The organism is Haloquadratum walsbyi J07HQW2 (assembly GCF_000415985.1).
Classification (GTDB): Archaea; Halobacteriota; Halobacteria; order Halobacteriales; family Haloferacaceae; genus Haloquadratum; species Haloquadratum walsbyi_B.
Genome location: NZ_KE356561.1, coordinates 1833893 through 1891563, shown reverse-complemented (window position 1 = coordinate 1891563; position 57671 = coordinate 1833893). Strand labels below are relative to the sequence as shown.

The window sequence follows — 57671 nt, the reverse complement described above, 5'->3', positions numbered from 1 at the left end:
CAATATAGTAGATATAGATGCTATCGCTCTGGAAGATCTGGCGCTTCAATCCAACGACGTAGCCATGAATATGGATACATCGGTCTCAAATGTCATTCTCATTACTGTTGACTCATTACGAGCTGACGCGATTGGTCCGTATAATAATAATCAACAAACTCCAGTATTAGATGAGATTGCCGCCACCGGAACTACGTTTGAGCACGCATTTGCAACAGGAAACTGGACACCATTCTCATTTCCATCACTTCTTGCTTCGCGTCCAGTCTTTGCTGATACAGGAGAGATCGGCGTCACGGCGGTTCCAACGCTTGCACAAACACTTACTGATGCTGGTATTGCTACTGGTGGGTTCAATGCCGCTAATGGATTTCTCACCGAGCACTGGGGCTATGATGCCGGTTTTAATACATTTGATTCATTCGTTGCATCGGTTGGATCAAATATCTATAGCCGATATCTCGCAACACATCCAACAATCGAAGCGTGGCTCCAGCTCGCTGGAGCCCCTTTCCGAAGGATTCAGTCCGCTGTCACCGGTGGCTCACATGACCGCCCATTTTTTGATGCTTCTCGACTGTTCGATGTCGAGCGCGCTGCACAGTCATTCATTACTGAGACCGATGCACCATTCTTCTTATGGATACACTATATGGATACTCACACACCGTACGTTCCTGCTCCACGATATATTCGAGAGGTATCTAATGGGCTCGTTGGCACTCATCGTATGCTACTTGCACATACCCAAACTGGGCTTGGTCGCGAAGTTGGTGAGCGGACTCTCAAGGATCTTCGAACACTCTATCATGCGGCTGTTCGACAAGTTGATGCTAGCATCGGTCGAATTCGTGAGACTCTTAAAACGGCAAACCACGCCGATGAGACTGCGCTTATTATCGCTGGTGACCACGGCGAAGAATTTCAAGAACATGGACACCTCGCACACTATCCCAAACTGTATGATGAGCTGATTCAGACTCCTCTGCTCATTCATCTCCCTGACTCTCTCTCAGTTCAACAACGTCGCCGGGTGAGGAATCAAGTCGGACTTGATGATATTCCTCCGACGATTACATCGTTATTTAGTGTTGATTCAATGTCTTCATGGACTGGCTCATCACTACTCCCGACTACCGTTGATAATGATAGTTCACCCACCGATCCCGTGGTCTCTATTGCGGTTCGTGGGGAAACAGTCACTACACAGCCTATTCCAAGACGAATCGAAGACGGTGAATTGCTTGTTAGTGTCCGCGATCATACGTGGACATACATCGAACATGTGGATACTGAAGAAATAGAGCTATACAATCGTTCTGCGGACCCGACACAACAAATTGATTTGAGTGTTGACCCAACGGCATTACAGCAACGAGTCATTGATCAATTTGCAGCGGTTGCTGCTGAACACGTCGTCACACTTCGAGAAGCGGTCACAAATACCAATGAGACGGTAAGAGGCAGCAATAATAACGGCGACACTGTTGGAGAGAATAGTGCAGTCGAAGCGCGGCTGTCAGCACTTGGGTATAAGTAAACACTCATGATGCGATATTCTACTTCATCGGATACTTATCCGATTATATAGAAATTAAAACAGAACAGAACAGAACAGAACAGAACATGAAGGCAATAATCATACCACAATTCCGAAATTAGCTCTATGTTCCGTGGCTCCAGCTGTCGAGATACTCTGATTGTGTTTGGGTTAGTGAATCAATGTCGACTCCCTCAGCTTTGAGTTTAATCTCTGCAACCTCACGGTCGAGTCCATCTGGGACATTGTGGACACCAGGACCGTATGCTGATTCATTCTCGATAAGTTCACGAACACAAACTGCTTGAATACCAAATGACTGGTCCATCACCTCAGCAGGGTGTCCAAGTGCAATTGGTGCTGCAAGGTTGACCAATCGCCCTTCTGCAAGAACGTTGAGACGACGCCCATCAGTTAGTTCGTATGCTTGCACACCGTCACGAGCTTCGTATGTGTCAACTGCGAGTTCTGAAAGCTCTTCAATATTAATCTCAACATCAAAATGACCGGCGTTTGCTAGGATAGCACCATCATTCATCATTTCGAAGTCTGCTCGTGTGATTACATCGCGATTTCCAGTCGTCGTGACAAACACATCACCACGGGCGGCTGCCTCATTCATTGGCATCACTTCATACCCCTCCATGTGTGCTTCCAATGCCCGACGGGGTTCAACCTCGGTCACAATCACATTCGCGTTCTGCCCAGCAGCCTTCTCTGCAACGCCCTTTCCACAATAGCCATAGCCAGCAACGACGACGTTCTTTCCAGCATACGAGAGATTCGTCGTCATTGCAATCGTTGCAAGTGCTGATTCGCCAGTCCCGTGAACGTTATCAAACAGTCGTTTCATCGGGGTATCATTGACCGCAAATACAGGATATTGGAGCTCATTATCTTCATCCATCGCTCGCAATCGATGCACTCCAGTCGTTGTTTCCTCTGCACCTCCGATGATCGTGTCGAGGAGATCTGGATAGTCTTCATGAATTGCATATACCATATCCATCCCATCATCGATGGTAATTGTCGGTTCATGCGTAACAACCGCCTCAATTGCATCATAATATGCTTCTTCATCGACACCACGCTTTGCATATGAGGTGACGTTTTCATTCGAGTCCAACGCGGCACTCACATCATCATGTGTTGATAATGGATTGCAGCCAGTAATTGCCACCTCAGCCCCACCTAGTGCAAGCAGTTCGACAAGATTTGCCGTTTTTGCTTCAACATGCATCGCCATTCCAATCGTCTCGCCATCAAGTGGCTTTGTCTCAGCAAATCGCTCCCGCAATTCCTGGAGAATAGGCATATGCTGAAGTGTCCACTCCATTTTCCGACGTCCCTCTGTTCGTGTACTCTCAACGTCGATATCAGTATCAGCGTCAAGTTGTGCACTCAGAGGGGAGTACGCGCTCATATTATATATGTAGGTGAGAATGGTCAAAACGCTACCGACTGAGAGTTGTGACATTTTATTTTATGCTCAATATCGACGCACGAACTACCTCGCTAACTCACAAAGTTTCAGTAAAATGCATCTCAGCTGACTACAGACGTAAGTCGTTGATCAGCAGAGATACGCTAAGACTCACCGCCACTCATGAGTAGTATGAGAAAACACAGTGTGTAATCTATCAATATAATTACTACAAAATGAGTCTCTTAGCAATTGTATTTGACCTGATAGCGATTCATTGCATTTCGAGTGTTTGTATCAAGCCGGAATCAGCGAGCCTCAAGTAATCATCACAGATTCGAGTATCATTACTGTCAAATCATTTTTTATCAAACAATCCCGCCTCGCTAATAGAGATATCAATTCATTCGTTCGATAAGCGACTCCGCCCGTGTTTCTGCTGTCTCGACGACTGCCTCGACATCAATCGTCTGTACTTCGCGATTGCGCATCAACACAGTCCCATCACAGATGGTGTGTTTGACATCACTCCCGCGGGCGGCGTATGCGAGATGACTAATGATGTTATGTGTTGGTGTAAGATGTGGAGAGTCCAGGTCAACGGCAATAAGATCAGCAGCGGCCCCTTCTTCGACCCGCCCGCCAGGGAGTCCGAGTGCATCTGCGCCACCTGCTGTTGCCATATGAATCGCTTGTGCGGCTGGAACTGCAGCAGCATCATCAGCTCCAATCTTCCCAAGCATCGCAGCATCGCGAAGTTCATCAAACATATCAAGATCGTTATTTGAAGCGGCACCGTCTGTTCCGAGTCCAACCGTCACTCCGGCATCAAGTAACGCTGGGATCGGTGCGATTCCAGATGCGAGTTTCATATTTGATGCTGGACAGTGAATGATAGATGCCCCTGTCTCTGCAAGTCGACTAATTTCATCCGTATCAACATGAACACCGTGAGCAAGGAAATCTGATGCAGAAAGCATTCCAAGTGTTGCAGCATATACAAGTGGTCGCTGACCATGATTCGTTACGATTGGATCCACCTCGGAGCGGGTCTCATTCGCATGATAATGAACCGGAATATCGTCATTCCGTGTCTCACTGACCGCATCCTGGAGATACTCCTCACCAACTGTAGTCAATGAGTGTGGCATGAACGCAGTGTGAACTCGACCATCAGCAGCCCCATCATATTTTCGTGCCACCTGAAGCCCCTTATTTAGATCATTACGGGCAGCCTCATCGTCTTTCCCAGTGGTTACGATACCATGACCGACTCGAGCACGTAGACCAGCACCCGCAATGGCTGCAACGACCTCTGACACATGAAAATACATGTCGGCGAAGGCTGTCGTTCCCGACTGAATCATCTCGACTATTGCAAGCTCTGTCCCAGCCCGAACATCTGCAGACGTGATTTCAGCCTCTGCCGGCCAGATGTCTTCGCGTAACCACGCTTCGAGTGGTTTGTCGTCGGCAAACCCTCGAAGTAATGTCATCGCAGCATGTGTGTGTGCATTAACTAATCCAGGCATTACGACACACCCTGCTGCATCAAGTGTTTGAACTGCCTGCTCACCGTCATTGCCATTATTATCTGTCCGCTCTGTCGGTACCAAGTCTGTCCCAATATCTGTAATCTTCCCAGTTGTACCGTTAATGCGTATATCAGCCTCAATAACGTCGGGGTCCTGTCCCAATTGGAGTACATATCCTCCAGTAATAATGAGTACTTCAGTCGTCATGAATGATGATTATACCAGCCACACTATCAGTCCCCGGGCATTGAGACGATCGATTCAGTGGCTTATTATCACAATGTATCACATGTGACAAATCTGATTTATTTCAGGACTGATTCCATTTCGGTCCGCGTTTAGTCTACCCTGGATGTGAGTTGCAGATAATGAGAACGAAAGTTCTAGGTTTCAGGCTCGTGAGCGTCTAATTATGCGCATTGCCGTCCCAAATAAGGGTCGTCTGCATGATCCCAGTGTCACTTTGCTTGAACGGGCTGGACTCCATCTTGAGGGAGCAGCAGAAAGAAAGCTCTATGCCGATACTGTTGATCCTGACGTTCAGTTGCTCTTTGCCCGTGCTGCAGACATTCCACAGTATGTCCGCGATGGGGCTGCCGCGGTCGGTATCACTGGTCGTGATCAGGTCATCGAGTCCGGATGTAATCTTACTGAACTTGTTGATCTTGAGTTTGGTCGATGTCAACTCGTATTAGCTGCTCCTGAGGACGGAACATTGAGTAGCCCTGCAGACGTTGCGGGTGGCAGCGTTGCTACAGAATTCCCTCGAGTAACACGTCAGTATTTGAAGAATAACGCAATTGACGCTGAGATTGTTGAAGTAACAGGAGCGACTGAGTTGACCCCACATGTTGAGATGGCGGACGCTATCGTCGATATCACCTCGACAGGAACGACACTCCGCATGAATAGACTCAGCGTTATCGATGAGGTGCTCGAGTCCTCAGTACGACTTTATGCAAATCCAGAACGTGTTGATGATTCAAAAGTCAAGCAGTTGGTTACGGCATTTAATTCAGTGCTCACTGCTGAAGGAAAGCGATATCTGATGATGAATGCCCCACAGGATCGACTTGATGCAGTTCGTGAGGTTATCCCTGGACTCGGGGGGCCGACAATCATGGATGTTGCCGGTGAGGATACTGTTGCGGTTCATGTCGTGGTGGATGAACGCGATGTGTTTGAGATTGTGAGTGAACTCAAAGCTGTCGGCGCATCAGGCATCCTTGTCACTGAAATCGAACGATTGGTTGAGTGATCCCGAAGTAATGAGATATCTCTGGGCGTCGTGTCACACTGATATATATACAATTTCGTCACCCGGCTGACGATCGTGACCATTGAGCGCCCAATGACAAGCTATGGGAGAAAATCAATCCGTCTGTGTACTATTGTTCTATCCCTGGAAAATATAAATTGTGCTGAATCTCTAGTTGGCTTGAACTATTTATGTAATATCCTGTAAGAAGATCAACCTGGGAAGCTTCCAATAAGTGCCAAAACAGCGTAAAGAACTGCAGCAAGGATGATACTAACTACGAAATGAATGAACGTAATGTATGCACTCATCGAGCTTGACTGCTCATAGAGCGTTCGGATAACTGCCCAGTCAAGAATGACGGCGACCGCAAGCCCAATGAATGAATTGAGATTAAATGTCGTCACCAGAATAGCAACGAGTGCCGGGACAGCTCCAATAATGAATGCATTTCTGATCGGTACGTCTCCAAGAACGTTTCGTGCGGCGATATGCCCGGTAACAGTGAGAAACAGCGCAAACGATGCGACCGTGCCGGCGATTCGGAGTGGGCTAGTGGTTACCTGCAGAGTGGAAATTAGATACGCTGCACAGACATCTAGTTGAACAGGTGCTATCATCATCTCCCATATAATCGCGATTGATTGGGAATATAGGCGAATAATTGATATGAATATTGTCTGTTCGAATAGAAACGAGATAACTAATATGAGATTCATTGATACTGACTAAGATAATATATAGAGTTCGATTTTTGCTGGGATATGAGAACGCGTGCAGTGAACCGTGGTAACGGTGACACTGGTAATAAAATAGAAACAAACTGCTATCAAAAAAGTATTGAATATAATAAATTCGATATCACAGCCCACCAGCAAGTAACTCAGGGAGTATCTTGACTACCCAAACAGACCAAGATCGTTTAATCGAGAAAGAATAACGTCAACAGCCTCACGCGCGTCATCGGGCTGCTTACCACCCGTGATTACAAGCTTCCCTGATCCAAACAATAATGCAACGACAGCTGGGTCATCAAGTCGATATACAAGTCCCGGAAACTGTTCTGGTTCGTATTCAATATTCTCCAACCCAAGCCCAATAGCGATTGCATTGAGATTAAGATCTTCGCCAAGATCCGCAGACGTTACAATATTTTGCACAGTAATATCTGGGTCATCGGAGACGGGGATCCGAAGATCACGAAGTTCATCAAATACAATATGAAGGCTTTCGCGAACATCAGTAGTTGACTGTGCACCGGTACAGACAATTTTTCCAGATCGAAAAATAAGCGCAGCAGACTTCGGTTGTTGTGTTCGATAGACTAATCCGGGAAACTGCTCCGGATCATAATCAGCCCCCTCAAGATCCATTGCCACACTTTGAAGATCAAGTTCTTGCCCGATCCCCGTCGAGGCAACGACATTTTCAACATTGATTGTGTCTTTCGGATCACTCATAACTGATTTAAAAATCGTATTTAATGACTAAAAAGATTGGTGAGATACCCATCCCTTATCGCAGAAATTTCAATTAGTAGCCATTATGATTGCATACGTATTCATCTCTAGCGTGTGACTTTGAGGTAGATGAGGACACTACTCATAAACTGATGTTTTATGAAAGATATAAAAGTAAAACGGCGCCGTTCAGGTTGAGGGGATGTCAACAGGTATCATTTAATTTGGACCTCAACCTTCTGACGAATGAAACATTGATCCAGTTGGCAAATACTGCTCAACAGCCGAAGAGATAGCTGCTGGAGGAGATGGCATCGTAGCTACATTTGATGAGTGGAGAACATGATCATCGATCCGCAATGCGAGTAGTTGGATTTCTCCCTCGATATTACCAAAGTGATACACATACCGGCGACTTGAGTCATCGACCGCTAACACAACCACTGCAGATGTGGTTTCTTCAGCTAATACATCAACAGTGGTTAATATTCGTACCTTTCCGGCTGGGCTGACGCAATGTGAATGACACGTCGGGCATTCGCCTGAATGATGTTGACGACCCAGATACTGATATGATTCCCCACAGTCATAACATTGGATCCTCTCTGGAGCAGCACTCACGGACTGGTCACCCCCTCTGAGGCTTCGAGTATCTCTCGGTATCGATTTCGTATCGTTACTTCACTCACATCAGCTGCTTTAGATATCTCAGACTGTGTTAATTTGGCATCACAAAGTTGACCTGCTGCATATAGGGCGCTTGCAGCAATTCCAACTGGGTGTTTTCCACTGTGGACACCTTTACTCGTTGCCTGTTGGATAAGCGCACGAGCGCGTCGCTTAGTCTCATCGTCACACCCAACTGCAGATGCAAATCGACCAATATACTCGATTGGATTAGTCGGTGGAATCTGTATATCTAGCTCTCGTATAATATATCGATATGTCCGTTTTATTTCAAGCGTTGGGACCCGACTAACTGTGGCGACTTCATCAATACTCCGGGCAACCCCATCCATTCGTGAGCTGGCATACAAAACTGCTGTTGCAACAGCTTCTATTGACCGACCGGGTAATAGATCAGCTTTGAGCGCTTGGCGATAAATCATGCTCGCGGTCTCACGTGTTGTCTGGTGAATACCCAACGCTGAAGCCATTCGATCAATCTCACCAAGGGCATGCTTCAGATTCCGATCCTTCGAACCCTGTGTTCGAATCCGCTCATTCCACGTCCGTAGTCGCTTGAGTTTGCGTCGTTTCTCTGCGGAAACTGACTGTCCATGTGCATCCTTATTTTGCCATCCGATATTTGTCGATAATCCTTTATCATGCATCAGCGTCGTTGTTGGCGACCCGACGCGTGCTTTTTTATCCCGTTCGTTAGCATCGAATGCCCGCCACTCGGGTCCCCGGTCAATTTCATCTTCAGTAATAATAAGTCCACACGCTGAGCAAATCGTCTTAGAACCATCGGCACTTGCGACGGTGTCACCATCACATTCTGGACACCTAATCCGGTCACCACTTATGTATTCATTCGCTGATTCAGGTTCTACTTTATTATCGTCCCTTTGGATAGATTTTGCTTCATCAACATCACTGCTTGTATCGGATTTTGTCTCATCGGTGAATGTTGTGTTATTTATATGCATTTGAATATCTTCGCTCAAAAGCAAGTTTTGAAACTACTAAAATTTTCTGTAATAGTAAAAAGTAACGTATTATGGTTACATGGCATCGCTGTACGTCTTGGACAGAACGATAATGACGTCTGATACATACAGGAAAGTATGTACTATCTCGAACTCGCCGGAGAAGCGAGTGATGAGACTCTCGGTATTGCTGAGGCTGAGTATGCAGCCGCCTCAGCGGTTACCCGCGTAGCCCCTGGACTTGCCACAGCCCGTGAGATCCGATATGACCGCATCCAAACACTTGCATATACGCACCATGTCTCCACTCTCATCGGACAGACTGATGCAACAAAAAAAAGTGCCGTTGAGCTACTCCAATCGACATCTGTTGAGTATGAACATAATGATGACAGAGCCACCGAATCGATAAACGGCTCTAAGATGGCTTCCACGAGCGGTCAACCTACACCGACGGTTGCTGTTCGAGCACAAAACGTCCGGTCAACAGCTGATATCAGCACTGCTTCAGTTGAACGTGCACTTGGTGATGTGCTTGTCAGCAATGGGTGTGATATCGATCTTGAGGAGCCAGTATATGAACTCCGGGCTTGCTTTGCTGATGATATCTGTCTTCTTGGCTGGGCAATCAACAGTGTCAGCACTGCGTTTGGTTCGCGTGCTCCGACAGATCGTCCGTTTTTCCAGCCAGGAAGCATGGCACCACGGGATGCTCGCGCGTATGTTAACTTGGCTGCCGGTCCAACACTCCCGGATGCAACGGTGCTTGACCCGATGGTAGGAACAGGTGGAACACTCATTGAGGCCGGGTTAATTGGAGCGACTGTCATTGGATCTGATGCACAATCAAAAATGGCAGTTGGTGCAGCACAGAATCTTGATCAGTATCTTTCGACACAAGCATGGAATATATTCAAATCAGATGCAACCGAACTCCCACTTCTGAACGACACCGTTGATGCCGTTATCTTTGATGTACCATATGGTCGTCAGTCAAAGATCGCCGCAGATAGACTCACTGACCTCGTCACTGGTGCACTCACAGAAGCAATTCGAATTGCCCCTCGATGTGTTATCATTGCTGATCGCTCATACGATGATATCGCGAGCAAGGTGGGATGGACGGTCACAGCCGAATTTGAGCAACGCGTTCATCGATCACTAACCCGACACATCCATGCGCTCAGACGTGCCGGCGCCGAGAAATAATAGCTGAAACTAAGATTCATTTCTGTCGTGCAACGATTGATTCACCTGCACGCAGTTTATCACCATCTCCAATAAGAAGATCATCAATAGTGTATTTTGGTGGGAGCAACACATCAACGCGTGACCCGAAATCAATGTGTCCAATTCGCTGTGCACGCTTGATAGGCGTTCCAGTATCAACATATGGATGAATCCGCCGTGCAACAGCACCGGCAATAAGTGATATCTCGGCGGGTCCATCTGAGGTAGTAACTGCAATGTCAACACGTTCATTTCTCGGTGAATCTTTCATAAACGCTGGGCGGTGAGCCCCTTCTCGATGAGTACATTGTGTTACCTCTCCAGCAATCGGTGCGCGTGCGACATGAACATCAGTTACATTTAGAAAAATACCAATTCGAATCTGCTCACCCTCTTCACGAATAACGGTCACACGACCCTCAGCAGGAGACACAATACCTGGACCGGATGGCTGTCGGGAAGGATCACGGAAAAACCACAAGATAGCACCACCAACCAGTAATGCGAACGCACCAACGGGCGGGGCAACTCCAGCGACTATACCCGCAAATATGAACACCGGAACAGCATACCGACGAACACCAGGAGCGAATTGATTTGAGATTGCTGAAAGTATCAACACGATAATAAAATTATGCTCGCTTTCCTGACGTCTGCGTTTCAGATATCTCTGCTGTCTCATCAAGTGTTGACTGTCCGCTTGCCCATGCAGCCAGCAGATGTGTCAGGTGTAGTCTATCCTCACCACCTTCAGCAAGGTCACGATCAGCGGCACCAGCTAACCGATGAAGCCGAATGATATTCGTATTTCCATATGTCTCAGGATATGTGTTTGCAACAGAGAGGAGTTCTCTGAGAAGCTCCTGTCCGCTGAATCCTTCATCATCAAGCAAGGTAGTTATTTGATCGCGAGCGTCATCGATTTCCTGGGCAGCAGCATCATCAAGAATCTCTTGGAATGTATCTTCATACCCAACATCCGCAAGCGCCTCTTGAGCAGCATCTGTCGTGATTGCTCCATCGCCTTCGGTTGCAGCATGCTGTGCTGCTAAGATTGCATATCGAAGGTCACCGTCGGCTTTTGAGGCAATAAGCGTCACTGCCATTTCATCGGTCTCAACATCCTCGGCTGCGGCAATATTAGTTATAACTGATTCAATCTCATCGGCTGTTGGTGCCCGGATAGGAACGGGAAATGATCGTGAGCGGATTGGTGGAATCAGTGTTGTTGGCTGACGAGTAGCAATAACAAACTGTGTGCTCTCATGATACCGCTCCATTACCCGGCGAAGTGCCTGTTGGAAATCCTCACGAATTGTTTCAGCATTGTCCAGCAGGACGGTTTTATAATTACCAGAGGCTGGTTGATACGATGCGAGTTCTTGCATCACGTGTGATATCATGTCTCGCTTTGACCAGTCACGCTTGTACTTATTCCTTCCATCTCCACGACGATACTGCTTTGAAAAAGCAGTTTGACCCTGAAGAAACCGCTCAAATCGTGGATCCTCTCGAATCTGTTTTTTACTTCGATTAAAGAAATCTGCGACATTAATCTCGATTAAGTCGGCATCTGGGTCTGAATGCACCTCACGTGTGAACGCTCGAACAGCGGCTGTCTTTCCAACGCCCGGTGGTCCTTGAATAATGAGATTCATGGGCTCATCCACTATCCGGGTGAGTCGGTCCCGAGCACCTGCCTGCGGTAATTCAGCGAGTGCGGGAGCATGACGCTCTATCCACAATGGTGCCTGCATCATATGTTTATTTGCGACCGCTATGTATGAATCCCGTTATTCTCCACGTGCCCGATACCATACTCGCTCTCCGATGGCGTTGTTCAGCTTAGGTTCGTCTCCGGTGTCAAGCTCAATCTCAACATCAAGCCGGCTCAAGAACAAATCGCGAACTGCTATCGTTACTGTTAGTTCGTGTTCATTTCCCTGCGCTGTTTGTACGGTGACAGCGCAGTGTCCATCTTGCGTTTCAACTGAGACAATCGTGCCGACAGACCACCGGTCAGTATCGTGTGAAGGTGGCTGTGCATGAATTCTGTCATGCTTCATACTGAAACATTATCACTGATTTAGGATACACATTTGCATCTTTTCAGATAAAACAAATGACCGTCTCGCACATCCGCGAGCATCCGTTATGATTGTCCATTGGGAAGATCGTCCACCCAATTTAGTGGACACCGATTCGACACGGGTTTATCTTATCAGTCAATATCTGAAACAACTGATGCGTGTAACGTTCCTCGGGACCGGTGGGGCTGTGCCAACGACAGAACGGGGACCGAGTGCGTTCTTTATTGAGCGCGATGGTGAGCGACTATTATTTGATTGTGGTGAAGGCACACAACGACAGATGATGCGATTTGGGACTGGATTCAACCTTTCGCATATTTTTGTGACTCATCTTCATGGTGATCATATTCTTGGAATTCCCGGTCTTATCCAAACCCTCGACTTTAATGACCGGACGGACGCGCTTGCGATCCATGGACCCCCTGGGTCAAAACCACATCTCCAACATTTAGTCGAGACTGCCGGCTACCGTCCTGGATATCCAATTAACATCCGTGAAATCCGACCAGGAACCGTTGCTGTCGATACTGGCGACTACATGATTCGTAGTTTCGAAACATCACACCGTGGTGTCACATCTATTGGGTATGCACTCATTGAATCAGATCGTAAGGGTCGGTTTAATCGCGAACGAGCAGAGGAACTAGGTGTTCCTATTGGTCCGAAATTCGGTCAGTTACATGATGGTGAGTCTGTTGAATTAGCTGATGGGAGTGTCGTTCATCCCAAACAGGTTGTTGGTGATCCTCGACCAGGTCGTCGAGTCGTCTACACTGGAGATACACGCCCAACTGAGATGACTGTTGAGGCTGCGACTGATGCTGATTTACTTATTCATGATGCTACTTTTGCCGCTGACCGAGCGGACCGAGCTAGACAGACGGGTCACTCGACAGCACAGGAGGCAGCACAGATTGCAGCGCGTGCAGACGTACGACGGCTTGCACTCACACATATCTCATCACGGTATACTGGGGATGTAACCCCGCTTAAAAATGATGCAACGGCTGCACTCGACGGACAACAAGCGTTTATTCCTAATGATGGTCGCACAGTCGATGTCCCATTTCCTGATGCTGATGATGCTCACGCTTCTCCTGATATGACATAGTGGATTCAAGCAGTCATAGGTACCTGTAGATACAGTTACTTGACTTCGTCACCACATTTTGATAGTTTCAGACCGATTCAATTGAGCTGCTCGAAAATATAGTACTTTATTTGACTAATTCTATCGAGAGATGCAATCTAAAAGCCGAGTGATAACTGTGGATGCCGTGAATTATATTATGTCACTGTATTTTGATTTTATGTTCATAATCAGCGTGGCATATATATCTGCACACGATGAATTGCATTTGTGAACGACCGGACGAGCGCACTCGACTCACTCGTCTTCGGCGTGGATATCCAAAGCGGGGATGTCCGCGGCGATGCGCCTTCATACGCTGTCGTTGCTTTCGATGGCGAGCATGTTGACCGTGATGTTGTTTCATATCGAAAACTATCTCGGCTCATAGACCGTGAGGAACCAGCTATTATCGCGACCGACAATATGTATGAGCTGGCGGCCGATAAGGATGAACTGGTTCATTTCTTACAATCAGTACCCGCCGAGACAACGCTTGTGCAGGTAACCGGTGCAGAACGACCTGAGCCTCTCTCTCGTGTTGCTTCGCGCCATGGCGTTCCATACGGTAAAAAGCCAATGAAAGAGGCTGAAGCGGCGGCTCGTCTTGCAGCTGCAAACGTTGGTCACGAAGTTTCAGCATTCGGTGATACAACAGTAGTGAAAGTTTCTCGTGGTCGCTCCACCGGAAAAGGTGGTTGGAGTCAAGATCGATACACCCGTCGGATTCATGGCTCTGTTAAACGACGTTCTCGTGAGGTTCAAAAACGGCTTCAACAGGAAAATCTTGAGTTTGACTCAGAAGTAACAGAAAAATACGGTGGCTATTCGAACGCTGTATTTACCGTTTCAGCCCCACCTGAAGATATTCCTGTTTCTGCCGGGCGATCTGGTGACACACGCATAGAGATTGAACGCGAGCGTCAAGACGGAATTGAGTTTGACCCACTTGCTGAACGTCGTGATCCTGTTGTTGTTGGGATTGACCCTGGGACGACAACCGCTGCTGCAGTTATCGGGCTTGATGGGACAATATATGATGTCTACTCATCACGAACAGCCGATACTGCTGCGGTGATTGAGTGGCTCATTGAACGCGGTCGTCCAATCATTGTTGCGGCAGATGTCACACCGATACCTGAAACTGTTGAGAATTTTCGCCGGAGCTTTGACGCTGCCGCGTGGACACCGTCAACTGACCTTCCGGTTGATGAAAAACTCCACCGCACGCGGGATGCCGCATATGACGATGATCATCAGCGAGACGCCCTTGCTGCGGCATTGTTTGCGGCTGATGATCATGCTGATCAGTTTGACCGGATCATACAGAAAACGCCACGTGATGTCGACCGTAGTGAGGTATTCGCCCGAGTCGTTGCTGGTGAAGAGTCTGTTGAGGCGGTGTTGCGCGATCTCGACGAGGATGAAACAACTGATGATGATGACACTGACCATCAACCGCGTGAACTAACAGAAGAAGAACGTGAAATTAAGCGGCTCCGTCGACGTGTTGATCGACTTGAATCACATGTTGAGGGTCTTGAGGACACGATTGATGACAGAGATGACACAATCGAATCATACGAACAGAAGCTTTCGGAAGCAAAACGCGAAGAACGGCGACAGGCTCGAGAGCGCCGTGAGGTAAAACGTCTTGAACGTGAAAACAACCGGCTTGAACGTCGCATCGAGACAGTGGAATCAGAAAAAGACGACCTCAATAAAAAATTAAAACGACTTAAACATCTCTGGAAACTTGATCATTCGAATTTCACTGATGTTGACACCGACGGTGACCTCGCACCGGTAAAAATTATTGAGCAATTTACCACTGATGCAGTTATTCAGACAGATGAGCAATACGGACTTGCATCAGGTGATGTGGTGTACCTTCGTGATGCCTCTGGTGCCGGTCAGTCAACTGCTGAGCGGTTAGTGGCGACCGACCCCCGTATCGTGCTCCGCTCTGGTGGTAACCTTTCTGAAGTAGCTGACCGTGTGCTGTTTGAAAATGAAATTCCGGTCGCACCTGTGGATAACGTCGCGATTCAGGAGGTTGATGAACTGGCTGTTGCTCGCGAATCAGATATTGAAAAAGCGATTGAAGACTGGGAACGTCGCGCAGCAGAACGACGCCGTGAACGAAAAGCATCGATGGTTGATCAGATTATCTCTGAACATCGCGCAGAAACACAGAGCGGTCAATAGCACGGCTACGCGTTATTACTTATCCGATCACGAAAGTCATCATATTATACTTATGTTTGTCACTGATATGATTGTGAACTGTCGTCACAGCGCACAATACAGCATGAATATATCACCGGCATCGATTTTACTGAGAACCCCTGGTCGATTCGTTTGAGGTTATCATACTATTCGCATGATATTCGATTAATAACGAGTAGCAGTATAGACTGCTCTAGCGCTTGACGCTGGTATCCGTTCCACTCGCTTCAACTTGATGTGGAGCGTCCGGTTGCCCGAGCAAGTAATAGCATACAAACCCAACAACTGGTAGTATAAACGCAACAACTGTCCAGGTAAGTGCAGCATTGCTCTCGCGACCATTAGCATCGATGTACACCCACCCGGGAAGCACAATATGTGCAATCAGGAAATACAACGCGAATCCAATGAAGTACAGCAGTGCTTGAAGATTGGTGGTGACAGTCCACAGTATGGTGAGCGGGAGGAAAGCAGCGACCACCATTATACCAAGCACAATCATTGGTGACCGAGTTGTTGCCATGGATCAACACTATGTGCTTCAAGATATTCGGAGTTACGATACTATGTCCCGATCTACCCACACCAGATCCAGCTAAACGAGGAAGTAATCTATCAATATGAATTGATAATTAATATCGGCATCAGAACGCATATATCGATATCACAATACCGAATATGTATGGATACGGACGTATACGAGTCAATTACACAAAATACCGCTGAGGTGGTCACAGACGAAGAGACACGTGAATTCTCGGACTCACCGGATCAAAAGCGCGCGTATGTCGGATATGAACCTTCCGGCGTTCTTCATGTTGGTCATATGCTTACAGCAAATAAACTCATTGAACTTCAATCAGTTGGGGTTAATATTGTTGTTCTTCTTGCGGATGTCCATGCGTATCTCAATGGTAAGGGAACATTTGCAGAGATACGAGAGACTGCGTCGCAGATGCGTGAACAATTTATTGCATACGGACTTGACCCAGACCAAACTGAGTTCATTTTGGGCTCATCGTTCCAATTTGATGAAGAATATGCATTAGATCTTCATGCACTTGAGGCTGAAACTTCACTTGCACGCTCAAAACGAGCCATGGCGGCAATCAAAGGCGATGATACAGCAACAGTTGCACATGCAGTATATCCGCTGATGCAGGCGCTTGATATCGTGTATTTAGATATCGATCTCGCGATTGGTGGAACTGAGCAGCGAAAGGTGCACATGTTGGCTCGTGATACACTTCCAAATATTGATGCAGACGCTCCAATATGTCTTCATACTCCACTTATTGCAGACCTGACAACCGGTATTGGTAAAATGTCATCCTCATCTGGGGTTTCAATCTCAATGGAAGATGATACGACGACACTTACAGAAAAAATTGAGAGTGCATATTGCCCTCCTACTGCCAATCCCAACCCAACCGGCGACGGTGAGTCACGATACAATCCTGTGCTTCAATTGTTTGAATATCATGTATTCCCACGGTTCGGCGACATTGTCATCGAGCGTCGTGAAAAGCACGGTGGAAATCTCAGCTACGACACATATGATCAACTTGAATCAGATCTCGAATCTGGTGATCTTCATCCCGCAGATGCAAAAGAAGCACTCGCCACATATCTTGATGAACTTATTGAGCCTGGGCGAGCGAAGATACGCGATCAATGAAGCCAAGAAATCACTATGAGATTGTATCTCGGGATCCAGTATTTGATATTCTGCACTCAGCATTTCGAGCTAGAACCTCGCATAACTTAAACCGAGTCGCACCAAACTGTCGATTATGAGCAACGACGAAAACAGGGGGAGTCATGACCTTCGAATGCCTGACGACGACGAGGTATTCGCCGTCGTTACCAATATGCTCGGAGCGAATCGTGTCACTGTCCGTTGTGCTGACGGTAATGAACGGACAGCTCGAATCCCTGGTCGAATGCAAAAGCGAATCTGGATCCGCGAGGATGATGTGGTGCTTGTTGAGCCATGGGATTGGCAAGATGAAAAAGGCGATATTACATGGCGATATGAAAAATCTGAGGCAGATCAACTTCGTGACGAGGGTCGTATCCGGTGACTGACCACGATCATGACGATGCTGAAGTCGCGGATACAGATATGAGTGACATGAACACCGAAACCGAAACTGAACACGCCCAACTCAGAACCAGCATTTGTAGCGCCTGATGTGGTCGATACTCCCGGTAATGAATGGGCAGAAATTGATGTTAGCGACACGGAAGCGGACCGTATTGCCCGCCGCCGAGATCGCAAATTTAGTACCTTTCGTGAACGTCTTACCGATGCAGACCAGTTCAAGGTTGAGCAGTCTGTTTTCGATGATGCAACCTTTGCTGCAATCTACAAACTCGTCCAGGATGATCACATTGCTGCTTTTGGGGGACCAATCTCGACCGGTAAAGAAGCAAATGTATATGAGGCACGCGGGACGGATACTACTGATGTCGCTGTTAAAATATACCGAATAAATGCCTCAGACTTTCGGCAAATGCGAAGCTATCTTGAGGGCGACCCCAGATTCGATGGACTCGGACAGGATAAAAAAGCAATCGTACTTGCATGGACACAAAAAGAATTTGCCAACCTCCGACGAGCAATGCGGGCGGGTGTCCGCGTCCCTGAGCCGATCGCTGTTGAACGGAATGTTCTCACCATGGAACTTGTGGGACTTGTCGAAGAGCGTGCCCGTCGGCTCGCAGAAGTAGACATTGAGAATCCACAGACAGCGTACGAGGTTGCTCAAGAGTATATGCAGCGGCTCTACAGTGCTGGACTTATTCATGGCGATCTTTCTGAGTACAATATGATCATTCATGATGGCGAACTTGTCGTCATTGACCTTGGTCAAGCAGTGACTGTTCATCACCCGAACGCTGAGATGTTCCTCCGCCGTGACTGTGAAAATGTTGCTGCATTCTTTTCTCGACAGGGGATCGAAACTGATCCAGAAACGCTTGTTGAAATTGTCACTGAGCCAGATCCAGACCCATCTGGTACATTGACCCAGTCTGAACAATCAGTTCAACCGACCGATAATCAATCCTGACTGCCCACCGGCTGTGAGTCATGAACTCACTTTTTGACGATCTCCAGCATAACATATATTACGCATCTACTATTATGTGATTACAACGCGGGTCGGTTGTGGCATCCATTGTGATGAGCAGTGCTGACATCACCGAGGGTAATAAATGTTAAATGGATGCCTACCATATTAGACTGTAGTATCCCGTGATAGTTTCTCTCCCACGTGACGCTCATTGATCCACCCAGCTATGGTAGATGTAAATCAACATACACTCGTTCCAGAACACACACTCATTAATGAAGACGATATTGAGGCAATATTGACCGAATATGATATTCGCCGTGCTGACCTTCCAAAGATACAGCGCCGCGATCCAGCATTGCCAGATGATGCAGAGCCGGGCGATGTTGTAAAAATAGTACGTGACTCACGAACAACTGACCGAGCCGTTTCATACCGATTGGTGATTGAATGAATCGAGAAGACCGCCGAACTGTTTCACGAGAGTACTTTTCAGAGGATCGACTTGCTGAACACCACTTCCGCTCGTTCAATAACTTCCTTGAACGAGGGATGCAAGACGTTGTTACCGAAAAAGAGCGTATTGAGACTGATATCGGTGATAAAGAGGGAGAAGAACCGGTTTTCGTTGAACTCGGTGATGTTCGGATTGAAACGCCTCGTGTGCGCGAGGCTGATGGATCCGAGGAGTTGTTATTCCCACAGGAAGCACGACTCCGCAATATTACCTATGCCGCACCGGTCTTCATGGAGATGTCAATCGTCCGTGGTGGTGAGGAAGAGCAGGAAGTCGTAGTTGATACGACCGAAACGAAGGTCGGTCGGATGCCGATCATGGTCGGCTCAACAAAGTGTAATATTCATGGGTTGACTGATGAGGAACTCATTGATATCGGTGAGGACCCCGTTGATCCAGGTGGTTACTTCATCGTCAACGGATCTGAACGCGTATTGATGACCTCTGAGGATCTAGCACCGAATAAGATCCTTGCAGAGTATGATAGTAAATATGGGGATGAAATTCAGGTCGCAAAGACATTCTCACAGCGACGTGGATATCGAGCACTCGTTCTATGTGAGCGTAATCGTGAGGGTCTGCTTGAAGTCTCATTCCCCTCTGTTTCCGGTAGTGTTGAGTTCGTTACGCTCGTCCGCGCGCTCGGACTTGAATCCGATGAAGAGATTGTACATCGCGTTTCTGATGACCCTGAGATTGTGAAGTTCATGTTGGAAAATCTCGAAGAGGCATCAGTTCAAACCGAAGAGGAAGCAATTGAAACGCTTGGGAAACGCGTTGCAAGTGGGCAAGGTAAAAACTATCAACTGAAGCGAGCAAACTACGTTATTGACCGATACCTCCTTCCACATCTCCATGAAGATGGTATCGAAGAGGAAGCTGTTCGGATCAATAAGTCATATTACCTCTGCCGGATGGCTGAGGCGTGTTTCGAACTTGCACTTAATCGGCGTGAATCAGATGATAAAGATCACTATGCCAACAAGCGGCTGAAGGTTTCTGGTGATCTGATGAAAGACCTGTTCCGAACGGCACTGAATAAACTCGCTCGTGACGTGAAATATCAACTTGAGCGAGCGAATATGCGAAACCGTCAACTTACAGTCAATACAGTCGTTCGATCAGACGTTCTGACTGAACGACTCGAACACCCGATTGCAACTGGCAACTGGGTTGGTGGACGATCTGGTGTCTCACAACTTGTTGATCGGACGGATTATATGGGTGTGCTATCACATCTCCGCCGACTTCGAAGTCCACTATCACGAAGCCAACCTCACTTTGAGGCACGTGACTTACACGCGACTCAGTGGGGGCGCATTTGCCCATCAGAAACACCTGAGGGACCGAATTGTGGGCTTGTGAAGAACTTTGCTCAAGCGATGGAGCTCTCACAGAACGTTGAAGATGAACAATCACTCAAACGAGAGCTGGCGTCAATGGGCGTGGACATCTTCCACACCAGTGCGAACACTGATGATACAGACACCCGAAGTCCGGCAGACGACTAACAACTCATAATGTGGGATAGCGGCGATCCCATACAGTGTGATCATAATCAGTGTGGGCGTGGATATCCATGTTGGAGTCCACCTGCTTGTGTGCGTGCATAGAAGAGGAAAAATACGAAACAGAATTTAACGTAAGATTATATACTGTCCATTATGTTGAAGAACTCTGTCCCGCTGCCAGCATCACCCGATTCAGCCTTACCCAACTGAAGCACAGTTCAAATTAATCATAACACAATCGAATTCAAGAATCTCATAACTTATGGCTCAAACCCCAAAACAACGAGAAGCGAAAGTATACGTCAATGGTAGTCTTGTCGGGACACATGAAAGTCCTGATGCACTTGCAGACAATATCCGCGAGGCACGTCGTCGTGGTGAAGTCAGCGACATGGTCAATGTCTCGGTAAAAGAGCGAACGCGCGAGGTCATTATAAACGCGGACGCCGGTCGTGCACGACGACCACTAATTGTCGTCGAAGATGGCACCCCACGTCTTGGAGATAAGGAAATCGATGCGGTCAAAAATGATGATCTTAGCTTTGAGGATCTCGTTAATCGTGGATATATTGAGTTCATCGATGCCGAAGAAGAAGAAGACATCTATGTCGCCGTTGATGAAGACGAAATAGAGGAAGCACACACGCATCTCGAAATTGACCCGCAACTTATTTTCGGCATTGGTGCTGGGATGATCCCATATCCAGAACATAATGCTTCTCCGCGGATTACGATGGGTGCAGGGATGATGAAGCAGTCGCTTGGGATTCCAGCCGCAAACTATCGTATCCGGCCCGATACGCGGCAACACCTCTTACATTATCCACAGTTGTCGATGGTGAAAACCCAAACAACAGAACAGATTGGCTTTGATGAACGACCAGCAGCACAAAACTTTGTGGTTGCTGTCATGTCATATGAAGGTTTCAATATTGAGGATGCACTTGTCATGAATCAGGGTTCTGTTGACCGCGCAATGGCTCGGTCGCATTTCTTCAGGACATATGAAGGTGAGGAAAGACGATATCCCGGTGGACAAGAAGATCGATTTGAGATCCCAAGTCAAGATGTTCGTGGTGCACGCGGTGAAGATGCATATACGCACCTCGATGAGGATGGATTAGTTAATCCTGAAACACGTGTTGATGAGAACTCAGTTCTTCTTGGCAAGACGTCCCCCCCTCGATTCCTTGAGGAACCGGATGATATGGGTGGACTCTCGCCACAGAAACGACGTGAAACATCAGTAACGATGCGTTCTGGTGAGTCCGGTGTTGTTGATACAGTCACATTGATGGAAGGCGAGGATGGATCAAAACTTGCGAAAGTGTCCGTTCGTGATCAGCGCGTTCCTGAATTAGGTGACAAATTCGCATCACGACATGGACAGAAGGGTGTTGTTGGTCATCTTGCACCACAAGAGGATATGCCATTTACTGAAGAGGGCGTTGTTCCCGATCTTGTCCTCAATCCACATGCGCTCCCGTCGCGGATGACAGTGGGACACGTTCTTGAGATGCTTGGTGGGAAAGTTGGGTCGCTCCAGGGACGTCGTGTCGATGGAACAGCCTTCCAGGGTGAGGATGAAGAAGACCTTCGAGAGGCACTCGAAGAAAATGGATTCAATTCTTCTGGAAAAGAAGTCATGTACTCCGGCATTACCGGCGAAAAGATTGATGCAGAGATTTTCGTTGGGACAATCTTCTATCATAAATTGTATCATATGGTGAGCAATAAGCTGCACGCGCGATCGCGTGGTCCAGTGCAGGTGCTCACCCGTCAGCCAACCGAAGGACGAGCTCGTGAGGGTGGACTTCGGCTTGGTGAAATGGAGCGCGATACAGTGATTGGTCACGGAGCAGCAATGGTCCTGCAGGAACGCCTTCTTGATTCATCTGATAAAGAAGAAGTCTATGTGTCCGCAGATACCGGGATGGTTGCTGTCGAAGATCGCGGTCAACGGCGGATATATGACCCTGTCTCGGGCGATGAAGATGATATTCACGAAATTGAGATCAGCTATGCATTCAAATTACTCTTAGATGAGATGATTGCTCTTGGTATTCGACCACGACTTGACCTCCAAGATGCAGTGTAGAATCATATGCAAACCAGTATACGCTCTACGACGACGAACAAGCTTCCGACTCGATAAAACACAAACACAAACACAAAAATAAACACACTCACTATATACAATGTCAACGCAGACTCCAAAAGAAATCGGCGCCATTCAGTTCGGATTAATGGACCCAGAGACGTATCGCGACATGTCCGCAACAAAAGTGATTACTGCAGACACTTACGACGACGACGGCTACCCTATCGACATGGGATTGATGGACCCTCGACTTGGGGTCATTGATCCTGGGCTTGAGTGCAAGACCTGTGGGTCACACTCGGGATCCTGTAATGGTCACTTCGGGCATATTGAACTAGCTGCTCCAGTCATTCACGTTGGATTCACGAAGCTTATCCGTCGATTGCTCCGTTCAACGTGTCGTAACTGTGGACATCTTGCGCTGACTGAAAACGAGCGCGAAGAGTTCCGTGAAGGGCTCCAACGAAATGAGGAACTTGGTGAGGACTGGACAGATGTGCTTAAATCAGCTGTCCGACAGGCACGAAAAACAAACGTCTGCCCAAGTTGTGGTGAAACGCAGCATGATATCAAACATGAGAAACCAACCACATACTACGAAGTCCAAGACGTTCTTGCAGGAGATTACCCAGAAAAGATTGCGTCAGCGATGCAGCCAGACCCTGACGATGAGAACGATAGTGGTCTGTCACCAAACGCGCTAGCTGAAGCTACAGGTATCAATGTTGAGCGAGTCAATAATATACTCTCCGGAGAGTTCCGTCCGGTCGGCGATGATCGCGAGGAACTCGAAAATGCACTTGATATCGACCTGACGGAAGAGGACATGAACAAACTCATGGCCTCTGATATTCGCGATTGGTTTGAAAGCATTCCAGATGAAGATATCGAGACACTCGGTATCGACCCAAGTCGAGCCCGTCCGGAATGGATGGTCATGACTGTCTTACCGGTCCCACCAGTGACAGCTCGTCCATCAATTACACTTGATAATGGGCAACGATCCGAGGATGACCTGACTCACAAACTCGTTGATATTATCCGAATCAATCAACGATTTATGGAAAATCGCGAAGCTGGTGCTCCACAGCTCATTATTGAGGACCTCTGGGAACTGCTGCAGTATCACGTGACAACATTCATTGATAATGAAATTTCGGGAACACCCCCTGCCCGACACCGGTCCGGACGACCACTCAAAACACTCAGTCAGCGGCTGAAAGGAAAAGAAGGTCGATTCCGTGGATCACTATCAGGAAAGCGCGTAAACTTCTCAGCACGAACGGTCATCTCGCCAGATCCAACGCTTTCGCTCAATGAAGTAGGTGTCCCAGAGCGTGTTGCTCGTGAAATGACACAGACAATGAACGTCACAGCACGGAATGTCGACCGTGCACAGCAGTACGTTCGAAACGGTCCAGAAGGACATCCTGGAGCGAATTATGTCAAACGACCAGATGGACGACGGCTCAAAGTTACAGAGAAAAACTGCGAAGAACTCGCAGAAAAGATCAGTGCTGGCTGGGAGGTGAATCGTCATCTCATTGATGGTGATATTGTAATATTCAACCGACAGCCATCACTGCATCGGATGTCGATTATGGCACATGAAGTTGTTGTCATGCCATACAAGACATTCCGACTCAATACGGTTGTGTGCCCACCATATAATGCTGATTTCGACGGCGATGAGATGAATATGCACGCACTACAGACGGAGGAATCACGTGCAGAGGCACGAGTATTGATGCGTGTTCAAGAACAGCTCTTGAGCCCTCGATTTGGAGAAAACATTATTGGAGCAATCCAGGACCATATCTCGGGAACATACCTTCTCACGAATGGAAACCCACAATTCAGTGAAACCCAAGCGCTTGATCTGCTCCGAGCAACGAGTATCGATACTCTTCCAGAGGCTGCGGGTCAGGCTGAGGATGGCAATCCATACTGGAGTGGTCGGCAGCTATTCAGTGAATTGCTCCCGAATAATCTGAATCTTGAATTCACCTCTGCTGCAGGTGACACCGTCGAGATTGTTGATGGCAAACTCATTTCTGGAACAATTGACGAAAACGCCGTTGGCGCTTTTGGTGGTGAGGTTGTTGACACACTTGCAAAGGTTCACTCAAAGACGCGAGCCCGTGTGTTCGTTAATGAAGTCGCATCGCTAGCGATGCGAGCGATCATGCACTTTGGCTTCTCAATTGGAATCGATGATGAGTCAATTCCACCAGCAGCAAACGAGTTGGTTGATGAAGCAATCGACAATGCATACGATCAGGTTAATCAATTCATCGATGTGTATGAGAATGGTGAACTTGAGTCTCTTCCAGGGCGGACAGTCGATGAAACGCTCGAAATGAAGATCATGCAGCAACTCGGTAAGGCACGTGACTCTGCTGGTGAAATTGCTGAGAATCATTTCGAAGACGACAACCCTGCCGTTGTGATGGCACGATCCGGTGCTCGTGGATCGATGTTGAATCTTACACAGATGGCTGGCTGTGTTGGTCAACAGGCAGTCCGTGGCGAACGGATTAATCGCGGATACGAAGGTCGAACGCTTAGTCATTATCAGCCTGATGATCTATCAGCAGAAGCACATGGATTTGTTGAAAACAGCTACCGTGGTGGATTGACACCACGAGAGTTCTTTTTCCATGCGATGGGTGGTCGTGAGGGACTTGTTGATACAGCTGTCCGAACATCAAAGTCTGGATATCTCCAGCGACGGCTCATCAATGCACTCTCAGAATTAGAGGCGCAATATGACGGCACTGTTCGAGATACCTCTGGTAATGTCGTCCAGTTCGAGTTTGGTGAAGACGGAACCTCACCAGTGAAGATATCTTCAAGCAAGGACACGCCGATTGACGTCGAAAGTGTTGCCGACCGTATTCTCGAAACAGAATTTGAATCTGAAACGGAGAAAGAACAGTTCCTAGGCCGACAGGAACGACCAACGAATATTTCAGAATACGCCGGTCCAGGGCTTGATAAGGCACGGAATCTAGGGGTGGAATCTGATGACTGATACAATTGCTGGTACTTCCGAATACGAGCATGTAACTGATGATATCGTGGCTATCGTTGATGACTATAATCTTCCAGAGAGTCTACAACATCGGATTTATGAGACAATCGAAGACCGAGGAGAGGTTCCACTCGAAAAGGTTGATGAGATTGCACAAGCGATTGCCTCCCGATATGAGGACTCTCGTGTTGATGCACACGATCCTGTAGGAACAGTCTCAGCACAGTCGATTGGGGAGCCTGGAACACAGATGTCGATTGAAGCCGATGAATCGATCGTCGTTCGTCGTAATGGTGAGACAGAGCTTACCGAAATTGGCTCATTCGTTGATACCATTCTTACTACTGATGAGCGAGAGACTCGGATTGCTGATGGACATGAAGTTGCGCTCGCACCGAACGGGCTTGAAGTTCCGAGTCTTGACACCGATGAACGGATTCGATGGAAACATATTGAGGCAGTAAGTCGACACGAAAGCCCAGATGAAATCCTCTCAATTGAACTTGAATCAGGGCGTTCAATCCGGGCGACAAAGGCGCATTCATTCGTTACTCGCCGTAATGGAGACGTTGTCCCGGTCGCAGGAGAAACGCTCACTGTGGGCGATGTGCTCCCGACAGTCGGCTCGTATGATCGGGCAAGTGGTCGTATTTCGGTTCCGCTCTCATCACAGTCTGTCGTTGCTGACGGTGGAGTAGTTGAGACTGAAACTGAAGCGAATATACATACCGAGACAGATATTCCTGTGACGGCATCGTCTGAGGTGATTGAGTCAGCAACGTGGGAACGCATCAGCTCTATTGAAACTGTTAGTCCCGAGTACGAGTATGTATATGACCTTTCAGTAAGTGGGCTTGAGACGTTTACAACTGGTGAGGGGGTTGTGACACATAACACAATGAACACCTTCCATTATGCTGGTGTTGCTGAGATTGATGTTACACAGGGGCTCCCACGGCTTATCGAGCTCGTCGATGCTCGAAAAACACCAGATACGCCGATGATGACAGTATATCTCGAAGAAGAGTACGCAGATGAACGGTCACGTGCTCATGAAGTTGTCTGGCAGATGGAGGCAACAAAGATTCTTGCACTGGGCGATATCTCAACGAATGTCGCTGATATGCTTGTGCAAGTTAATCTGAACGCGGAAACACTGAGTGAGCGCTGGCCAACGATTGGCGAGACTGACATTATTGCCGAAGAGGTAGCTGATATAATCGAGAATAATCTCGGTGTCTCAACACGACGAGATGGGATGCTTATTGAATTCGGTCCTAGTGAGCCAAGCTATCGACGGCTTCTGCAACTTGTTGAGGAGCTTCGCGATATTGTATTCAAGGGGCTTGAAGATATCTCTCGAGTCGTTATTCGCAAAGAAGATAACGACCAGACTGACGGTGAGGAATTCGTCCTATACACTGAGGGGTCAGCTTTCGGTGATGTCTTACCAATCGAAGGTGTTGATGCCTCGCGGTCAACGAGTAATAACATTCACGAGGTCCATCGTAATCTCGGCATTGAAGCGGCTCGTGAAGCCATCATCAATGAAACAATGGAAACCCTCCGCGAACAGGGACTTGATGATGTGAATGTTCGACATCTGATGCTTGTTGCAGATATCATGACAAACCGTGGTGAGATTGAGTCTATCGGTCGACACGGTATCTCTGGCTCAAAAGATTCCGTGCTCGCACGTGCAGCATTCGAAGTCACGGTAAATCATCTACTCGATGCAGCTGTTCACGGTGAGGAAGATGATCTTGAAGGCGTTATCGAAAATGTGATTGTTGGAAAGCCAGTTGCGATTGGAACCGGTGATGTTGACCTTCGGATGGGTTCAATTGATGCCGACAGCAGTGGTGGTACTAGTTCAGGTGGAACTCCGGAACTCTCTGATGATTAAACAGACCAGATAGAGCTGGCACAGAGAAAATCACGTTTTCTATGATATAAAATATCTAAACATTATTTCTTGGACAGAGAGTACGATTTGCAGTATCGTAATTAAAATACGGTAGTTTTATTTTAACTACTACATGTAGTCATATTATAATAGCGCGTCTCTATACTGAGAATTATATATCAACCATTAACTATCAACTTGAATCTCTGGTTAAAATAAATGCATATCACACTTTCTGATGAAGCACGACAGTATATTGCATATTTTGAGTCAGCAACGGATGCAGCCGTTCGTGATTGTTTACTCTTTGATGATCGGATTGTTCTCCTCATCGCCGCTGGTGAAATGGGAACAGCAATCGGTCCGGGTGGCAAGCATGTCTGTACGGTCGAAAATAATATTGGAACAACTGTTGAGTTGGTTGAAGATGCTGAGACACCCGATGCGTTCGTTGAAAATGCCTTGGCACCTGCGGTTGTACGTCACGTAACGCTTTCAGAACAAGGTGGTGAATGCGTTGCGTATGTTGAGATTCCGGATCCAGATCGTGGCATCGCAATTGGTGCAGATGGAAAGAACATCCAAACTGCACGAATGCTTGCACGTCGTCATTATGAGATTGATGATATCCAGATTACCTAATCTGCCAGTATTGAACTCTCATTGAAGTATTTTGATTTCGCGTGGAATCGCACTCTCTGAGCGATGACCCTCGCGTGGGTAATTTTGCTTACTTCACGGCACCTGAAACAGCCTCAAAAGCGCGCTCAGGGTGTAATACTCGTTGCTGTGTCCGTTTGATAATCTTCGAAAAGGGACTCTTAAGTATCTTCACCGGGTATTTGATGCCACTATGGCAAATGGCAAGTACGCCGCGCGAAAACTTAAACAAGACCGGCAGCAACGACGATGGTCTGATTCGGAATACGCACGTCGTGAACGTGGTCTTGGTGCGAAGTCTGACCCACTTGAAGGAGCGCCGCAAGGTCGTGGTATTGTTCTAGAGAAGGTTGGAATTGAGGCAAAGCAGCCAAATTCAGCAATCCGAAAATGTGTTCGAGTTCAGCTGATCAAAAATGGTAAGCAAGTGACTGCATTCTGCCCAGGCGATGGCGCGATTTCATTTATTGACGAACACGATGAGGTCACAATCGCTGGTATTGGCGGTGCGAAGGGTCGAGCAATGGGTGACCTTTCCGGTGTCAATTATAAAGTTGAAAAAGTAAATGGCGTCTCGCTTATCGAGCTGGTTCGCGGGAATGCAGAGAAACCGGTACGATAAAATGTCTGAATCCGATACTGATTCCGATCCCTCTGATCAAGACCCTGAGGCTGATCTCACTGATGATGTCGTCGTAAATGACGATGAGTCAACAGAAACGACCGCCGATACCGATACTACAAGCACTAATGCAAAATTATTCGGTGAGTGGGACGTCTCTGAAATCGAGTATGATGACCCTTCGACACAGCGGTATATTACGGTCACCCCCATCGCACATACAATGGGCCGACACGCTTCGAAGCAGTTTCAAAAGTCAAAGATTAGCGTTGTTGAACGACTCATCAATCGATTGATGCAGACTGAAGATAACACTGGTCACAAGCAAAAAACGATGAATATTGTCGAGGATGCATTTGATATCATTCACAATCGGACCGAGGAGAACCCTGTACAGATCCTTGTCAGTGGTGTTGAGAATGCAGCTCCACGTGAAGAGACCGTTCGTCTGAAATATGGTGGAATCTCAGTTCCACAAGCTGTCGATGTTGCTCCACAGCGTCGCGTCGATCAGGCGCTGAAGTTCATTGCAGACGGCACTCAACGTGGCTCATATAAATCAGCACAAAGTGCTGCTGACTCACTTGCGCAGGTAATTATTGGCGCAGCAAACTATGATGTTCAATCATACGCTGTCGGACAGAAAGAGGAGTCTGAACGCGTTGCTGAGGCAGCTCGATAGATTCTTTATCGCTATCCTATTGTACTCCGCGCGCCGCCTTGCCAATACGCCCGATGGTAGTAAGATAACACGACAGAGATTCGCTACCCTTTAGTTGAACATATGAAGTAGCTTCAAAGGGTCCTGTATATCCAAGGTATACATATGAGACTCACCCGGGGTATAATATTACCGCTGGACCGCATTCGATAGAGCGTAAAATTACTTATCAGCCAGTATGATCAAAGGTACTGAGTTACTCTGAGATAAGCGTCTGGTGGGATCATTCCTCGCAAATATCTTGAGTCAAGCCTCAAGATGCTCGCCTTGGTTATCTGTCAGCTTGCGTTTGAATAATGCAATAAAAAAGATATATGTATTACCCTGATAGTCCGAAAAGGTTTATACAGAACATCACACTACCTGGAGCGTTAAATTTACGATCAGATTGTGAGTACGTATTTAATCAGAAGCCGGACCGAATTGGAACTGAGATTGTGATGCGGTTGTCTTATTGGAATCTATTTTTTCTTCGTTCTCGTTCTCTCCATGCTCATCGGTAGCCTTGGATAAAGCAGCTCCAGATTCATTCACAGCGTAGGCTCGAGTTGCATCAACGAGTGCACTTCGATATTCGCTCGTTGTTGGATTTGCCCCAAGTGAGCGGAAATGCCGTGTAAATGAATCCATATCGACGGCCGGAGCATCATCTGCTGCAGCGTGGGCAAGATCGTATAATCGGTGATCAGAACTAATGAGCTCATGTCGTTCAACGAGTGCGAGTGCAAATGCTGCATTTACAGCCGTAATTTCTGGGTCTGAGTCAACAGTGACACGCTGTGAGTTCGGCCATGGTGATGGTGTTGATGAAGATGCCGAAGCAACTGCTCGAGCCAACTCAGATTCAAGAAAATCAATAAGCTTCGTTGGTGCGGTTACTGCGAGTGTAATATCGTCAGCATAGATATCCTTCATGTGATTCGCAATCTGATAGCAATGTGCAATTTTATGTCGTTCGACCGATTCGCCAGCAAGAGCAAGATATAGCGCTTCCTCAGTTGCTAGATGATGTGAAACGTGTCCTTCCTCATTCCGAGCCATGTGTGCTAGCTCATGAACTACTAATTCGCGAGCCATTGCACTTGTTGCTGCCTTCTGTGAGATATTCAATACGTGGCGGTCATCATAGTGAGCCGCCCAGGTCCGCTCATCGGGATTTTCACGCACATCAACGTATACTGGGCTGTTGAGATCATACTCTGTCTCAAAGAGTTCCGCTGCGCCAAGGAACGGTTCCGCTGGGGCGGCTCCGCGGACTCGCATATCCATGTTTATTATTATCATGGTGTGACCGAGTAAAAGTGTTACAGATTACAGATTGTAATTGATACTATTCTCGTATCATTACTACTGCTATAGCCATATTATCAATAACCAACAAATAGAACACGGAAATTATGTAAAATTAATATATTTGATCATATACCGTGTCATCTAATTTTGCATGCCCGTCCGAGTAGGCTGATGAGTTGATAGTATAATGTATTGCCTGGAATCTCATTATCGTATATCAATATCACTCGCTTTAGACAGTTTCAAGCCGAACGCCCACGGCTTCAGCCGTTGATGAAGCCGACATTATCTAAACCAACCCACGCACGCCCAACTTTTCGTATCACCTAAACACAGCAAATCTCAGTGAGCGACCGGTATCAAGAGTGCTTGTTCGAGTGGTTGGTAGCCCACGCCCCTCGTGGAATCAACTCACACATCGTCGCCGACAAGCGTACTTTGCCGATGACGAAGACGTATGCGACGTAGAGCACGACGACCTCTACGACAAATACGCTCCAATACTCGGCAAAGCCGCGTGCCAGCAAGTCACCCGGAAGAACAGCGACGCGTGGCGGTCGTTCTTCCGACTCCTCGACCAGTACCACTCGCAAGACCCCTCAGTTACCGAAAAGCCGTCACCGCCCGGCTACTGTGGCAACCGAGACGACGGATACGGATACGACCCATACGGTCTGGTCTCGCCAGGAACGATTTATGCACGTTCGACTGGGGCGAAGAAAAAACTACGTCGGAGTTTGGCGTCGGTGACGTACTCGAAGACAAGTACGACCTCGACTGCCATTATCAGGAACGCGTCACAATTGAAGTCAGCGTCACCGGGATCGTGAAGTGGCGCGGTGACGATACAGACTGGAACTCATCTACGACGAAGCGGCTGACGTGCTCCATGTCAAGCACCCGGTTCGCATTCGGTCAATCGACTCAGAGAACAGCGACTGGATGCCTTCGCTCACACACTCAATCATGAAACACGACGTACACAGCAGCCATGACGTGGGCGCGAACAATACCCTCAGTATCGACACCAGCACTGGGGAGACCACCGTCTATCACGCCCGACCAGAATTCGAGCAGTTCCAGCAGCATTCGGAGCGGATTGCTGCGTTGCAGTCGGAACTGCCCGACGAGCAGTATTCGAGTCAGCGTATCCAGTGCCTGCACGTATATGATGAACGAACACGGAGGCGCGACCACAGTCGCAACGCAGTTGTGAAACACGCCGTGGAGTGGCTGCTCGAACGGAACGTGGACACGGTGTACGTCGGCAACCTGTCTGATGTGCTAACTGCGCACCGGTCGTCTACGGTAAACAGAAAACACACGCGTTCTGGAGTCACGGGCAACTTATCGATCGACTCGAACTCACACTCGGAGATGTCGGCATCACCGTCGAAGGAGTGAGTGAAAAAAGTTCGAGTCGCAAGTGTCCACAGTGTGAGTCTGAAAACGTTCACCGGGCCGGGGCGATGATGCGTTCCGATCTCCGACCCGATGATGACTGCGAGCTGGACGCGCACAGTGACGTTGCTGGGGCGTGGAACGTGCTGCAAAAAGAAGTAGAGTAGGGCGATGGCTATGGCTCGGTCAGATGCCCTGTCTGCTGAACGCGGCAGGGACGCACCCACGATGGGGCGTACTGGGAGTGGAACGACCATAATCGGACACCATCGGTTTGGGGACAGCCGAGGTCGAGGTCGGGGTCGGGTTAAGCAACCCAACCCAGTGTCAGCGAACCCGTCAGTTCACAGCCGGGGGAATCGCTTAGCCGGATTGCCCACGGTTGAAGCTGTGGGAGGAAGTCAAGCAATTGGGTCTGTATCTATTGGTTTGCTGTCAGAGGTACATCTTTCCAGACAGACACAATAATATCTTAATGTCAATATAAAAGATAACCGTATCACTGGTAGTACCTGTCATATCATCAAAACACTACCCTTTTGCCCCTCCTACCGGTACAGACTGCTATAATGGGCCGACGAAAGAAGATCGTCCAAGAATGTGAGCAACTGATGGAAACACCGGGGCAGATCCGGAACATCGCCATCGCCGCTCATGTTGATCACGGCAAGACGACCCTTACTGATAATCTCCTTGCTGGGGCAGGGATGATCGCCGACGAGGGTGAGGCGACCCGACTGATGATGGACACTGAGGAGGACGAACAGGAACGTGGAATTACGATTGACGCAGCCAATGTATCGATGACACATGAATATGAGAGCACGAATCACCTCATCAATCTTATCGATACCCCTGGCCATGTTGACTTTGGTGGTGACGTAACTCGAGCGATGCGTGCCGTTGACGGTGCGCTTGTGGTTGTTGATGCGGTTGAAGGAGCGATGCCACAAACGGAGACTGTCGTTCGACAGGCGCTTCGAGAGGGCGTGAAGCCGGCGTTATTTATCAACAAGGTTGACCGGCTTATCTCTGAGCTTCAGGAAGGCCCACAGGAGATGCAAGAACGACTGCAGACTGTCATTGCTGATGTAAATGAACTGATTCGCGGAATGACGGAAAACCGCGATGATATCGATGATTGGACAGTCTCAGTTGAAGCCGGGACTGTTGCCTTCGGATCAGCACTGTACAAGTGGGGAGTCTCTGCACCATCAATGATTGAAACTGGGATTGGGTTCCCTGAGATCATTGAAATGGAGCAAGATGACAAACGGAAAGAACTCCACGAAGAGACGCCATTGTCAGATGTTGTGCTTGATATGGTTGCTAACCATTTCCCGGATCCACTCGATGCACAACCACGACGTATCCCCCGTGTCTGGCGGGGTGATGGCACTTCAAATCTTGCAACACAAATGCGTGATGTCACAGATGATGGGGATGTCGTGTTTATGGTGACTGATATTTCGATGGACCCGCATGCCGGTGAGATTGCTACTGGCCGACTGTTCAGTGGAACGCTGGAGCAGGGACAAGAATTGTATGTTTCTGGAACAGTTGGCACGAATCGTGTTCAGTCGGTTGGGATCTTTATGGGTGGTGAACGAGAAGAACTTGATCGTGGTGTTCCAGCAGGAAATATTGCCGCTGTGACTGGTCTCCGTGATGCGATTGCAGGTTCAACTGTCTCATCGGTTGAGATGACACCGTTCGAGTCGATTGAACATATCTCTGAGCCGGTCATTACGAAGTCCGTTGAGGCAACGAATATGGATGATCTGCCAAAGCTCATCGAAACGCTTCAGCAGGTCGCAAAAGAGGATCCAACAATTCGTGTTGAGATTAATGAAGATACAGGTGAGCATCTTATCAGCGGACAAGGTGAACTGCATCTTGAAGTAATCACCAAACGTATTCAATCAAACCAGGGAATCCCTGTCCAAACAGGTGAGCCAATCGTTGTTTACCGCGAATCACCACAGAATGCCTCCCGCGAGGTCGAAGGGGTTTCGCCGAATCGACATAATAAATTCTATATTACTGTTGAGCAACTCAGCAACGATATTGTTGATTCGATTCAACTTGGCGAGATTTCAATGGACATGCCTGAGTTGGAACGACGTGAGGCACTCCAAGAGGCTGGTATGGACAAAGACACCTCCCAGGAAGTCGAACACATTCATGGGACAAACATCCTCATTGACGATACCAAAGGGATTCAACACCTCAATGAGACAATGGAACTCGTCATTGAAGGACTTGAAGAAGCACTTGATGACGGACCACTGGCAGCAGAACCGACGCAGGGTGCATTGCTTCGATTGCACGATGCGAGGTTACATGAAGATACAATCCACCGCGGTCCAGCACAAGTGATTCCGGCTATTCGTGATGCTGTTCATCGAGCACTCATCGACGGTGATATCAAATTACTCGAACCAATCCAAGATGTCCGTATCGATGTTCCTTCCATGCATATGGGATCAGCATCTGGTGAAATCCAGGGACGACGTGGTCGTGTCGACGATATGTTCCAAGAAGGTGATCTGATGGTCATCGAAGGAATTGCTCCAGTTGAAGAAATGATTGGATTCTCCTCTGATATCCGTTCAGCAACGGAGGGTCGTGCGTCATGGAATACTGAAAATGCCGGTTTCCGTGTGCTTTCAGATAATCTTCAAAGTGAGAAGATCATGGAGATTCGCGAGCGGAAAGGAATGAAACTTGAACTGCCTGGCTCTGTCGATCAGTTCTAAACTTCCTCTCTTTGCTATACTCAGCGAAAACGTAAGCAAAAGCGAAAGCGTGAGTATCCGTTTCCTACGTTTATTTATTTGATACATCCGCTATTGAAACCAGACTGAACCTCCCAGTAAAATGCCCGATAGCGAAGATACATAGTTTTGAATCTCATGAGTGTACTTACTCAGTAATCTACTATTCACATGTGAGATACGGCAATCGCGACGCAGTCATCGACGAAGACTTATACCACCTCATATCTTGAATGTGAGGTATGCGTACGGGCACAGTATGTGAACCTCAGCGCGTCGACGCGAAAATATACCATTTTATAATCGCGTTGCGCACAACATTGACACAGACTGTGATATGTGAGGTGCCCTGGCAGTGACATCGCCTGAGCGACTACCATCGGATGATAATGACGCTGATGAATCTGAGAGTAACCGCAGCCATGATGATGAGCAGATACAGACAGATACTGATGATGCATCCGTCTCTAATTTTACAGAGAATACTGACACTGATACAGTGACAATAAAAGATACTACACCAGACGATGATACTGGCTCAACGCCGCTTGATGACCCAACAACCGAGGTTGAGGCTGATGGTGGAAATCGTCCACAACCACACACTGTGCGGCTTGAACTTACTGATGAGCCTGGGCAACTTCTTGCTGCACTTCAGCCAATTGCTAATAATGGCGGCAATCTACTCTCAATATTTCACGAACGGGGTAATCTTACGCCTCGAGGGCGCATTCCTGTCGAGGTTGATCTTGAATGTCCACCCGATCGATTTGAAGCGATTGTAGATGCACTTCGTTCTGAGGGTGTTAATGTCATTCAGGCAGGTGCAGAGCGCTATGCAGAGGAAGTTATTGTGATGCTTATTGGCGATCTTGTTGAAACGGATTTATCAGATACGCTCGAACGTATTGATGAATGTGGGTCAGCATCGGTAGCAGATGTTGCATTAAGCGCACCCGACGGACGTGATGATGTCTCAAGCGCACGCTTACGATTAGCAACTCGTGCTGGAAAAACAACAGACGCCATTGCGGCGGCGCGCGATGTTGTCGCAGACAAGAACCTCCACATCATCGAGCCCCTTACTGAGGAGGTAATTTAGCGTGATTGACACTCAATCTGAAACAACAGGCAAACGACTCGCCGTTGTCGGTGCTGGCGCTGTTGGTGGTGCTGTTGTCAATCTCGCCTCAAGCTATGGACATACGGTTACAGCCTTTGCCGATTCGACCTCTGCAGCTATCGACCCAAACGGAATCGATACAGATGCCGCCCTCGCACGTAAAGATGAGACAGGGACAGTTGGAGAGGCAGATTCAACCGTTGCAGTTGATGCGACGTATGATGTTCTTGTTGAGGCAACCCCAACAACACTTGGAGATGCACAGCCAGCGTTTTCACATCTCCGAACAGCGCTTGAACGCGACCGAGATGTGGTGCTTGCAAATAAAGGACCAGTAGCGGAACGGTACACTGATGTCAAACAGGTAGTTCGTGATAGCGATGGTTCTATTCGATTTGAGGCAACGGTTGGTGGTGCTATCCCGGTTCTTTCGACAGTTGAGGACTTTTCTCCAGCACAAGTTACTGCCGTTCGTGGCGTTCTCAATGGGACAGCAAACTTTATTCTTTCACGCATGGCAGCCGAGGGGCTCGACTATGAACACGTCCTTGCAGAAGCTCAGGATCTTGGAGTCGCAGAGGCTGATCCGGCGTTCGATGTCGAGGGGACAGATGCAGCGTTAAAATGTGTTATCTTGGCGAATGTTCTTTCGACGGATGACCGTGAGTATACGCTTTCAGATGCAACAGTCAACGGTATTACAAATATTCCTGGAAGCGCACTTGAATTAGCCGCCGAGGAGGGTCGAACAATCCGACTTGTTGGTGAAGCAACGCCGACGGGTGTGCATGTTGGACCACGGCTTATTCCACAAAATACCGCATTAGCTGTGACCGGGACCCGAAATATTGTTCAACTAGAAACAACAAGTGCAGGTCAACTGAATCTTAGTGGTCGTGGTGCGGGTGGTCCTGAAACGGCATCGGCTATCCTTGCAGATATCAATCGTTTATAGAATTCTTTCATATTTATATTCATATCTACTCACATTCCATCTTCACCGTCAGAGCTTAGCTTTAGATGTCTATTTAATTTTATTATGAGACACACGCTGATAGATTCGAACTCCCGTATTTGTATTCATATTCGCACTTTTCAGGACAAATAGCTCGTGACCACTGATCTACACCAAGGATACGTTCAATCATATGTATTCTCATCACCCCAAATGTGAGAATACACCGGCAGTAATATTATCCATCTATTTATGTATGTACATTGTCAAATCAAACACCGTCTTGCGATTCCGTATGGGAGGAAGTGTCACGAAAACCGCGATATGCAGGCGTGCTGACCTGTGTACGTATCGAAATGGTTTTAGGTCTTTCAGGATAATCTAACCGTTACAGAGCGCCTCTGCGCGCATCATACCTATGAGTGACAAACCGCATCAGAACTTGGCTATTATTGGTCACGTTGACCATGGAAAAAGCACGCTAGTTGGGCGACTCCTGTTTGAGACAGGATCCGTACCAGAGCATGTTATTGAACAGCATCGTGAGGAAGCCGAAGAAAAGGGTAAGGGTGGCTTTGAATTTGCCTATGTAATGGATAATCTTGCTGAGGAGCGAGAACGTGGTGTCACGATTGACATCGCACATCAGGAATTCGACACTCAAGATTATTACTTCACAATTGTCGATTGTCCAGGACACCGTGACTTTGTGAAGAATATGATTACCGGCGCCTCCCAAGCTGACAACGCTGTTTTGGTTGTTGCAGCAGATGATGGCGTTGCACCACAGACACGAGAGCATGTATTCCTTGCACGAACGCTAGGAATCAATGAACTCATTATTGGCGTCAACAAAATGGATATTGTTGACTATAGCGAAGACACATATGAGGATGTCAAGACTGAAGTTGACAAACTCCTCAAACAGGTTCAATTCAATGCTAACGACGCTAAGTATATTCCTATCTCTGCATTTGAAGGCGACAATGTCTCTGAGACTTCTGATAACACGTCGTGGTACGACGGACCATCACTGCTTGAATCGCTGAATAATCTGCCAGAGCCACAGCCACCAACGGATGCACCACTTCGACTTCCAATCCAGGATGTATACACAATCTCTGGCATTGGAACAGTACCTGTTGGTCGCGTTGAGACTGGTACTGTTAGCCCCGGTGATGATGTATCATTCCAGCCGTCAGACGTTGGCGGCGAGGTCAAGACTGTTGAGATGCATCATGAAGAAGTTGATCAAGCTGGTCCTGGTGACAATGTTGGATTCAATGTCCGTGGCATTGGAAAAGACGATATTCGACGTGGTGACGTCTGTGGTCCATCAGCAGATGCACCAACCGTTGCTGAAACGTTCAAAGCACAGGTTGTCGTGATGCAGCATCCATCGGTGATTACTGCTGGATACACACCTGTCTTCCATGCACATACTGCACAGGTTGCCTGCACAATCGAATCGATCGATCAGAAGCTTGACCCTGCCTCCGGTGAGGTTGCTGAGGAAGACCCAGACTTCATTAAATCAGGTGACGCTGCTGTCGTGACTGTTCGACCGCAGAAGCCACTCAGCATTGAGCCATCCAATGAGATTCCTGAACTCGGGTCCTTCGCAGTCCGCGACATGGGACAAACCATCGCGGCTGGAAAGGTCCTTGAGGTCGACGAGCGATAAATGCAGCAGGCACGCGTTCGTCTTGCGGGCACGAGCCCAGACGATCTTGACGATATCTGTGATGATGTTCGTGATATCGCAGACACAACAGGAGTCAATCTCAGCGGACCAATTCCGCTCCCGACAAAAACGCTTGAAATCCCAACCCGAAAATCGCCTGATGGTGAAGGAACAGCTACATGGGAACACTGGGAGATGCGTGTCCACAAGCGACTTATCGATATAGATGCCGACGAACGCGCTTTACGGCAACTGATGCGGATTCAGGTGCCAAATGATGTCAGCATTGAGATTGTTCTCGAAGACTGATCACTGATCGTCGATCGCTGATCGCTGATCGATATTCAAGAACTGATATATCGGTATTGATGTTATAAAAATTACAGTCTCGACAATAGAGTATATCTAATTTACTTTGCATCTGTAATCGCCAGTGTCAGTATTAGCTACGGTTACATCTGACAGTTGATTACTCTGCAGCGTTTTTCCTGGTGAGTCTCTAAAGTCATCCTTCAGCACGATTACTGCATGTACCATTAAAATACGAATAATATAAAACAGAAACTACAAATGAACTGCTGCTTATCTAATGAATGAGGGGCTCATAGATCAGTGGTAGATCGCTTCCTTCGCAAGGAAGAGGCCTCGGGTTCAAATCCCGATGAGTCCATGTCAACCTGCGGCATAGACTATTTGATCATATTTCTCTCGATTGTAATAACAATATCCAACGGTGACTCTCGTCTTTACAGACCTGGCACAGTCCGCATACACCGGTATACTGAGTGTGTTTAAAACTGCACACTTGTATTCCATATTGGCTAGAATATTTTCGTATTTACTCGAAGAAATGTATCCATTCCTCACACAGTGGAAAATAATCCAGCGTAAAATGAATATACGTGTAGCTCCTGTATTTTTTTAATGATCGATAGATCACGTCGTGGATTCCTTGCGGGTGCGGGGGCTGCAACAACGACTGCCCTCACAGGTTGTGCTGGACTTGGATCGGGGTCACAGACGCTCACTATGATCGATTGGGGATATGTCTACAATGATGGCGTAATTGAAGAATTTGAAGATCGTCATGGGGTAACAGTTGAACGGCAATCCGCACAGGGGTCTGCAGAAACGCTTGCTGCATTACGTGCTGGGCGAGCTGATTATGACCTGATTCCACTCGGAAATTATGCTGTAAAACCAGCCATGGATGAGGGATATATTCAACCACTCGATATTGATCGAATCCCTGCGTATGATGATATTTTTGACTTTTTAAAAAAGCCATATTTTGAAACTGACGGTGATATTTATGGGTCCCCACGGAGTTTCGGGCAGACACCGCTCGCGGTAAATACAGATCTCATAAATACTGAAATTACTGCGCTGGCGGACCTTTGGTCAGATTCAATTGAGGGACTTTCCGGTGGGCGTGATGACCCTCGGTTACAGATACTTTACCGTAATGCAGCTTTTGATGCACCACTTAATCCAAACTTATCATCTGAGATTGATTTCGATGCCCTCCAATCAGATCTAATCGAACGACTTGAACTTACAGGTGGACTGTGGAACAACGGCGGTGAGTCCGAGAGCCTACTTCGTAATGAGGAAGTCGGAGCTCAACCGGTATGGAATTACGTTATTCAGACGATGCAGGATGACGGACTTCCAGTCGAGCGTGTTTACCCAAATGAAGGAACCAAAGCGTGGTTTATTCAACATACGGTTCATGCAGAGGCTGAGAATCCAGAGCTTGCACATACATTTATTCAGGAATGGCACACGATGATGGGATATCGCTCACTGATGAAGCCAAACAATATCGCCGTTCCAAGTGACCAAGTGTTCTCAGATCAAGACGTTACCCGAGAAGCATATGGGCTTGATAACCCTGATCGGTTCATCTACGAAGAGCCAAAGCCACCTGCACTCATTAAACAGTACGCTAACACATGGAATCAGGCGAAGACGGAGGCAAACTAAGTGTGGCTACATTTGAAGCAACTGGACTTTTGAAGTCATTCGGTTCGACACGAGCAGTTGATAAAATCGATTTTACTGTTGAATCAGGGGAGTTCTTTGCACTGATTGGTCCTTCTGGGTGTGGAAAAACAACAACACTCCGATTATTAGCTGGTCTGACGGCACCTGATGCAGGAACGGTTCGTCTCGGTGATTCAGTGATAACAAATCAACCGGCACGAACACGCGATACCAATATGGTATTTCAGGATCTGGTGTTATTCCCGCATCTAACAGTGGCAGAAAACGTTGGATATGCGCTTGCTCGGAAGGGAATTGGTGATCCCGAACGAAGCAGACGTGTTGGCACAGGATTGGAGTTAGTCAATCTCGATGGATTTGGTGACCGGGAGCCAGCATCGCTTTCAGGTGGACAACAACAGCGAGTTGCACTTGCACGGGCGCTTGTGAACGACCCCAGCGTATTGTTATTAGATGAACCGCTCGCATCGCTTGATCGGTCACTAAAACAGGGTCTACAATCAGAATTTCGACGAATTCAACGCGAATCAGAAACGACATTTCTTTATGTAACACATGATCAAACGAGTGCGATCAGCATGGCTGATCGTATAGCAGTGATGCGTGATGGAAAAATTGTTGACGTCGGCTCACCGCGTCGATTATACACTCGACCAGCAACGCGATTTGTCGCCACATTTCTTGGCGATGCAACAATCCTTCGCGGAACAGTAACTCAATGCAACATAGCAGAATCAACAGTCGCCGTTGATACACCAATAGGGATGCTTACTCCGGCAATGAACGGCATTAATCCAGATGTTGGAGATACTGTGACTATTGCATTAAGACCAACTGCATTCACACTCGCGAATGACGGAATCGGTGGAACGGTCATTACAAGCGCATATAAGGGATTCTATGAGGAAGCAACAGTCGAAATCCAAGATACGGTGAGAGTAATTATACGAACCGATGCACATGCTGAACAGCATGATGCTCAGGGAGACACGAGCGGACATGTGGAATCGAACATAGGGTCAGACAAGTCGATATCCAGTACAGAACCAACTACAACTGTGAATAAATCTGAAACAGTGGTGGGTGAGTCGCCTGCAGATATCACAGAGCATGGACAGGCGCCGTTCAATCTTAATTCAGGACTTCAGGCTGGTGACTCTATCACACTTCAGGTCGACGGCGGTGTATTAGTCGCCGACGCTGGCTACGACCGGAAATCCAACAATTCGGACCGTGATCATGATGCTGCTAATGATACTATCGGTGCTGAAAATACAATAGCAGAGGAACATGAGCCAGATCTAATTTCATAGCTGTGAGTACAACAGATATTGATGGCGATGATAATGATGCTGATAGCAGCGTTGCTGTGTCGGATACGACTTCTACCGTATCAACCCAACATGTTGATCAAACCTCTCAGTGGCGTAATAGAAACTATAGTGAGCTTATTGCAAGTGTTCCGACTACATTAGCTATTGTTCTTGGTGTCTTACCGCTCATTTTACTCTTTATCGAAAGCATTGGACCAACTCTCACAGTAACAAATTATGCTGCAGCGATGAAGCCGCTGTATCGACAGACTCTCATATACTCACTCGGGATTGGTATTGTTGTTACGATAACCTGTATTATTATTGCATACCCTGTAACATATTGGCTCACACATCGTTGTCCTCGACGATACCGACTCCTTGGACTTCTTGGCGTAACTCTTCCTCTCTGGTTAAATTATGTCGTATTAAACTACACGTGGGTATGGATCCTTGCACGTGGGGGATTGTTGAATGCTATTCTCACTGGGTTAGGAATCATTTCCGCTCCAACTGAGGCACTATACACTGAGATATCGATGCTTCTTGGATTTATCTATATTTATCTTCCATATGTTATCCTGACACTGTTTGTCTCGATGGAACAACTTGACTATCGATTGATTGAGGTTGCCCGTGATCTTGGCGCTACGAACATTCGAGTTATCTGGGATGTCATCGTTCCACAAACGTATCCTGGTGCACTTGCTGGAGCGTTGATCGTATATGCACGAATTGCTGGAGCATATGCAACACCAGAGATTCTCGGTGGACCCGGCGATGTGATGATTGCAACACTCATTGTTGATGCATTCCAAACATACTTTGAGTACGGCTTCGCAGCAGCGCTATCATTTATTTTCCTTGTGGTTGTCATCGCTGGTATCTTGATTGGTGTGACAATCCCACAGATCCGAGCGGAGTTGCGACAGTGGTAATCAATACATCTAACTCATTAATGATCAATGAAAGATACACGATTTAACAACTCCATCGATGATCAGATGAGTGAGAAAACAAGCGCCGAGGTGTCTTCTTCGACAGTCACATCTGAGTCAGGAAGTGACTCCGATCATACTGATAGTCTCCGTCAGCTAATTGCACATGGAGCAGGAAGTCTTCCAGGCGTAGTCGTTATACTAACGCTTCTATTCCTCTATATTCCGGTTCTTGTTGTTGCGTATCTCTCTGTTTCACCAAGTGGTCAGCCAACAATCCCAATAGAGGAGCTCTCATTACGATGGTATGTCGATGTTCTTACCGACCAGCGATTCACTCGTGCACTCATGACAAGTGTCGGATTAGGGGCCTTCTCCGCGATTGGTGGGACGACGCTTGGGCTTGCCGGAGCGTATAGTCTCACATGGAGTGACCTTTCACAACCAACACGACAGGCTATCGGTGCCATCATTTCACTGCCGCTGTTTGTACCGACAGTTGTTCTTGCGTTTGGAATCGGAGTTACCACCAGTCGTATTGGCATCGGTTTTGGGCTTATGCCTGTTGCAGTTGGACACCTATTCTGGGTACTCCCATTTACGACGTTTTTGCTTACCGCTCGATACGCTGAATTAGATATGCAATTACAGGCTGCAGCACGTGATCTCGGAGCGACTGAGTGGATGATTTTCCGGACGGTCACACTACCGCTGCTTCGTCCGGCGATTATTGCAAGCGCACTATTTGCATTTGCACTCTCATTCAATGAATTTCTTATTACGTTCTTTCTCGCTGGCTCTGGAGTGACGACAGTACCACTTGATATTTTTGAGAAAGTTCGAGTTGGGGCTGTGGCGTTTCTTAATGCAGCCAGTGTGCTTGTTCTTGCTATCAGTGCTGTGCTCGCAGGCGTTGCCTCGACATTCCGTCGACCGATCTAGAAGCAATAGTAGTAATTAATATATTTTAATCCGTGTGAGCTGCCAAAGATAACACCACGCAGTGGTGTCACTCACGTTTTATATAATATCTCTCTGTTGTTAATCGATGATTTACAGCATACCTCATATAGATGTCGATAAATTGCTGTCGAAATGGCTTAGACCACGGTATGTAAATTAAATTATGATACCGACATCGCTGGATTACACAACTGCGGCTGCAGTTGCTGCAATAGTCGATAAAATAACAAAAAATACGATAAATGCCTTCAGTTGATTACTCTGATCATCTGAGTCCGGTCCAATCCCTAAGAGTGGTAACATCCCAACTGCTCCGAAGCCACCACTTGTCATCACTAATAACAATCCAACCCATCCGAATTCAAACGTTGCCATCGATACACAATATGTGCGTTAGAATAAAAAAACACGCATCAAACCATGCAGTTCAACCATAGAATAATAATGACAAGCATATACTATGTTTATCTCTCGAGATTATATGGTATAATAGAGTCATTCGTCGAAAATTTCTGCCCAAATATCGATAATAAAATAAGATCGGTTTTATATCTACTTCTAGTGGAAATAACAGTTAGCTGATTACTACTCCAGCACCTCTTTGCAGGACCTATCGTTTCCTGAATATTGACTAATAATAGTAGTAATAAAATCGACGTCCTCAGACTCCGATATAGCAGTGTGGTGTCGCGGGATCACATAAATGAGGCTATGACTGTGATTATGATGCGCACAGAACAAATATAGATATTTGAGAATATAGCAGCAAAGTCACAACCCGTTTGAAACTGTAGTCTCTTTACTCTATATGGATCAGGAGACACTCACTGGAAACAACATCTCTGAACTTCGCAATGAGTATGATAAGAAGGTAAACGAAATACTCCCAAATAAGGCACAAAGTAGCGACGGATGGCCGATTCATCTTAACCATTGTTTTGGTCGCGTCGTTCTTGATAATCTATTTGAAGATGAATGGTACGACTATATCGACGGACGTCCTGCATATGAAAATCTCTCCGAGGAGGAACTTCAAGAGGCGATTGACCTCGCAGATATGATGCTTGAGGAAGGAAAATCAACTGTCGAAGAACTGAATGAAAACTCGCTTCGATGGCGTGATGAATTGTAGATATAACCCACTGATTATAGTACGAGGCGAAAGCCCACGCCGTGGGAGGAGGTCAACAAAGATGCAACGCCTCAGTTATTTCCTCGCTTGAATGTGAAATAATAATATAAGATCATATCACCGTGATTAGTATAGACTGATTCACTTGGCTAGCAGTGATTATGTTTCAATCGCAGATATAATGAATATGTCTCGGAGCCCTGTGGTTATACTCGGCGTTACGCTCTTGATTATGCTCGGTGACTGCGCTAGCATTAATGATGGAACAGCACCGACAGAGCCGACAGCATCTCCAGTGAATAGTCCGTCTGTAGAAACGGCACTCATCACACCTGAGTTTGATCTTAGTGTCGCGTCTGGTACCCGTGTTACTGTTGTTGGTGTTATTGATGATGATACAATTGATATACAATATGAAAACGACACAGTCGAGACGGTTCGACTTCTCGGTGTTGATACACCACAAACAGGAGTGACACAGACAAATCCTGATGAGTGGCAACGCATTCCAATATCAGCGACTGGTCGAGATTGGTTAGCTAACTGGGGTGCTCGAGCATCGACATACGTAATTGACCGACTTGCTAATAAAGAAATTATCATCATATTTGACCCTGTATCAGATCGTTGAGGATACTATGGACGACTTCTCGCGTATGTGTATAACTCGCCATCGGCGACAGCTTCATTCAATATGCATCTAGTTGAAAATGGATACACGCGTCATTATGAGAGTGAATTTTCGCGTACAGAAGTATACGAGGAAGCCGCGCAACAGGCACATAACGCTACAGTCGGTGTCTAAGGTACAGTAACACATCACATGAGCAAATGAGTAGATCATCATCTGATCAAATTGACATTGCAAATGTGAATGAAGATGCAGATGGAAATGAGTATGAAAACCTCAGTGATGAGTATATATTATTAAAAACACTGGGACTAATCAGATTCAATTAAATGACTGGACAGTCAGCGATACAGCTAGTCATGTGTATTCATTTTCCACTGGAGTAACACTCGACCCACAGAAAACCATTATACTCTACACTGGAAATGGGCCAGAATCAGATACTGAATCATACTGGGGTGAGGATAAACCAGTTTGGAACAACGATGGAGATACCGTGATTATAAGCAATCAGGCTGGCAGAACAGTCGTTACATATAGTTATTAATCGATACATAAACGTGGCTAGTATTTTATTTCGCACTTCATTATACTGCAGGTAGCCTGGTGATAATCAGCAATGTCAGATAACAATCGAGAATCAACCATGTCCGATCCACGATTCGATGCCTTTGCTCATGAAACACATATGAAAGAGGCATTAACACTTGCACGCGAAGCTGTTGCCCGTGGTGATGAACCGTTTGGATCTGTTCTTGTTCGAGATGATACGGTGATTATGAGTGAGTCAAATCATGAAATAACAGAATCTGATATCCGGCGCCACCCCGAGCTTCATCTCGCATATCGTGCTTGTCAAGCGTATGACCCTGATGAACGTGCTGAAATGATAATGTATACGAGCACTGAACCCTGCCCGATGTGCGCCGGTGGCATGGTAACAGCCGGCTTTGGCTATGCCGTTTACAGTGTCGGAGGCGATGAGATTGCAGAATTCACCGGAAGTGAATCTCCCATTCGCTCTGCCGACGTCCTTGATGGAATTACTGAGGTTATTGGACCTATCTTAAACGACCAGGGTCGTCAGATTCATCAAGAGTACGAGTGGTAAAGTGCCTTGAGGTTACATCTAAGTCCTGAAACTTCCGTACATAGACTCTCACTATACTAATTATGTAGATCGAATCACTTCCAAGCTTGACTGATTAAAAAAATTTGGAGCCACCACAGAAGACAGACCATTCCTATCTGATATTAAACGACCCAGTTTAGATGCTTTGAAGATCGCTGTCGGGGAGCTGAGTGTAATAAAACCGAATATATATGTTTTATTTATAATCTGGAATTCAGTTACTTCAATTGCGTACTCAATCTCAGCATTATATCAGCTGTATGAATGCTTAAATTCCCAGTGATACCGACAGGAATCACACGTTGCCCATTCAACGATGTCGAATGCTTCTGGATGACGTTGACCATGCACCATCTCATCACGACAGACTGGACAGGTGAGACCTCTCAGTTCTAACTCAGAGAATTCATCTGCATTGAATGACGCAACACACCGCGGGCAGTCAATATCATCATATGCGTTATGCTGGAGAATATCATTTCCACACCGTGGACAACCAATAGTTGCAGGTGGACGCTTTGCCCACCCACTATCACCATCGTGGGTTGTTGTTGCGGTATCAACGGCTGATAGCTGAAACTTATTAGGTCCGTTTCCGCTCCGAAGCGGGGCAATGAGTGCCTTACCCGCTCGTCGCATCCCATTATATACTGATTCCAGCGTGTCTATCACTGTAACAAAAATTACAATCTGCTACGACATAACAGTTCTTCCACATTCAATTATTAAGCGCATAAGATACTATATTAGGGGTTTCTCCACATTGAGGATTATGACGAGTAACAAAGTCATGCGTGTATTCCGGCTAACAGCTCCGTGTTTAGAGCACTCAATAATTACGACAGTGCTGATTTATGAAATCGTATAAAAAATACATAGGCGTCACAACTACCCACAAATTGCACAAGACCAACACGCATGCATGAGTTGAATACTCACTATAGTATCTATGAAAGACACTCTATATCGGCATTTTTGTCTCAAATTATAGTATCATATCAGTTTTGAGAAGATAAGTAGTCGCTATCTTCAACAGTGTCTCGAAACTATCCCGATTCAATGACAGTACGTGGGATTATTTTTGATGTTGATGGGACAGTAGTCCGAGGTTCGGAACCACTGCCTGGTGCGGTAAGTGGGGTAATGACCGTTGCTGACCGTGGACTTCAGCGATTATTTGTCTCAAATAATCCGACAGAACCACCGACAGCGTACGAGCATCGACTTGAGAATGCTGGGTTTGCTGTTGATGCAACAGAGGTCTTGACTGCTGGTACAGTGACTAAACGGTATCTTCTCGAGCATCACAATAATGACAGCATCGCTGTCGTTGGAGAAGCAGGTCTTTTTGAATTACTTGCTGCTGATGGATTATCAGTCACAGATATTCAGGCATATGATAGCAAAATAAAAAGCTCGCCTGATGTCCTCGTGGCGTCAATTGATCGCTCATTCGATTATAATACGCTCTCTACATGTCTTAAAATTCTCGCAGATGACGATGTGACATTTCTTGGGACTGACCCAGATATTGTTATTCCAGCTGCGGAGGGAGATATACCTGGATCTGGGGCTATCATCGGTGCAATTGCGAACGTCACCGGTCGTGACCCAGTCGCTGTCCTCGGTAAGCCAAGTAAAATTGCTCGCAAAATGGCGATTAATCGACTGGGGCTTCCACCAGAGAATATTCTCGTCGTCGGTGACCGACTTGACACTGATATTGCTCTTGGTAATAAGGCTGGAATGCAGACGGTGCTCGTTGAGACTGGAGTCACTGACGCTGCAGATACTGAGGATTCTTCAATCGATCCCGATCATATTATTCCGTCACTTGGTGAGCTTGAACCGGTGTTAGAATCACTTGAATGATCCAATTCCCTCAAGTGAGTATGAGTCATGCTCTACCAGCACAACTCGTCTATGATCAGCTAATGAACGTAGTTGATTCTGAATGTTTCAAACCAGTTAATCGGGGCAATTTCGTGCTTACTTCATCGAAAAATGATTAAAGAGTGAATGTCTCATCCCCATCAAGCACGTGTACTGCGGCGTCAGTGCCGCTTGCGGCGACCCCATCGACGAGTTCGTTAATATCAATTTCAATTGGACCAAACGTATCATAATGCATCGGGAATACATGATCAACATCTAACCACTCCGCAGCAATTGCAGCCTGTGTTGGTCCCATGGTAAAGTGATCACCTGTCGGAAGTGCAGCCGCATCCGGTTCAAGATATGCACCAATAACATCTTTCATCTCCGACATTAATCCTGTGTCGCCAGCATGATAGAAGCTCGTTGAATCAGCATCTGATGTTCGCGTTGGTTTGCTATCGCTAATAATGTACCCAGTTGGAACACCGATACTGTATTCATAATCGGTTTCTAGCCCGTTTGTGTGGTCCGCACGGTGCATCGTCACATATGCGTCACCACAATCGACGCTCCCCCCGATATTCATGCCGATAGAATCACTAAATCCAACTTCTGATTCCATATATCCAGTCATCTCTGGGACCCCAACAACAGTCGTATCAGTGAATGCATCGGCATCACCAATATGATCAGCATGTCCATGTGTTAACAATACATAATCCGGCGTCGGAATATCTGCAGGCTCATGCTCTGTATGTGGATTTGTAAAGAATGGATCAATCAGAAACGTTGTCCCATCAACGTCAATATGCCATGTGGAATGACCATGCCAGGTGAGTTCCATTGTTATCGATTAATATTATTTACAGACCGGTACTAAAAGATGTGTCTCATGTATGAATCGTAAGATATCTTATTCACCTGATTTTCGTATGCTTATTATAATGAAACTGAAGGGAAAGAAGCATTCCTCTGCAATACGAGCGGATTGATATGCATCGAGTGAGATTTCAAGACCCAGCAGGATCCATCCGAAACGGCACCTGGCACGGTGAGTATGTTTCCTTCGGTAATACAACATATGAAACTGATATGGTGAGTATTTTGCCACCAAGCAATCCAACAAAGATTGTTTGCGTCGGATTAAATTATGCTGATCACGCTGAAGAACGGAATAAGAACATTCCGGATCGACCACTGCTGTTTCTAAAGCCTCCAAATGTTACTGCGGGACACGGCGACATAGTTACGCTACCATCGAATAAGGAGCGGATTGATCATGAAGCAGAATTAGCAGTCGTCATAGACACACAGGCACGACACATTTCTGCTGCTGATGCGATGGAATACGTTGCTGGCTTCACTTGTCTCAATGATCTCTCAAATCGTGATGATCAAGATCGTGAACAAAATTGGGTCCGTGGCAAGGCATTCGATAATGCTGCCCCGATGGGTCCGGTATTGGCAACCCCAGATGAGGTACCAGCCGATGCCACTGTTGAGTTGCGGGTAAACGGTGAAACACGACAGTCTTCAACTCGGAGTGAACTCATCTTCTCCGTTCCTGAATTGATCGAAGAAATTACCACATATATGACGCTTGAACCTGGTGACATTATTTCAACGGGGACGACCAGTGGCGTTGCAGCGCTCTCTGATGGCGATCATATTGATATTTGGATTGAGGGAATTGGGACACTTACACACGATGTCCGAATTCCCTGAGTGAGCGACTTCGTATTCAGACACAATATCTAAGTTTAGGCTTGCCTAATCCATCAGCGTGGAACTGACTCGACGTGATATAATTGCTGCACTGACGGCTGCTGGTGTTAGTGTTGGAGCTGGTGCGATGTCGTTTGAGATGGCTGATTCCGATGGTTCGTCCGGTGAGTTAGTATCGAAGACCGTATCGCCGGTGCGCAGGCAAGATACTACAGCCACTGAGGGGCTCAGCGAAGCAGTTATTGATTTACTTGACGCTGTTGCAGCTGTTATCTATCCAAGCGCTGTTGAAAATCGACATGAGTTTGTTACGCGGTACACTCAAGCACGAACAGCTAATCGACCGGAGTATCGCCAGGGCATTGCTGATACAGCAGCCGAGCTTGACGCAGTTGCCCGCGACTGGCATGATACGCCGTATGCTGCGGTTAATTTAGTAACTGCAGATGAACTGCTTACCAATCTTGGCGTCAATACGGCGGACCCAGTCAGTGATGGAACAATCTCTGAGCAAATTCGATATTATCTCATTGATGACCTCCTGTATGCACTCTACACGACGCCGACAGGAGGACGTCTTGTTGGTATTGAGAATCCAGCAGGACATCCTGGTGGTACTAAAAGCTATCAACGTGCTGATATGACAACTGATTCAACTCAATAATCAGATGAGTGACCCACCAAACATGTCGGCGACACTGGGTACTAATAATACCAGTGACGTTGCAACTGATGAACAAGACCGGACACCAACACAACAAGCCGATATCTGTGTCGTCGGTGCAGGACCAGCGGGTGCACTCATTGGGTATCAACTTGCAAAGCAAGATCTAGACGTTGTAATTCTGGAGGCAGGTCCAGAGTTCTCCGATGCGGATCGTCTCACTCAGCAAGAACAACACATTCGACCAGGAATGAGTGATCCGTGGGAGATGGGTGGTCAACGTGATGCGTACACAACAACGGGACGTGGTTATCCGTTGAATGCAGCACGTGTAAAAGGTGTTGGGGGGTCAACACTTCACTGGCAGGGTATGGTTATGCGACTTCATGAACGTGATTTTGAGATGAATACTCGATACGACGTCGGGGTGGATTGGCCGATTGATTACGCCGATCTTCGCTCATATTATCAGGCTGCGGAGTCAGCACTCGGTGTTGCCGGTGCAATCGATAATCCATATGCACCGCCACGTGAGACCTCATATCCGCTTCCACCGTTTCCACCCTCTCACTCGGATTCCATCTTTGCCCCAGCTTGTGAAACACTTGGTATCGACATGCACTCAGTACCAAATGCCCGGAATTCAGAACGGTATGATGGACGAGCAGCATGTCAAGGATATGGAACGTGCAAACCTGTCTGTCCGTCAGGCGCTAAATATACTGCTGAGTCCCATGTTCAAAAGGCACGAGCAGCTGGCGCTCGTGTCATTGATCGGGCTCCTGTTCAAGAACTTGTCCATGATGATGCAGGTGAGATCATCAATCACGCAGTGTATCTGACTCCTGATGGAACTGAATATCATCAGTCTGCACAGCGATTCGTCCTTGCCTGTGGTGGCGTTGAGAACGCGCGATTATTATTATTATCACAATCGAAGCAGTATCCAGACGGACTTGCCAACACATCCGGTGCCGTTGGTCGATTCTTCACCGATCATCTCTTCGCTGGAGTTGGTGGTCGGCTTGACCAACCGACACGGCAGAATCACGTCGGGTTCAATACAAGCGAGTGTCATCAGTTCTATGATGATACATCCCCTGTTGAGGGAGTCAAACTTGAATTTCTCAACTATGCAGGTCCGTCGCCCGTCAACGAAGCGCTTACAGCCGATACATGGGGCGATGAACTACTTGAACAGTTGCAGACGTCATACGGAAATCACATTGCTGTTGGTGGCCTCATTGAGCAGTTACCTCACGCATCGAATCGGATTACACTGAACGACTCAGAGACCGATGAGCACGGCAATCCTGTTCCACACATTGAGTGGTCAATCGACGACCGAACCAGCCGTGCAATCCGTCGAGCAAATGATATTCAACGACGAATTCTTGAAACACTCGGGGCATCAATCGAATGGACTGTTGGACCAGACGCAACGGGACCAGCGTATCATCAAATGGGGACAACACGGATGGGCACGAATCCAAACAAGAGTGTTGTTGATGCCGACTGCCGTAGTCATGAATTATCAAATCTCTGGATTATTGGCTCCTCAGTCTTCCCGACAGGCGGTGCAATGAATCCAACGTTGACCATTGCAGCGTTATCCTTACGGGCAGCTGATGCCATTTTTGCTACATTATAACATCTCCATGATGTTTTCACCAACACTCCAAGATGAGGCGGTTATATTATGATTACATGATTATTCTGGATATACTGAACTAATAACCGTCTGTATCAACAGAAAATTGTTGAGTAGTATAGTGCGGTGTAGTGTGGTATATGATAAGAGAGTGAAGATACCCGGACGTTCGGACATGCTCAAGCGCTAGGATAAAGTCCAGTGGGCAACAGAAGTTAGATATGCAACCGAGAGATCTCTCCATGCATGAGCCATATGTCCCTGGTCGGGGGACAAAAGAGGTGGCTCGTGAGCTCGACGTTGATCCTGATTCGTTGATTAAACTCTCCTCAAATGAAAATCCACACGGACCAAGTCCAGCCGCTGTTGATGCAATTACCGACACCGCAGAGACTGTTAATACATACCCAAAAAGTTCACACACCGACCTTACAGCACGGGTTGCAGACCATTGGGGACTTTCTCCCGAGCAAATCTGGGTAAGCCCTGGGGCTGATGGGGCGATTGATTACCTTTCGCGGGCATTCCTTACACCTGATGATACGATGCTTATCTCCGAGCCAGGCTTTTCATATTATCCGATGTCCGCACGATATCATCATGGCAATATTAACACATATCCAATCTCAAAGGCTCAAGATTTCCAACAACGCGCTAGCGATATTCTTGCACAGTACAATGATGAGCGGCTACTTTACGTTACAACACCACATAATCCATCTGGATCGGAACTACCAATTTCAGAGATCACGACGTTAGCTGAGGGGGTAAACGATCACACGCTCGTTGTTATTGATGAAGCATATGGAGAGTACAGTGATAACCCATCAGCGATTGAGCTCATTGAAGAACATGATAATATTGCTGTTCTTCGGACATTTTCAAAAGCATATGGGCTTGCTGGATTACGAATTGGTTATGCCGCAGTCCCTGAGTCATGGGCGGATGCATACGCGCGGATAAATACACCATTTGCTGCGAACAAAACCGGCTGTCAGGCCGCACTGGCTGCGATTGACGACCAATCACACGTTGAGCACTCGATTGAGACTGCCCGTTGGTCGCGTGAGTACTATCGGAAAGAACTTGATGTTCGAACATGGCCGTCTGGTGGCAATTTTGTCTTATGTGAAGTTGGCGATGGAGCTGCCGTTGCCGAGGCTGCAAAACAAGAAGGTGTTATTATTCGTGACACAACGAGTTTTGGACTCCCAGAATGTGTTCGGGTTTCATCCGGAACACGCAAGCAGACCAAAGCAGCTGTTGATGTCCTTTCAGAGGTCATTGCAGATATTGAAACAACAACGGCTGCTGAGTCGGGTGTTGAGACGGAGGTTGGACGACCGTGACACAATCACGCCTTGCGGTTACCGGAACGCCTGGTACTGGTAAAACAACCGTTACCGAACACGTCAATATACCAGTCACACATCTAAATAAGATCATTCATGAAAATGAGACGGAACTTACCACAACGCGCGATGAAGAGCGTGACTCACTTGTCGTTGATCTTGAATCAGTCAGTACGTGGCTTGGTGATTGGAATGGTATCATTGAATCACACCTAGCTCATTACTTTGATGTTGATGGTGTTGTTGTCCTCCGATGTCATCCTGAAGAACTTGAACGTCGTCTTCAAGAATCCAATGAGTCAGCATCATCAATAAAAGAGAATGTCGAAAGCGAAGCACTTGATATCCTTCTTTCAGAAGCTATCCATCATCATGGAAAAGAGCACGTCTGGGAAATAGATACAACCGATCGATCACCTGATGAGATCGCCGACGAAATAATGGCTATTCATGATGGGAATCGATCACCACGCGTTGGTGTTATCGACTACACCGCGGCATTATAATACCATAGATAGCAATCAGGTGCGGTAAAACGTAATTAACACTCGTGATTCCTCTATGACACTTGACCAATATCGTGCCGTTGCAGACAAACTCCTGGACCCGTTTATTGACGCTGCCGATCGTCTCGGGGTATCACCCAACGGTGTCAGTGTCGTTGCATTTGGCTTTGCCGTTGGTGCCGGCGGAGCATTCGGAGTCGCAAGTAGATATACATATATACTCGGTGCAGTCTGTGTTTTCTGGAATGGGTGGCTTGATCTAGTCGACGGAGCGCTGGCACGAGAACGTGGGGTCTCCTCTGAGGGTGGTGACCTTCTTGACCACGTGCTTGATCGGTATGCTGACATTGCCATGATTATTGGACTTGCTGCTGGATCTAATGATTACGCACTTGGGTTTGCGGCGGTCACCGGCGTTTTAATGACGTCATATCTTGGAACACAAATTCAAGCCGTCGGATTAGGTCGCGAGTATGGAGGACTTGTTGGACGAGCGGATCGCCTTGCACTAATCGGAGTTACGGGTGTGCTTGCCGCTATGACAACGCTTCCAACCGTACCAACACGATATCTTGGTCTCAGTGTTATTGGCTGGCTACTGCTTTTCTTCGCAATCGTTGGTCATTTGACAGCTATCCAACGATTTTGGGGTGCATGGAGTGACCTCTAGACTTTGTTGAGACAGTGCTGGCGTATCGTTTATATCCTTCCCTTGATTAGGATTTGAACATGCCTCAGTGCGAGATGTGTGGCAGTGATCAATCGTCACTAACGACAGTGAAAGTCGAAGGGGCCGAACTCGAACTCTGTGGTGATTGTAAGGGGTTCGGAACCGAGGTCCGCACTGAGTCGAGTTCATCAGCCTCGACAAAGTACTCAACATCAAGCTCAAGTTCTGGCTCTGATGAGTCGACAGCAGATTCGACTGGGAACACGACCTCATCTTCGACCTCAACAAGCGGCGGATCTTCACGCCGTCGTGATATGTTTGACAATATGGACGAGATTGCCGCTGACTACGATGACCGGATACGACAGGCTCGGGAGTCGCGAAATCTCAGTCAGGAAGACCTTGCTGACTCTTTAAATGAAAAAGCAAGTCTCATCCGGAAAATTGAACGAAGTGATATTCTTCCATCTGATGACGTTCGGGAGAAAATTGAACGGCGTCTTGATATTTCACTCGTCGAAGGGACAGATACCGACGACGATGAGTGGTCAGGTGGCTCCTCTACAACCACAACCCTTGGTGATGTCGTCAAGCGAAAAGACTGATATCACATGAACGTCATGTCAGATTCTATCAAATCAGTAATCATATACTGAGTTTTTGAGTCATCGACACCCACTTACTATTTAACCTCAATTTTAACTCGTGAAGCCGCTTTGCTCCCTATTTTATTTTCTCGTATAGAGGGCTCGATTTGATTTCCAACCATATCAACGACCTGATCAAATATCTCACTCAGATATGAATCTATTTTATCTTCCGCTGTCGAGTCGGTATTGTGTTCATTTTAATCAATCTCAAAGCGTATCCATGTGATCCACTCAAAATCGCGAATGTAGCCCGAGATGTCGCCGATGAGTCTGGTGTTCGTATTGCAGTATCTCCACAGACAGCTGATATTACACGCGTTGCGGATACTGGTATCGAGACATGGGCACAGCATGTTAGTCCGACCGACCACGGGAGCCATACTGGTAGCACACTCGCGGAAGCTGTTGCCGACGCAGGAGCGACTGGAACGCTAATCAATCACTCTGAACGACGACTTAGACTCGCTGATATCGATAAAGCTGTCAATGCAGCATCGCGTGCTGAACTCGATACTTGTGTGTGTGCAAATAACCCAGCACAGATTGGGGCGGCGACAGCACTTAGCCCGGACAGTGTTGCTGTTGAACCACCAGCACTTATTGGTGGAGATGTGTCTGTTGCGACCGCAGATCCAGATATTGTTTCTGATGCTGTTGAGTCGGCAGCTGCTATCGATACGACAGTCAATGTATACTGTGGAGCCGGGGTCTCCTCTGGCGATGATGTCGCCGCTGCCGGTGATCTTGGTGCAAGTGGTATTCTCCTTGCGTCTGGGGTTGCCAAAGCAGACGATCCCCGGGCTGCGCTTGACGACCTTGTTGAGCCGCTGTAATGGCGAAATAGGTACATACAACTCATATCACAGCAGTATTGCTAAAGGAGTGGGTAATTATGACACTATTACTGAAATCAAGGAGAAAGCCCGAGTTCCCGTCCTTTGTGACGGGGATGAATCCGACAGGAATTCATTCGTTCCTCTTAGATAATAATTCATCCGAGTTCCCTTGATGGCGACTGTCGTCTGCGACGACATCCCGACTTCGGCGTGTCGCGTCGTGTCTCGCTTCGTGGTGACAAATCCGCAAGACGATCCCAGTCCGTCACGTCCCAATTAACTCCGCGACTACGACTACGACTACGACTGCGACTGCGACTGCGACTACGACTGCGACTACGACTGCGACTGCGACTGCGACTCGCAGTCGTATTCATCTTAGTCTTCGTAGTCGTCTCAGTGACCCGCTCGGCGTGTCCGAGTGAGAAGGCTCAGGCTCCGTTGATAGAGCTCCATGCGCTGGACGGCACACTCTCGGTCATAATTGAGTGGCTTCCCTCGACGGTCCGCGCCCGCGTCCGTGAGAACCGAGGAACCGCGCAATCGTGAATTCCTCTTTGAGAAATCTTCGTCGACGGGCGGAGAAAATGTCAACTATGCCGTATTTCTACCGTGTCAAATAACCGCACGGGACGACTACATCGGACTTATCAAATAACGGTTAGGCAGTCTATCCTTAGTTTCGATTACTCTTG

Annotated in this window: 57 protein-coding genes and 1 tRNA gene; 44 read left to right on the top strand and 14 right to left on the bottom strand. The window is 47.3% G+C overall.

Features of this window, described 5'->3' with window-relative positions; translation table 11 throughout:
- Window positions 1-64 precede the first annotated feature (64 nt).
- Window positions 65-1540, top strand: a complete 1476-nt coding sequence (locus tag J07HQW2_RS08800) for a sulfatase (protein ID WP_048075213.1) — start codon at window positions 65-67, stop codon at window positions 1538-1540.
- Between the two features lie 124 nt (window positions 1541-1664).
- Here J07HQW2_RS08800 and J07HQW2_RS08795 read toward each other — a convergent pair whose 3' ends face one another.
- Both J07HQW2_RS08795 and J07HQW2_RS08790 read right to left on the bottom strand, forming a co-directional pair.
- The gene (locus J07HQW2_RS08795; protein WP_048075581.1) at window positions 1665-2963 is read right to left on the bottom strand and encodes an adenosylhomocysteinase; all 1299 of its coding nucleotides are present in this window, start codon (window positions 2961-2963) and stop codon (window positions 1665-1667) included.
- 398 nt (window positions 2964-3361) lie between these two features.
- Window positions 3362-4705, bottom strand: coding sequence for an amidohydrolase (locus J07HQW2_RS08790; protein WP_021055105.1), 1344 nt, complete (start codon window positions 4703-4705; stop codon window positions 3362-3364).
- A 205-nt stretch (window positions 4706-4910) separates the two neighbouring features.
- On the opposite strand from J07HQW2_RS08790, the gene hisG reads away from it, so the two are divergent.
- The gene (gene hisG, locus J07HQW2_RS08785; RefSeq protein WP_021055104.1) at window positions 4911-5756 is read left to right on the top strand and encodes an ATP phosphoribosyltransferase; all 846 of its coding nucleotides are present in this window, start codon (window positions 4911-4913) and stop codon (window positions 5754-5756) included.
- A gap of 212 nt (window positions 5757-5968) precedes the next feature.
- On the opposite strand, the gene J07HQW2_RS08780 is transcribed toward hisG, so the two are convergent.
- The 4 genes from J07HQW2_RS08780 to J07HQW2_RS08765 all read right to left on the bottom strand — a co-directional run bounded on the left by J07HQW2_RS08780 (window position 5969) and on the right by J07HQW2_RS08765 (window position 8868).
- Window positions 5969-6379 carry a DUF7473 family protein gene (locus J07HQW2_RS08780; RefSeq protein ID WP_303704036.1) on the bottom strand — a complete coding sequence of 137 codons (411 nt, stop codon included), beginning with the start codon at window positions 6377-6379 and terminating at the stop codon, window positions 5969-5971.
- A 276-nt stretch (window positions 6380-6655) separates the two neighbouring features.
- A complete protein-coding gene (locus J07HQW2_RS08775) occupies window positions 6656-7216 on the bottom strand; it encodes a TATA-box-binding protein (RefSeq protein WP_021055101.1) in 561 nt (186 codons plus the stop codon).
- Between the two features lie 231 nt (window positions 7217-7447).
- Complete coding sequence (locus tag J07HQW2_RS08770; protein ID WP_021055100.1) at window positions 7448-7837, bottom strand: hypothetical protein; 390 nt, start codon at window positions 7835-7837, stop codon at window positions 7448-7450.
- Entirely contained in the window at window positions 7834-8868 is a 1035-nt protein-coding gene (locus J07HQW2_RS08765; RefSeq protein ID WP_021055099.1) for a transcription initiation factor IIB, read from the bottom strand. The genes J07HQW2_RS08770 and J07HQW2_RS08765 overlap by 4 nt, the downstream gene beginning before the upstream one ends.
- Before the next feature lie 138 nt (window positions 8869-9006).
- Between J07HQW2_RS08765 and J07HQW2_RS08760 the strand changes: the two genes are divergently transcribed.
- Entirely contained in the window at window positions 9007-10077 is a 1071-nt protein-coding gene (locus J07HQW2_RS08760; protein ID WP_021055098.1) for an RNA methyltransferase, read from the top strand.
- Between the two features lie 16 nt (window positions 10078-10093).
- Here J07HQW2_RS08760 and J07HQW2_RS08755 read toward each other — a convergent pair whose 3' ends face one another.
- Genes J07HQW2_RS08755 through J07HQW2_RS08745 form a run of 3 tightly spaced genes read right to left on the bottom strand, consistent with a single transcriptional unit; the run spans window position 10094 to window position 12164 of the window.
- Window positions 10094-10720, bottom strand: a complete 627-nt coding sequence (locus tag J07HQW2_RS08755; protein WP_048075212.1) for a protein sorting system archaetidylserine decarboxylase — start codon at window positions 10718-10720, stop codon at window positions 10094-10096.
- 10 nt (window positions 10721-10730) lie between these two features.
- Window positions 10731-11855 carry an AAA family ATPase gene (locus J07HQW2_RS08750; protein WP_048075211.1) on the bottom strand — a complete coding sequence of 375 codons (1125 nt, stop codon included), beginning with the start codon at window positions 11853-11855 and terminating at the stop codon, window positions 10731-10733.
- Window positions 11856-11891: 36 nt separating this feature from the next.
- Entirely contained in the window at window positions 11892-12164 is a 273-nt protein-coding gene (locus tag J07HQW2_RS08745) for a DUF7861 family protein (protein WP_021055095.1), read from the bottom strand.
- Between the two features lie 178 nt (window positions 12165-12342).
- Here J07HQW2_RS08745 and rnz point away from each other — a divergent pair, with 178 nt between their 5' ends.
- Together rnz and J07HQW2_RS08735 are read left to right on the top strand one after the other, a co-directional pair.
- Window positions 12343-13299 (top strand): ribonuclease Z, encoded by a 957-nt coding sequence (gene rnz, locus J07HQW2_RS08740; protein WP_048075578.1) that lies wholly within the window; start codon window positions 12343-12345, stop codon window positions 13297-13299.
- Window positions 13300-13548: 249 nt separating this feature from the next.
- Window positions 13549-15525, top strand: a complete 1977-nt coding sequence (locus tag J07HQW2_RS08735) for a DUF460 domain-containing protein (RefSeq protein WP_021055093.1) — start codon at window positions 13549-13551, stop codon at window positions 15523-15525.
- A gap of 214 nt (window positions 15526-15739) precedes the next feature.
- Here the strand turns inward: J07HQW2_RS08735 and J07HQW2_RS08730 are convergent, their stop codons facing one another.
- On the bottom strand, window positions 15740-16069 hold the full coding sequence (locus J07HQW2_RS08730; RefSeq protein WP_021055092.1) for a PLDc N-terminal domain-containing protein: 330 nt from the start codon (window positions 16067-16069) through the stop codon (window positions 15740-15742).
- 159 nt (window positions 16070-16228) lie between these two features.
- Between J07HQW2_RS08730 and J07HQW2_RS08725 the strand changes: the two genes are divergently transcribed.
- From J07HQW2_RS08725 to J07HQW2_RS08675, 11 genes are all read left to right on the top strand, one after another.
- Window positions 16229-17224 (top strand): tyrosine--tRNA ligase, encoded by a 996-nt coding sequence (locus J07HQW2_RS08725; protein ID WP_021055091.1) that lies wholly within the window; start codon window positions 16229-16231, stop codon window positions 17222-17224.
- Between the two features lie 115 nt (window positions 17225-17339).
- Window positions 17340-17630, top strand: a complete 291-nt coding sequence (gene eif1A, locus J07HQW2_RS08720) for a translation initiation factor eIF-1A (protein WP_021055090.1) — start codon at window positions 17340-17342, stop codon at window positions 17628-17630.
- Window positions 17631-17741: 111 nt separating this feature from the next.
- Window positions 17742-18620 carry a serine/threonine-protein kinase Rio1 gene (rio1, locus tag J07HQW2_RS08715; RefSeq protein ID WP_021055089.1) on the top strand — a complete coding sequence of 293 codons (879 nt, stop codon included), beginning with the start codon at window positions 17742-17744 and terminating at the stop codon, window positions 18618-18620.
- 229 nt (window positions 18621-18849) lie between these two features.
- Complete coding sequence (locus tag J07HQW2_RS08710; RefSeq protein WP_021055088.1) at window positions 18850-19077, top strand: DNA-directed RNA polymerase subunit H; 228 nt, start codon at window positions 18850-18852, stop codon at window positions 19075-19077.
- Window positions 19074-20651, top strand: a complete 1578-nt coding sequence (locus tag J07HQW2_RS08705; protein WP_021055087.1) for a DNA-directed RNA polymerase subunit B'' — start codon at window positions 19074-19076, stop codon at window positions 20649-20651. Before J07HQW2_RS08710 ends, J07HQW2_RS08705 begins: the two co-directional genes overlap by 4 nt.
- A 262-nt stretch (window positions 20652-20913) precedes the next feature.
- A complete protein-coding gene (gene rpoB, locus J07HQW2_RS08700) occupies window positions 20914-22749 on the top strand; it encodes a DNA-directed RNA polymerase subunit B (RefSeq protein ID WP_021055086.1) in 1836 nt (611 codons plus the stop codon).
- Window positions 22750-22849: 100 nt separating this feature from the next.
- Window positions 22850-25786 carry a DNA-directed RNA polymerase subunit A' gene (locus J07HQW2_RS08695; protein ID WP_021055085.1) on the top strand — a complete coding sequence of 979 codons (2937 nt, stop codon included), beginning with the start codon at window positions 22850-22852 and terminating at the stop codon, window positions 25784-25786.
- Window positions 25779-27692 carry a DNA-directed RNA polymerase subunit A'' gene (gene rpoA2, locus J07HQW2_RS19980; RefSeq protein ID WP_021055084.1) on the top strand — a complete coding sequence of 638 codons (1914 nt, stop codon included), beginning with the start codon at window positions 25779-25781 and terminating at the stop codon, window positions 27690-27692. Before J07HQW2_RS08695 ends, rpoA2 begins: the two co-directional genes overlap by 8 nt.
- Before the next feature lie 219 nt (window positions 27693-27911).
- A complete protein-coding gene (locus tag J07HQW2_RS08685; RefSeq protein ID WP_021055083.1) occupies window positions 27912-28334 on the top strand; it encodes a NusA-like transcription termination signal-binding factor in 423 nt (140 codons plus the stop codon).
- Between the two features lie 211 nt (window positions 28335-28545).
- Window positions 28546-28974 carry a 30S ribosomal protein S12 gene (locus tag J07HQW2_RS08680; RefSeq protein ID WP_011572585.1) on the top strand — a complete coding sequence of 143 codons (429 nt, stop codon included), beginning with the start codon at window positions 28546-28548 and terminating at the stop codon, window positions 28972-28974.
- Window position 28975: 1 nt separating this feature from the next.
- Complete coding sequence (locus tag J07HQW2_RS08675; protein ID WP_048075209.1) at window positions 28976-29656, top strand: 30S ribosomal protein S7; 681 nt, start codon at window positions 28976-28978, stop codon at window positions 29654-29656.
- A gap of 441 nt (window positions 29657-30097) precedes the next feature.
- Here the strand turns inward: J07HQW2_RS08675 and J07HQW2_RS08670 are convergent, their stop codons facing one another.
- Complete coding sequence (locus J07HQW2_RS08670) at window positions 30098-30964, bottom strand: DUF5781 family protein (protein ID WP_021055081.1); 867 nt, start codon at window positions 30962-30964, stop codon at window positions 30098-30100.
- A gap of 401 nt (window positions 30965-31365) precedes the next feature.
- Here J07HQW2_RS08670 and J07HQW2_RS18205 point away from each other — a divergent pair, with 401 nt between their 5' ends.
- The 13 genes from J07HQW2_RS18205 to J07HQW2_RS08610 all read left to right on the top strand — a co-directional run bounded on the left by J07HQW2_RS18205 (window position 31366) and on the right by J07HQW2_RS08610 (window position 44128).
- A complete protein-coding gene (locus J07HQW2_RS18205; RefSeq protein ID WP_303704035.1) occupies window positions 31366-31818 on the top strand; it encodes a hypothetical protein in 453 nt (150 codons plus the stop codon).
- Between the two features lie 112 nt (window positions 31819-31930).
- Window positions 31931-32392, top strand: a complete 462-nt coding sequence (locus J07HQW2_RS19975; protein WP_394324609.1) for a transposase — start codon at window positions 31931-31933, stop codon at window positions 32390-32392.
- Window positions 32338-32556 (top strand): zinc ribbon domain-containing protein, encoded by a 219-nt coding sequence (locus tag J07HQW2_RS19970; RefSeq protein WP_394324638.1) that lies wholly within the window; start codon window positions 32338-32340, stop codon window positions 32554-32556. The genes J07HQW2_RS19975 and J07HQW2_RS19970 overlap by 55 nt, the downstream gene beginning before the upstream one ends.
- Before the next feature lie 402 nt (window positions 32557-32958).
- Entirely contained in the window at window positions 32959-35148 is a 2190-nt protein-coding gene (locus J07HQW2_RS08660; RefSeq protein WP_021055077.1) for an elongation factor EF-2, read from the top strand.
- Between the two features lie 523 nt (window positions 35149-35671).
- Entirely contained in the window at window positions 35672-36268 is a 597-nt protein-coding gene (locus J07HQW2_RS08655) for an amino acid-binding protein (protein ID WP_048075577.1), read from the top strand.
- A 1-nt stretch (window position 36269) separates the two neighbouring features.
- Window positions 36270-37244: a homoserine dehydrogenase gene (locus J07HQW2_RS08650; RefSeq protein ID WP_021055075.1), complete on the top strand. Its 975-nt coding sequence runs from the start codon at window positions 36270-36272 to the stop codon at window positions 37242-37244.
- Window positions 37245-37662: 418 nt separating this feature from the next.
- Window positions 37663-38928 (top strand): translation elongation factor EF-1 subunit alpha, encoded by a 1266-nt coding sequence (gene tuf / locus J07HQW2_RS08645; protein ID WP_021055073.1) that lies wholly within the window; start codon window positions 37663-37665, stop codon window positions 38926-38928.
- On the top strand, window positions 38929-39237 hold the full coding sequence (rpsJ, locus tag J07HQW2_RS08640) for a 30S ribosomal protein S10 (RefSeq protein WP_011572578.1): 309 nt from the start codon (window positions 38929-38931) through the stop codon (window positions 39235-39237).
- 289 nt (window positions 39238-39526) lie between these two features.
- Window positions 39527-39598 (top strand) — tRNA-Ala (locus J07HQW2_RS08635).
- A gap of 254 nt (window positions 39599-39852) precedes the next feature.
- On the top strand, window positions 39853-40914 hold the full coding sequence (locus J07HQW2_RS08625) for an ABC transporter substrate-binding protein (RefSeq protein ID WP_021055072.1): 1062 nt from the start codon (window positions 39853-39855) through the stop codon (window positions 40912-40914).
- Window positions 40915-40916: 2 nt separating this feature from the next.
- Window positions 40917-42248 carry an ABC transporter ATP-binding protein gene (locus tag J07HQW2_RS08620; RefSeq protein ID WP_303704034.1) on the top strand — a complete coding sequence of 444 codons (1332 nt, stop codon included), beginning with the start codon at window positions 40917-40919 and terminating at the stop codon, window positions 42246-42248.
- Window positions 42249-42250: 2 nt separating this feature from the next.
- Window positions 42251-43186, top strand: coding sequence for an ABC transporter permease (locus tag J07HQW2_RS08615; RefSeq protein ID WP_021055070.1), 936 nt, complete (start codon window positions 42251-42253; stop codon window positions 43184-43186).
- A gap of 27 nt (window positions 43187-43213) precedes the next feature.
- Window positions 43214-44128, top strand: coding sequence for an ABC transporter permease (locus J07HQW2_RS08610; protein WP_021055069.1), 915 nt, complete (start codon window positions 43214-43216; stop codon window positions 44126-44128).
- A gap of 204 nt (window positions 44129-44332) precedes the next feature.
- Here J07HQW2_RS08610 and J07HQW2_RS08605 read toward each other — a convergent pair whose 3' ends face one another.
- A complete protein-coding gene (locus J07HQW2_RS08605) occupies window positions 44333-44524 on the bottom strand; it encodes a hypothetical protein (RefSeq protein WP_021055068.1) in 192 nt (63 codons plus the stop codon).
- Between the two features lie 433 nt (window positions 44525-44957).
- Between J07HQW2_RS08605 and J07HQW2_RS08600 the strand changes: the two genes are divergently transcribed.
- The 6 genes from J07HQW2_RS08600 (at window position 44958) to J07HQW2_RS08585 (ending at window position 47023) form a co-directional block, all read left to right on the top strand.
- Window positions 44958-45281 (top strand): hypothetical protein, encoded by a 324-nt coding sequence (locus J07HQW2_RS08600; protein WP_021055067.1) that lies wholly within the window; start codon window positions 44958-44960, stop codon window positions 45279-45281.
- Window positions 45282-45468: 187 nt separating this feature from the next.
- On the top strand, window positions 45469-45912 hold the full coding sequence (locus J07HQW2_RS08595; RefSeq protein WP_021055066.1) for a thermonuclease family protein: 444 nt from the start codon (window positions 45469-45471) through the stop codon (window positions 45910-45912).
- A 63-nt stretch (window positions 45913-45975) separates the two neighbouring features.
- Window positions 45976-46086, top strand: coding sequence for a hypothetical protein (locus J07HQW2_RS18200; RefSeq protein WP_021055065.1), 111 nt, complete (start codon window positions 45976-45978; stop codon window positions 46084-46086).
- A gap of 26 nt (window positions 46087-46112) precedes the next feature.
- Window positions 46113-46241, top strand: coding sequence for a hypothetical protein (locus tag J07HQW2_RS18195; protein WP_021055064.1), 129 nt, complete (start codon window positions 46113-46115; stop codon window positions 46239-46241).
- A complete protein-coding gene (locus J07HQW2_RS18190) occupies window positions 46205-46459 on the top strand; it encodes a lamin tail domain-containing protein (RefSeq protein ID WP_343122481.1) in 255 nt (84 codons plus the stop codon). Before J07HQW2_RS18195 ends, J07HQW2_RS18190 begins: the two co-directional genes overlap by 37 nt.
- A 99-nt stretch (window positions 46460-46558) precedes the next feature.
- Window positions 46559-47023, top strand: coding sequence for a nucleoside deaminase (locus J07HQW2_RS08585; protein ID WP_048075574.1), 465 nt, complete (start codon window positions 46559-46561; stop codon window positions 47021-47023).
- Between the two features lie 273 nt (window positions 47024-47296).
- Here J07HQW2_RS08585 and J07HQW2_RS08580 read toward each other — a convergent pair whose 3' ends face one another.
- Window positions 47297-47716: a hypothetical protein gene (locus J07HQW2_RS08580; RefSeq protein WP_303704033.1), complete on the bottom strand. Its 420-nt coding sequence runs from the start codon at window positions 47714-47716 to the stop codon at window positions 47297-47299.
- A 387-nt stretch (window positions 47717-48103) separates the two neighbouring features.
- Between J07HQW2_RS08580 and J07HQW2_RS08575 the strand changes: the two genes are divergently transcribed.
- On the top strand, window positions 48104-48916 hold the full coding sequence (locus J07HQW2_RS08575; protein ID WP_021055060.1) for an HAD-IIA family hydrolase: 813 nt from the start codon (window positions 48104-48106) through the stop codon (window positions 48914-48916).
- Between the two features lie 136 nt (window positions 48917-49052).
- On the opposite strand, the gene J07HQW2_RS08570 is transcribed toward J07HQW2_RS08575, so the two are convergent.
- A complete protein-coding gene (locus J07HQW2_RS08570) occupies window positions 49053-49766 on the bottom strand; it encodes a metal-dependent hydrolase (RefSeq protein ID WP_021055058.1) in 714 nt (237 codons plus the stop codon).
- 149 nt (window positions 49767-49915) lie between these two features.
- Between J07HQW2_RS08570 and J07HQW2_RS08565 the strand changes: the two genes are divergently transcribed.
- The 8 genes from J07HQW2_RS08565 (at window position 49916) to tpiA (ending at window position 56973) form a co-directional block, all read left to right on the top strand.
- A complete protein-coding gene (locus J07HQW2_RS08565) occupies window positions 49916-50647 on the top strand; it encodes a fumarylacetoacetate hydrolase family protein (protein WP_021055057.1) in 732 nt (243 codons plus the stop codon).
- A 58-nt stretch (window positions 50648-50705) separates the two neighbouring features.
- Window positions 50706-51311, top strand: a complete 606-nt coding sequence (locus J07HQW2_RS08560; protein ID WP_021055056.1) for a hypothetical protein — start codon at window positions 50706-50708, stop codon at window positions 51309-51311.
- Window positions 51312-51333: 22 nt separating this feature from the next.
- On the top strand, window positions 51334-52962 hold the full coding sequence (locus J07HQW2_RS08555) for a GMC family oxidoreductase (RefSeq protein ID WP_048075572.1): 1629 nt from the start codon (window positions 51334-51336) through the stop codon (window positions 52960-52962).
- A gap of 221 nt (window positions 52963-53183) precedes the next feature.
- Window positions 53184-54311: a histidinol-phosphate transaminase gene (hisC, locus tag J07HQW2_RS08550; RefSeq protein ID WP_021055054.1), complete on the top strand. Its 1128-nt coding sequence runs from the start codon at window positions 53184-53186 to the stop codon at window positions 54309-54311.
- On the top strand, window positions 54308-54820 hold the full coding sequence (locus tag J07HQW2_RS08545; RefSeq protein WP_021055053.1) for an adenylate kinase family protein: 513 nt from the start codon (window positions 54308-54310) through the stop codon (window positions 54818-54820). Before hisC ends, J07HQW2_RS08545 begins: the two co-directional genes overlap by 4 nt.
- 55 nt (window positions 54821-54875) lie before the next feature.
- Window positions 54876-55490: a CDP-alcohol phosphatidyltransferase family protein gene (locus J07HQW2_RS08540; protein ID WP_021055052.1), complete on the top strand. Its 615-nt coding sequence runs from the start codon at window positions 54876-54878 to the stop codon at window positions 55488-55490.
- A 59-nt stretch (window positions 55491-55549) separates the two neighbouring features.
- Window positions 55550-56095, top strand: a complete 546-nt coding sequence (locus tag J07HQW2_RS18185; protein WP_303704032.1) for a multiprotein bridging factor aMBF1 — start codon at window positions 55550-55552, stop codon at window positions 56093-56095.
- 233 nt (window positions 56096-56328) lie between these two features.
- A complete protein-coding gene (tpiA, locus tag J07HQW2_RS08525) occupies window positions 56329-56973 on the top strand; it encodes a triose-phosphate isomerase (protein WP_021055050.1) in 645 nt (214 codons plus the stop codon).
- The last annotated feature ends 698 nt before the right edge of the window (window positions 56974-57671 follow it).

Bases quoted from the DNA above. Each gene is read 5' to 3' on its own strand.
- J07HQW2_RS08610 (WP_021055069.1), top strand. From the start codon at position 43,214: ATGAAAGATACACGATTTAACAACTCCATCGATGATCAGATGAGTGAG.
- J07HQW2_RS08605 (WP_021055068.1), bottom strand. From the start codon at position 44,524: ATGGCAACGTTTGAATTCGGATGGGTTGGATTGTTATTAGTGATGACA.
- J07HQW2_RS08670 (WP_021055081.1), bottom strand. From the start codon at position 30,964: ATGGATATGCGAGTCCGCGGAGCCGCCCCAGCGGAACCGTTCCTTGGC.
- J07HQW2_RS19975 (WP_394324609.1), top strand. From the start codon at position 31,931: ATGCCTTCGCTCACACACTCAATCATGAAACACGACGTACACAGCAGC.
- J07HQW2_RS08660 (WP_021055077.1), top strand. From the start codon at position 32,959: ATGGGCCGACGAAAGAAGATCGTCCAAGAATGTGAGCAACTGATGGAA.
- J07HQW2_RS08800 (WP_048075213.1), top strand. From the start codon at position 65: ATGAATATGGATACATCGGTCTCAAATGTCATTCTCATTACTGTTGAC.
- eif1A (WP_021055090.1), top strand. From the start codon at position 17,340: ATGAGCAACGACGAAAACAGGGGGAGTCATGACCTTCGAATGCCTGAC.
- rpoB (WP_021055086.1), top strand. From the start codon at position 20,914: ATGGCTCAAACCCCAAAACAACGAGAAGCGAAAGTATACGTCAATGGT.
- J07HQW2_RS08780 (WP_303704036.1), bottom strand. From the start codon at position 6,379: ATGATGATAGCACCTGTTCAACTAGATGTCTGTGCAGCGTATCTAATT.
- hisC (WP_021055054.1), top strand. From the start codon at position 53,184: ATGCAACCGAGAGATCTCTCCATGCATGAGCCATATGTCCCTGGTCGG.
- J07HQW2_RS08695 (WP_021055085.1), top strand. From the start codon at position 22,850: ATGTCAACGCAGACTCCAAAAGAAATCGGCGCCATTCAGTTCGGATTA.
- rpsJ (WP_011572578.1), top strand. From the start codon at position 38,929: ATGCAGCAGGCACGCGTTCGTCTTGCGGGCACGAGCCCAGACGATCTT.
- J07HQW2_RS08745 (WP_021055095.1), bottom strand. From the start codon at position 12,164: ATGAAGCATGACAGAATTCATGCACAGCCACCTTCACACGATACTGAC.
- J07HQW2_RS08790 (WP_021055105.1), bottom strand. From the start codon at position 4,705: ATGACGACTGAAGTACTCATTATTACTGGAGGATATGTACTCCAATTG.
- J07HQW2_RS08555 (WP_048075572.1), top strand. From the start codon at position 51,334: ATGTCGGCGACACTGGGTACTAATAATACCAGTGACGTTGCAACTGAT.
- rnz (WP_048075578.1), top strand. From the start codon at position 12,343: ATGCGTGTAACGTTCCTCGGGACCGGTGGGGCTGTGCCAACGACAGAA.
- J07HQW2_RS08680 (WP_011572585.1), top strand. From the start codon at position 28,546: ATGGCAAATGGCAAGTACGCCGCGCGAAAACTTAAACAAGACCGGCAG.
- tuf (WP_021055073.1), top strand. From the start codon at position 37,663: ATGAGTGACAAACCGCATCAGAACTTGGCTATTATTGGTCACGTTGAC.
- J07HQW2_RS08750 (WP_048075211.1), bottom strand. From the start codon at position 11,855: ATGCAGGCACCATTGTGGATAGAGCGTCATGCTCCCGCACTCGCTGAA.
- J07HQW2_RS18200 (WP_021055065.1), top strand. From the start codon at position 45,976: ATGCATCTAGTTGAAAATGGATACACGCGTCATTATGAGAGTGAATTT.
- J07HQW2_RS08685 (WP_021055083.1), top strand. From the start codon at position 27,912: ATGCATATCACACTTTCTGATGAAGCACGACAGTATATTGCATATTTT.
- rpoA2 (WP_021055084.1), top strand. From the start codon at position 25,779: ATGACTGATACAATTGCTGGTACTTCCGAATACGAGCATGTAACTGAT.
- J07HQW2_RS18185 (WP_303704032.1), top strand. From the start codon at position 55,550: ATGCCTCAGTGCGAGATGTGTGGCAGTGATCAATCGTCACTAACGACA.
- hisG (WP_021055104.1), top strand. From the start codon at position 4,911: ATGCGCATTGCCGTCCCAAATAAGGGTCGTCTGCATGATCCCAGTGTC.
- J07HQW2_RS18195 (WP_021055064.1), top strand. From the start codon at position 46,113: ATGAGTAGATCATCATCTGATCAAATTGACATTGCAAATGTGAATGAA.
- J07HQW2_RS08765 (WP_021055099.1), bottom strand. From the start codon at position 8,868: ATGCATATAAATAACACAACATTCACCGATGAGACAAAATCCGATACA.
- J07HQW2_RS08540 (WP_021055052.1), top strand. From the start codon at position 54,876: ATGACACTTGACCAATATCGTGCCGTTGCAGACAAACTCCTGGACCCG.
- J07HQW2_RS08575 (WP_021055060.1), top strand. From the start codon at position 48,104: ATGACAGTACGTGGGATTATTTTTGATGTTGATGGGACAGTAGTCCGA.
- J07HQW2_RS08585 (WP_048075574.1), top strand. From the start codon at position 46,559: ATGTCCGATCCACGATTCGATGCCTTTGCTCATGAAACACATATGAAA.
- J07HQW2_RS08705 (WP_021055087.1), top strand. From the start codon at position 19,074: ATGAATCGAGAAGACCGCCGAACTGTTTCACGAGAGTACTTTTCAGAG.
- J07HQW2_RS08600 (WP_021055067.1), top strand. From the start codon at position 44,958: ATGGATCAGGAGACACTCACTGGAAACAACATCTCTGAACTTCGCAAT.
- J07HQW2_RS08710 (WP_021055088.1), top strand. From the start codon at position 18,850: ATGGTAGATGTAAATCAACATACACTCGTTCCAGAACACACACTCATT.
- J07HQW2_RS08595 (WP_021055066.1), top strand. From the start codon at position 45,469: ATGTCTCGGAGCCCTGTGGTTATACTCGGCGTTACGCTCTTGATTATG.
- J07HQW2_RS08730 (WP_021055092.1), bottom strand. From the start codon at position 16,069: ATGGCAACAACTCGGTCACCAATGATTGTGCTTGGTATAATGGTGGTC.
- J07HQW2_RS08625 (WP_021055072.1), top strand. From the start codon at position 39,853: ATGATCGATAGATCACGTCGTGGATTCCTTGCGGGTGCGGGGGCTGCA.
- J07HQW2_RS08775 (WP_021055101.1), bottom strand. From the start codon at position 7,216: ATGAGTGATCCGAAAGACACAATCAATGTTGAAAATGTCGTTGCCTCG.
- J07HQW2_RS08795 (WP_048075581.1), bottom strand. From the start codon at position 2,963: ATGAGCGCGTACTCCCCTCTGAGTGCACAACTTGACGCTGATACTGAT.
- J07HQW2_RS08570 (WP_021055058.1), bottom strand. From the start codon at position 49,766: ATGGAACTCACCTGGCATGGTCATTCCACATGGCATATTGACGTTGAT.
- J07HQW2_RS08725 (WP_021055091.1), top strand. From the start codon at position 16,229: ATGGATACGGACGTATACGAGTCAATTACACAAAATACCGCTGAGGTG.
- J07HQW2_RS08760 (WP_021055098.1), top strand. From the start codon at position 9,007: ATGTACTATCTCGAACTCGCCGGAGAAGCGAGTGATGAGACTCTCGGT.
- J07HQW2_RS08565 (WP_021055057.1), top strand. From the start codon at position 49,916: ATGCATCGAGTGAGATTTCAAGACCCAGCAGGATCCATCCGAAACGGC.
- J07HQW2_RS08675 (WP_048075209.1), top strand. From the start codon at position 28,976: ATGTCTGAATCCGATACTGATTCCGATCCCTCTGATCAAGACCCTGAG.